Source organism: Bacillus sp. FSL W7-1085, assembly GCF_038595035.1.
GTDB lineage: Bacteria > Bacillota > Bacilli > Bacillales > Bacillaceae > Bacillus > Bacillus altitudinis.
The window spans coordinates 2317922-2374382 of sequence record NZ_CP152000.1 but is presented as its reverse complement, the minus strand read 5'-3'; the positions used below and the strand labels follow the sequence as shown (position 1 = coordinate 2374382).

Sequence of the window (56461 nt, the reverse complement as noted above, 5' to 3'; positions counted from 1 at the left end):
TGCAGCCTGAGGAGGTCATTTTTGAAATCGGCTCTATTTCAAAAGTCTTTACGACAAGTATATTAGCAAGCATGATTCAAAAAGGGCAGATGAAGCTAGACGATTCCATTTCACTGTATTGTCCCGAAATAAGAAAGAATCACCCTATCCAATTGGAACAGCTGGCAACCCATACGTCTGGACTTCCTTCACATCGTTTTCTCAGAGATTTACAACTAAGGTTCCTTCCAAAAGTGAGAAGAGATATGTACTGTCAATACTCCCTTGATGAATTAATGAAACTGTTACACTCGAAAAAATGGAATGAGCGAAAAGAATACCCATCTCGTTACTCCAATGTAGGGATGGGACTCCTCGGGTTGATCATGGGATGGTCTCTTCACAAAACATATGAAGAGCTGCTGACTGAATATATCGTGGATGAGCTGAAACTATCGAACACCTTGATTACGATCAAGGAGGATGTCAAAGAGAAGATGGTCCTCGGTCATCAAGAGAATGGAAAAGAGGTTCCTCCGCTTCAGATGCATGACTATCAAGGGGCTGGTGCGATTCGTTCGACGATCACGGATTTGCTTTCATTTCTCTCTGCGCATATGAGTGCAGACGTCGCTTCTCCATGGAAAATGACCCACGAGCCAAAGGTAAAGATAGGGAAAAACATGTCAATGGGACTCGGATGGGTCATAGATGATACGGGATTGATTTGCCATAATGGTGCAACTTCTGGTTTCTCCAGCTTCATGGGCTTCCGCCCGCATTCAAAAACGGGAGTGGTCGTCTTGTCTAACTATCGCAATCGTATCACGCAAGATTCTCCTGACCGAATTGCCTATGACGTGATGAATATGCTTGAACAAGAGCCTAAAGCCAAATGAGCCTCCTATGAAGAGGGCTCATTTTTTCTTGCGTTCAGCGCTTTAATCGTTTCACCAGGAACGAGTTCAGGCTCATAAAATGTTTGATCAGGGAGATTCTTTTTCCCTTGTACTTTTTTAATCATCCAGTCTGCCGCATCTCGTCCCATTTGCTCTTGAGGGTGTGTCAGCGTTGTCAGTTTCACATGGGCATTTTTTTGGGCAATATACGAGTTATCCTGTCCGATAATGGAAAGATCATCTGGAATAGATAAACCCATTTCACTACATACATTTGCTACTTCTAACCCGACTTCATCGTTATAGCAAACAAGGGCGGTCAGCTCATGCTGGTGCGCTTGTAAAAAGGTTTTGATATGATCCCCCAAATACTGCTTCGATTCTGTATCGAAAAAAAGGACATGCTCTGGTAGGAAATTGAGCTTCGCTTCACCGAGTGCCTGAATATAGCCTTTCATTCGATATTTTCCTTGTAAATCATCTGTTTTTGAAATCAGTCCAATGTGCTGATGTCCAGAGGTGATCAGCTCCTTTGTCGCTAAATAGCTGGACTTCACATCATCCAAACAAAGGAAGGGAACCTCTAACTGCTCATAGTAGGCATTGATCATAATAAGCGGGACATCCTGCTCTTTAAAGGAAAGGTAGTACGAAATGTTTGGATTATATAAGTTGCTTTTTGTCGGTTCGACAATTAATCCGTCCACACCAAAGGACAGCATCATTTCAAGCGCTTTTTTCTCCTGCTCCACATCGTTATTTGTACTCGCCAGTAACAAAGAATAGTTCTCTTCATTTAATCGGCTTTCGATGCCCCGAATGATCGACGGGAAAATGTAATCGGATATGTATGTGGTGATGACGCCAATCGTTTTCATATGAGCATGTCCAGCAGGTTTTGTTTGATATTGATTGGTGACAAATGTGCCCGAGCCTTTTTCGCTTCGTAAAAAACCTTCACTCGATAATTCTAAGATGGCTTTTCGCACCGTATGCCGGCTTACTTGATACATCTCTTGTAAGCTTGATTCGGTTGGAATACGCTCCCCGATCCGGTAATCCCCTGTCAGTATTTTGCTTTTTATATCATCCATAATGATCTGGTACTTCTTTTTCATCGTTTCACTTCTTTCACAGTTGATCCTCTACTCGGATTGAGAAGAACTTGTATGGACATATTTTAACATGGTTGCTCAATCAAAAACAGGCGCTTGCAGTGTCTACCGTCTAATCCTTAGAGAATATAAAAGATTTTGTCTGATTGTGTATGTACAACTATATTTATTATTGACATATGTACGGACAAATATTATATTGTTTTTGTGCACAGGTAAAGATGGATCAAACGAAATAGATATTTGAAACCGCTATCATCATGGGGGTGAACAAAATGAATCGTGAAGAGACGGCCAAAGCCATTAGAGAAGGCAGGACATCTTTGGGCATTGAATTTGGTTCGACACGAATTAAAGCCATTTTAATAGATGAAGAGTTTCAGCCAATTGCGCAAGGTGCATTTGAATGGGAAAGTTCTCTTCAAGAAGGAATATGGACGTACAACTTAATTGAGATCATTACAGGTCTTCAAGTGGCGTACCGTCAGATGAAAGAACAGGCTGCACAATTGTATGGGGTGACGATTCAAACCATTGGCTCCATCGGGATATCTGCGATGATGCATGGCTACGTCGCCTGTCATCATACAGGAGAGCTCCTCGTCCCGTTTCGAACGTGGCGGAATGGAACAACGACCGAGGCGAGTCAAAAGCTAACAGATGTATTCCAATTTCATATTCCAGAAAGATGGAGTATCGCTCACTTATACCAAGCGATACTAGGAGAGGAAAAACATCTGTCCCGGTTAGAGTATGTGACCACTTTGTCCGGCTACATTCACTGGCTGTTAACAGGGAAGCAGGCCATCGGAATTGGCGATGCGTCGGGAATGTTCCCCATTGATGAAAAAACGAAGGATTACAACGAAGTGATGCTTCATCAATTTGAAGCATTGATTGCAGAAAAAGGCTACCCGTGGAAGCTTCGTCATCTTTTGCCGCGCATCTATTTAGCAGGCGAAGAAGCTGGTGTGTTAACAGCAGCTGGAGCAGCGATTTTAGACCAAGGCAAACAGTTGCAGCCAGGTATCCCTTTTTGCCCGCCAGAGGGTGATGCAGGAACAGGGATGGTCGCAACAAACAGTGTGGAAAAGAGAACTGGGAATATTTCAGTTGGGACATCTGTATTTGCCATGATTGTGTTAGAGCAACATCTAAAAGGTGTGTACCCAGAAGTGGACCTTGTCACGACACCAGATGGCCTGCCAGTCGCGATGGTTCATGCCAACAATTGTACAAGTGACCTCAACGCTTGGATGAATCTATTCAAAGAAGCGTTTGAAGCAATGGGTCAGCCAGTTGAAACAGAAAGATTGTACGAAACCCTATTAAATCAAGCTTTAGAAGCAGATCATGATGGGGGCGGGCTTTTAAGCTATGGCTATTATTCTGGTGAAAATATTACGAGACTAAAAGAAGGAAGACCCCTTTTTGTTAGATCTCCTCAAAGCCGGTTTACCCTTGCTAATTTCATTCGGACGCATCTTTTCTCTGCATTTGGCGCAATGAAAATCGGGATGGATCGGTTAAAAGCACATGAACAAGTCAAGATTGATCGCTTACTAGGACATGGCGGTTTATTTAAAACACCGATAGTTGGGCAAAAAATGGTCGCTGCTGCACTCGGGACACCTGTATCCGTCGTATCAACGGCGGGAGAAGGCGGTGCGTTTGGGATGGCGGTCCTTGCTTCATATATGATCAATCACCAGCAGCAAACACTGAGCCATTTTCTCAAGCATCAAGTGTTTGCCCATACATTAGAAGAGCTTATTGATCCTGATCCACTGGATGTTAAAGGTTTTGAGGAATTTATAAAGCGCTATCAAGAAGGACTCCCGATAGAAAAAGTGGCAGTAGAACATTTGACGCCACAGAAAGGAGCGGCACCTGTATGTTAGAGCGTTTAAAAGAAGAAGTGTTTCAAGCGAATCTAGATCTACCAAAGTACGGACTTGTGAAATTTACATGGGGCAATGTCAGTGCGTGCGATCGTGACAGTGGACTGTTTGTCATTAAGCCAAGCGGCATAGCGTATGACAAATTATCAGCAAAAGACATGGTCGTGGTCGATTTTGACGGTCAAGTGGTAGAGGGAGAATTCAATCCTTCTTCCGATACTGCCACACATGCTGTTCTTTACAAACACTTTGAGGAAATTGGCGGCATTTCACATAGCCATTCAATGTGGGCAACGGTATGGGCGCAAGCTGGACTTGATTTACCAGCAATGGGCACAACACATGCAGATACATTTTACGGACCTGTTCCGTGCGCTCGATTTCTCACAGAAGAAGAGGTGAATCGCGGGTATGAGGTGGAAACAGGACACTTGATCATTGAAACGTTTGAGAAAAGACAGATAGATGTCATGGCGGTTCCTGGTATTTTGCTACAAGGTCATGGTCCCTTTACGTGGGGAAAAGATGCAAAAAGTGCGGTAACGAACAGTGTCATTTTAGATGAAGTAGCGAAAATGAACCTGTTTGCAAAGCAATTGAACGAATATGCAGAGCCTCTTCCGCAGGTGATTTTAGATAAACATTATTTAAGAAAACATGGAACACATGCGTATTACGGACAAAAACCTTCAAGATAAAGAAAAGAGGGATTTCTATGTTAACAAGTCAGAAGAAAGAATGTTGGTTTGTCGTCGGGTCACAGCACTTATATGGGGACGAGGCACTGAAGCAAGTGAAGGCAGATGCGCAAAAGATAACAGATGCCTTAAATGAGAGCGGTTTGCTGCCTTATCCAATTATTCTGCAGGAACTGGCGGTCAGTGCGGATCAAATCACACAGCTGATGAAAGAGGTCAACTATCGTGATGAGGTCATCGGTGTGATGACTTGGATGCATACGTTTTCTCCAGCAAAAATGTGGATACGTGGTACGTCTCTTTTGCAAAAGCCTCTTTTGCATCTCGTCACGCAATACTATGAAAACATTCCGTGGGACACGATTGATATGGACTATATGAATCTCCATCAATCGGCACATGGAGACAGAGAGTACGGCTATATCAATGCACGTTTAAATAAGCAAAATCAAATCGTTGCAGGTCATTGGTCGAAGCAGGAGGTGAAGCAGCAAATCGCTGATTGGATGGACGTTGCGGCTGCCTATCATGAGAGCTTCCACATTAAAGTGGCTCGGTTTGGTGACAATATGCGCCACGTTGCTGTGACAGAAGGAGATAAAATTGAAGCGCAGATCCAGCTGGGATGGACCGTTGATTACTTTGGAATTGGCGATCTTGTGAACTATGTAAATGCTGTGGAAGAAGCAGAAGTTGATGCTCTGTTTGCTGAGTACTTAACGTTATATGACGTGGATTATGGGAGCTATTCGGCAGAAGAATGGGAACAAAGTGTGAAAGTGCAGGCACGATATGAAATTGCCATAAAACGTTTTTTAGATGAAGGCGGCTACAATGCCTTTACGACAAACTTTGAAGATTTACATGGCATGAAGCAGCTTCCGGGTTTAGCCGTTCAGCGACTGATGGCAAAGGGATATGGCTTTGCGGGTGAAGGGGATTGGAAAACCGCCGCACTGGATCGTTTATTAAAGGTGATGAGCCATCATCAATCGACTGGTTTTATGGAAGATTACACATATGAAATGACTGCTGGTCAGGAAGCAGTGCTGCAATCTCATATGCTAGAAGTAGATCCTGCGCTTGCACATACAAAACCTGTCATTGTCGTGTCTCCGCTAGGCATTGGAAACCGGGAAGACCCAGCACGTCTTGTGTTTGATGGAAAAGCAGGCGAGGGCGTTGTTGTCTCCATTGCTGATTTTGGAACACATTTCAAATGGTTGATTCAAGAAGTAGAAGCCTTTGAGCCGCAGGAAGCAGCACCTCATTTACCGGTGGCACGAGTCCTCTGGAAAATCAAACCGAACTTTCAAGAGGGCATCAAAGCATGGATTAAGCACGGCGGAGGTCATCATACAGTCGTATCTCTCAATTTAACAGTTGATCAAATTGTTCATTTTGCAAAGCTTGTGAATGCAGAATATGTGGTTTTATAAAGAAGGGTGAAATGCATTCTACTGTGAACGGTAGAATGGCAGGGAGAAATGAAAGCGGTTTATTAAGTGAGGGGGGTCATCCACTTGGAGAAAAAAGTATCAAGTAAATTTATCTTCTTTTTCGGGTCCTTTGCAGGTATCTTATTTGGATATGATATTGGTATTATCGCAGGGGCAGAAGGGCACATTCAGGAAGAATTTCAGCTCAGCCCGTTATGGCTTGGCATCGTCGTTTCTTCATTAATGGGCGGGGCGATCATTGGTTCCATTTTAAGCGGTCTGATGGGGGATAAGTTTGGCCGCAGAAAGCTCATTTTGGTGTCATCGATTATCTTTTTTGTCGGTGCGCTTGGCTCAGCCATTGCACCAGAAGAAATCTCATTAACTATTGCCCGGATTTTCTTAGGAACAGCTGTAGGGACAGCCTCATCGCTCGTGCCTGCTTACATGTCTGAAATCGCTCCGGCCAAAATTCGCGGGAAATTGTCCGGTCTGAATCAGCTGATGATTGTGAGTGGATTATTGCTTAGCTATATCGTCGCATTTGTGTTTGAACCAATTCCAGACAGCTGGCGCTGGATGCTGGGAAGTGCTGCTTTATTTGCGATCGTGCTTTATATTGGCATGCTGAAACTTCCTGAATCTCCAAGATATTTAATTAAACACGGAATGGCTCATAAGGCACGTGAAGTATTAGGATCACTTCGTTCATCACGTGAAGAGATTGAAGCAGAAATGCAAGAAATTTTAGAAGTAGCAAAAGAAGAACGCTCAGGCATTCGTGAATTATTTCAAAAGAAATTCCGAATGGCTCTCTTTATTGGGGTCGGAATGGCGACACTCCAGCAAATACAGGGGGCGAACTCCATTGTGTATTATGCAACGAGTATCGCAAGAAATGTAGGTCTTGCTCCGCAAGTTGCCGCAGGTTTTACCGTCATTGTTGGTGTCATATTTGTTGTGACGACCGTGATTTTTTTACAATTCGTCGACCGGTTCGACCGCCGAACGATTCTCACAGTTGGGGGAACGGGGATGGCCCTGTCTTTCTTTGCACCAGCGGCATTAGGTGCGCTCGGAGTGAGTGAAGGCATATTAAACTGGGTCACATTGATTTCACTTTGCTGCTTTATTTTGTGCTATGCCTTCTCATGGGCACCGATCACATGGATTATCATTGGTGAAATTTTCCCACTTTCTGTCAGGGGTATTGGAGCGGGCATTTCATCTGCCTTTAACTGGACGGGATCATTAGCAGTTGGCCTTGTGTTCCCTATCTTGGCTGACCAATTCAGCTTTGGCGTCATTTTCTCCTCATTTGGGGTCATCTGCTTAATTGGCCTGTTGTTCACGCGCTTTGTATTAGTCGAAACAAAAGGAAGAAGCTTAGAGCAAATCGAAACCGATATGGCTGCACGTGTCTAAAGGAAACCATCTATCCACACAGGATAGATGGCTTTTTTAATCAAGTATTTGTTTCAGTTCATCTGGCAGTAAATCCATTAATTGATCAGATGAGGATACGTCCAGTACTTCAAGAAGCGCATAATATTTCGCATAAATTTCACTCAGCTGATCAGGATGATTTGCTTCATATCGATTCAAATGCAATTGCGTCAGTTCAAGTGCAATGTCCAGTTTGTTTCGTTCGATGGTTTGTGTTGTGTTGATCAAATCGTTCACCTCTAATTTTAAAGTTATTGAAAAATGTTATGGTGCAGTTCCGCAGCTGACCTTATATTCATGGTCTTCTATCTTTTTTGAATAACAGACGGAAGGTGTCATTCCTGTTTCGCTTTTCCAAGCCTGCCAATACACATCATACAGCTGACCATATTGAGGGTCTACATCGTCCTTTTTTTGCAAAATAGCAAAATAGCTTTGGTAAGGGTAGCCTTCTTGATAAATGGCATGCCGTATCGCTCCTCTTTCAGTCGCATTTGTAAAAACCATAGGCGACAGCAAGGGAAGGGTGATAACTACGACGAGCAGGATGAAAAATGAAAAAAGCTTATGTCTTGTTTTCATCAATGAATGTCCTTTCCTTCACAAGAGATCATTTGTATAATATGTTAAAATTGTCCTATTGTAAAGAAAGAGACTACTAGATCACAAGCGGATTTTTTCAAAAATAGACAAGCATCTAATCACTAATCGTGCCTCTGACATACGATAGAGTGTAAGTGAAAGACAACTTTAAGGGGTGTTGAGAATGAGCCGGAATCGATTAGACAATTTTTTCTTTGGGCCTCGCAGAGGGAATCATGGAGAAGTTGAAACGGTTGTATCCCCTACACGTCAAATTGTCAACACGACAACAAATGAACAAACGATTAGAAAAATTCATCCAACTCATATCACAAACGTCAATAAAAACATCAAAAGAATTGAAAACTACTACCCTGTGACGCAATCTACACGAAATGAGTATATTGTGGAAGAATATGACTGTGGTAGTGATGTCAAGAATCCTTGCTGCCGCCCGGTCAAACGCTGTAAATGGTAAGATAATGGTATAAAGAAGTGAGGCATCCTGTGATGGGATGCCTTTTGTATGTTTAACGCTCTATTTCATTTAGTTGTCCGTGATCAAGCTCGAAAAAACGATTTCCTAATTCTGAATAAAGGTAGCGCTGATGGCTTGTAAATAAAACACATTGATCAGAGAATTCTTCTTTTAATAAAGAAATAGACTGCATTTGAGATGCCTCATCAAGAGATGTAAAAGGTTCATCAAGAATGATTAGCTCTGGTGATCTGGCCGCCATACAATTAAAGAAAAGCTTATATCTCATACCTAGTGAATATTGTTTGACAGGCATCTTGAGTGCATGAGTTAAATCAAATGCATCACAAAGTGAGAGAAAGGTCTTTTTGTATACCTCTTTTTCTGACTGATTCATTTTCCATAGCGACTGTATAAGAGTCATATGCTCGATACCAGTCAGCGCATCATAAACCAAAGGCTTATCTGGGATGTACGCGACCAACCCTTTATAAAGAGCTGACCCAGGATGATGCTGTTCGTTGAGTAATACCGTTTCGGATACTGAAGGAAGCAGACCTGCGATGATCTTTAAAAGTGTCGATTTACCGCTGCCGTTTTTTCCGATAATACAAGCACGATCACCTTCTTTCAGATGAAAGGATACTTGATCAAGGAGGGGAGAGCTTTCTTCAGTTGTTTCATAACGAAAAGATAGCTGAGACACTTGCAAACTAGCCATTGATAAATCCTCCAATAACAAAAACGGTGGTCACCAGCATATACAAGATGACGGTCGCAAGGGCGGCTTTTTTTGATCCTTTAGCATAATAAATGATCCCATCATATAGGATGCGTAATAGGTACAAGTTGATCAAAAACGAAACCGCTTGGATGAAGATAAAATAATGATCTAAATCGAGTACCATCACACAATAGATTGCTGCGCTATTCACTAATAGAAGCAACGCATTATAAAGCAAGATCACAAAATACATTTTGCGCAAAATAAACGTTTTATGAAAAAAGTACATATAAATTGAAGTCACGACAGTACCGAGAAAATTCAATATGAAATAAAGTGGGATTGTCAGCAAAAAGATAAACACAATGCTGGCTAATTGTTTTCCCGCAGATAAAGGCTCCTCTACTAATAAATCAATGATAAAAAAAGTTAAAAAAACAGTCGAAACAAATAAAGATAGTAAGACAAGACCTACAATGGTTTTGATCGATTGATGTTGGTTAAAAAATTGCTTAGGGCGTAGAAGTAGCTCCATAGAACCACATTCTCCTTTCTTCTAAGATAGATGTACATGGCTGACATATTCCTCTAAAAGAGAGGCAATCAACAAGAGCACTACAGCGGCAAAGATTAACTGAATCACAGTCCGAGTCAGCTTTCTTACATCAATGGCCTTACCTTTCATAAACCGGTAAAGATAAATAAATGGAAAAGCACTGACGATTGAAAATAGGATCAAACCAAGAACCTCAACAAAAGCATGTGGCATGAGGCCAGTGAATAACTGCTGCACTTCATGCTGAGCTATCAAAAACTGAATGAGTTTTCCAATGATATAGCCATTATAAAAAAGAATGCCAGCAGACATAATGCCGCCAGTAAAAGCCCCGATACCTAGAATGGCAAGCCCAACCTGTAAATTGTTTGAAAAAATAGAGAGAAAAAACATGTCTTCATCCTTTTTTAAATAAGGAATCTGATCATAAGGAAGGAGACTTCCAATGAGCAAAGCTACAATAAATACACCGGCGTAAAGATAGCCGAGGCGTAGAATCAATCTATTCTCCGATAGAAAATATCTTATTTTTTTCAACATACTCAATTCCTTTATAAATGGTCTTGCGGCATAATATCCAGCAAATCACTGAAACGATCACAAAATATATAGCGAACAGCACGTTTACGAGCCCTGAGGATTGCTGCAATATAGGGAGAAAAGAGGTCAAAATCAAATAGTACATAAAAGGCAGAACAAGAAAGTTTCTTGCAAATGCCTGACCTTTATCGATGATCTCTAGTTCCTCATTTGTTGTCCCTATTTCATGCTCATGAATAAAATTGAATTTCGTTGTGAATGGAAACAAGTAAAGCTGAATCAAAGGAAAAATGAAAAAGCCAACCCCTAATACCACCAGTTGAATGAGCATCTGAACATGAAACAGTTGATACACAGTCATAATAGATAGATTAATGAATAGTAAAAAGAGCGCTGGTATGGAAAATAAACAATAAAATAACTGGATTTTTGATAAGAAAAATTGCAAAAGTGATATTTGAGAAAGCTCGTAAAGCCAAATGTTCTTTTTTTCAGCACTTAAAGCAAAAATAGAAGGTGTCAGCATTCTCATCTCATAAGATTGATTCGCTAGTATCATAATATTGAGTGTGAATAGCAGCTGAATTTGCAAGGCCTGTTGATCGATGATCGAGATCAATCCGGTAAAAACACCAATATAAAAGAAGGCTTCATATGACATGAACATATAATTAAAAAATTCTTTAGATAAGAGCCACCTTTTTTCTTTCAGCAGCTTGATGTCTTTTTGGATCAACACATTTTGTCTAAACAGCGAACCCTGAATTTTATGCAGTACTTGAAAGTACCAATAAAATAAATCCCGAAAATGCTTTGAGCTTTGGTCTTGATCTTTTTCCGTTGGAATCCATCGAACAGGACTTCTCATGACAAGCGCACTACCTAATAGCACAACAATCAATGTAATAGGTGAATGGAACAGAGCTTGAAATTGTAGAAAAATCGAGCCATCTGAAAATAAAGTATGATGCATTTGCTGAAGATCATGTTGATATAAAGAGATCAGCTTGTTTGAAAGAGTGATCCAAAACGAATCCTCTGCAAGCGATGAGATCGATTGAAATAGTTGCCGGAAGGTGTGATAAAAAGGGAAAATGATGTTTAATATGAGAACCCTTCCGAAAAAGAAAAAAAGCAAAGAGATGCTTGCGAAAAAGAGGACACGAATGGCACCTATTTTTTTCACGACGATGTTATAGATATAAGCACCGAATATCTTATTGCTGATGATAAATAGGAAGATACTTGTCAGCATCACATTGACATGTTTTAACCAGAATGCCAGATCGTGTGTTTGAACAATGTCATATTGGAACAAAAAATAGATCAAATAAGTGCTCAAACTCGTAAACACAAGCCAAATCAATTCTGAAAACAGAAGCGTTTGAAAAAGTTGTCTAGAGGAAACAGGTGCTAGCTGTATCAATTCTTTAAAAGGAAGAAGATGAGTTCTTCTATAAGATTCAATTCCTTTGACGATAGAAAATAAAAATAAAAACATCACAAAAGCACTTTCCCATTCTATTTGATAGACGGGGGAGTAAAGAAATGAAGATATAACGAATACAATCATGCATCCGAATATGATATCAAGAATACAAGAAAAAAATATGTACTGTTTTGAAGAAAATGACTTGAGAAATGGAATTTTTCGTATAACGAACTGAGCGATATTAGAATACTGTTGCTCCAGTCTAATGGATAGAAGTAGTGATAATAATGGATATAACATCTTCTCACCTGCACAAAAATTTAAATAGAAGGAGAACAGAGTCTCCTTCTATTGAGTCGTTAAATAAATTACCAAGCGATAACGGCTTTACGGCCTTTTTTCTTAATTTCGTTTTTAAGGTATTGACGAATTGTCTCTTTACCAGCCGCAGCAATAAGAGAAAGACCGCCTGAACCTACAGCAGTTAAAATGGAGACAATTGTAGTGACAGCTCCACCCGCTTCAACCACATTAAGAACTACAGCGGCAACACTGCCTGGAATACCAAATTCTTTTGCTAGATCAGCAACTGGCAGTACTTGTAGCGAGAAGGAAAAAAGAGCTAGCATAAGGAATCCTACTGCTAAAGCACCAAAAAGAACATGTAGTTTGATTTCATTTCTTGTTTCTGTCATATCAAATTCCTCCCTTTTTTGTCTTTTTATTACTATTCTATCTTATGATATGTTTTTGTTCATATCAATCCTTTTTTTTCTTTTTTTTATGAATTAGTTATAGGTTAATATAAAAAAAGTGAAAAGATAAGTGAGAAAAGAATCGTTTTGGATAGGAAATATCGAGTGAACATGATCAAAATGACCTTGTTTTCACAAAAACGAAAGAGAGCCTAAAAGTCTATAAGAAATGTGTTATATGTAAATGAACCAATATTCTTTGATCAAAATCTCTTTTCAAGATAAAATTGGAAGTATCAATTCATTCTGATGGAGGCGATTTTCTGAATATTCGATTGTTAACACCAGAAGATGCTCAAGAATATGCGAACTTGAGATTAGAAGCACTCCGATTAAATCCAGAGAGTTTTGCTATGAGTTACGAGGAAGAGAAGCTAGATACGAAGAATAAATATAAGGCTCGTTTTGCCTCTACACAATCTATGTGGACATTCGGTGCCTTTCATCAAGGTCAGCTGGTCGGCTCGGTTACACTCATACAAGAAACCTTGCAGAAATTAAAGCACCGTGCCAATGTGGCAGCGATGTATGTAACGGCTAATGGACGCGGAAAAGGAATGGGGAAGGCACTCCTGACAAAAGTTCTTTCTTTTGCACGCGAAAAAAAAGACATCGAACAAATATATTTAACAGTGGTCACAACTAATGACCAAGCTAAACATCTTTACATGTCTGTTGGATTTAAGTCGTATGCGGTAGAGGAAAAAGCACTAAAAATAAATGGTGCTTATGTAGATGAGGAAAAAATGGTGCTATGTTTATCATCGTTTGGAGGGGATATAAATGAGCCAGCCAGTCATGCGCATCACATTGGCAGCCGGACCAAATAGTGAGCTGGAATCCTTTGCGCTTCGTGCAGCACTTGAAAACTTTGGCGCAAAAGTCGATATGCATTGGATAGGCAGACCGAATGACCTGATTGATGTATTATCCGGGAGGAATAGAGGCGAGACGGATTTCATTCTTTTATCCTTTCACGGAGAAGAAGGAGCGTTTCTCATGCCGGAGTTAGGAGAAGATGTATACGAAGAGGGTGAGCCGAGAGGTGCTGCTTTTGGTGCGGATGACATAAAGCGGTATGCTTCGTTAAATGGAGTCCACATTATGTGTACAGGCTGTACACTAGGCGAAAAAAAGGTGGCAGAAGCTTTTTTAGAAACAGGGGCGATATCCTATACAGCGCCCGATGACTACATTGATGGAAATGCGTCATTTATTTTTGTTCTCACCATGCTGTATGAGCTGGTGAACAACTCAAAGACAGTCAGAGCAGCTTTTGACCAGGCACGCTCTATTGATGAAGAAACAAAGTTATTCCAACTGTATATGCAAAAATAAGGGCTGAGCGATCAAGCCCTTTTTATATGTCTCTCGTAAAATATGTCGAAAATGTGACAAATGTGTTTTTTGCAAACTAAAACGGGGCTGAGAAAAGTCTATCCTACAAACACACGCCATTTAGACAGGACGGCATCACGAGAGGAGAATCATTGTGCCAACGAAAGGGAAGATCAGCCTCGTCCTATGTGGACTTGCAATCGTCATCGGAATCGCTGCGTTTTATCATAACCAGCAGGCAAGCGGGACAGAGAGAAAAAAAGTAGAACAAGATGCGAGCTACAAACAAGTTGAAATTGTCACACTTGTGAATGACGGGAAATTCATGAGATATGCTGTCAACTATCCGCTGTTTCATCAAGAAAAACTAGATCAGGAGATCAAAAGATTTGCAGAGACCGCGTTAGAAAGGTTTAAAACATCATTTAGTCAAGCGAGTGATGTCAATGAAGAGAAACGATACGAACTAAACATCGATTATGAGATCATTCATTATGCCAAGCAAACAGTCGCAATCAAATTCAATACATATGAAGTGAAGGGCGGAAAGCAAGGCGTCAATCAAACGAAGGTGATGAACTTTGATTTCAAGAAACAGACATTTTTATCAATCAACGATATTTTTCTATCAAAGAAGGACAATCTTCAAAAATTATCTCATATGACTTTTGAGGAATTAAAAAAAGATCGAACGCTAGCTGAAAATCAGCCGCTGCTCAAACAGGGAACGTCTCCTGCGGCGAAGAACTATCAGTATTTTGCCATCAAAGATCGCTATATCGAATTCTACTTTCCAAGAGGACAAATCGCTCCAAATCATCAAGGCTCTCAAGTGTTAGCGATTAAGAAAACACTGCTGAAAGGAATATTAAAACCTGAATATATTAAGAAAGAAATGAACAAAAACGAGAAAAAAGAACCGATTCCAACAAGAAAGATTGTGAAACTGCCGAAAACATCCACATTTCATCCGAATCAAAAAGCCATTGCACTCACATTTGATGATGGGCCCAATCCATCAACGACCTCAAAAATTTTAACAGCATTAAAAGAGAACAAAGGACATGCCACATTTTTTGTATTAGGCAGCAGGGTTCAGTATTATCCCGATATGCTAGGTGAAATTAGAAAGGGTGGAAATGAAATTGGAAACCATTCCTATAACCACCCTTTGCTCACAAGACTTCCTTTAAAACAAGCGGTCAAACAAGTAGAAGACACGCAGCAAATCATTGAAAAAGCGAGCGGGTTCACACCGACTCATTTTAGACCACCATATGGCGGGACAAATGGACAAATCAACGAAGCTCTTCACATGAAAGTGACCCTTTGGGATGTGGATCCTGAAGACTGGAAATATCGAAATAGCCAATACGTCGCGAACTACATTCTAGCCCATGCATCTAGCGGTGAAACGGTCTTAATGCACGACATCTATGACACCTCAGCCAACGCAGCCGTCACGATTATCAAAGAACTCACCAAACAAGGATATCAATTATTAACGGTATCTGAGCTTGAGCAGTGGAAGGAAGCGCGTGAGAAGAGAAGTGAGTCGAATAGGTAATACCCCTTTTGGTGTGAATCTTAGCGGATTCGCATCTTTTTTTAGGCAGGTCATGAAAAAAAAGGGAAAATCTGTTATGGTGAATATGAAGGGGGACTTCAAGTGGTATTGATAAGATTTATAAGTCTCGTTATGCTGACAGTGGTTGGTTTGGCTTTTGTCATAAACAATGTACCTCGTTTGATGCTGCCCATCTATATACTTTCAATGATCGGGCTTATGTTCTGTCTCGGTCATATTGCGCTCCATTATCTACAGCGGATCAGATATTTGTTATACGATGAGAAACAATTGAAAGAGAATCAAATAAACAAACCTCCCGCTAAATGAAGGAGGTTTTTTACTTGTCTGTTTTTCAATGATTTTCTCGTTTGACTCCTTGAATTGTCTCAAAAGAGAGACGATGTTCCTCGTAAATCTGATTTGGACAATCAATAAGAGCATAATAATCCACGAGCTAAGCCCTCCAATCTTTCGTAACAAGGATACAGTATAATGAGAAAAGATTGATATGAACAGCTCGTTTTATATTTTCGACAATGGGTGAGGAGGATTCAGTTGAAGAGAGTAGACGTGGTGTCAGCTTTGATTTATGACATGGATGAACATATTCTCATGGTGAAAAATGTGAAAGGTTATTGGGAGTTTCCCGGTGGTGCAGTGGAAAAAGGAGAACATCTGCAGCAAGCTGTGATCCGTGAGGTGAGAGAAGAAACAGGATATGTGATCAAAGTAAATGAACTTCATTCTGTTAGAGAAATACTTTTTCAAGATAACATGCATCATGCACTTATTTTTACGTTTTTTGGGGAAATCATCGGGGGAGAGATGAATATTCTAGATCCTGATCATGATATTGAAGAAGTAAAATGGGTAAGCATCCAGGATGCTGAAAAATTAAATCCACAGTTATTCAGCATGCTAAAATTAAATAAACAGACGTGTGGATTTTACACATTTGAAGGAAAGAGAACAAGGGATCAATAAATGAATAAGGAGAGAATGGAATGTTTTTGTATTATGGACCAACCGGTGCTCCAGTGGAAAATCCAGGAGAAGAATGGATGAAAGAAATCTTCTTCCATAAGGGTGAAGACTATTGGAAACAAGGGAATGGAGAATCTTCTATTGAAGTGGACGAAGAATGGGAAACGGAAAGTCTTGTTTTCTTTTATCATGAACCTTATGGCTTTTTTCTCATGAGATATCCGGATTTTTTGGTTCCTTTTAAAAAAGTAGAGAAGATAGAAACGATCAAGCATGTCGTTGCAGGCGCACCATTGTATGTACCTTCATGCAGCTACGTCGATCGACATCAAGCTTATGAAATCGTTCAACATTTTCTAAAAACAAAATCGATACCTGATAGTGTTGAATGGGTGGAGTTGAGGACGATTGAATTTCAGCAAGATCTATAAATTCTTACGGGGAACGAGAAGGAGAATAAAATGTGTCGTTTAGATGATACCATGCATGTACATGTTGGCTATTACGAACAGGGTCTTGATGTTGAAGGAGTGTTTTTTAAGAGTTTAGAAACAGGAAAGTGGCAATTATTCTTTGATCATACATGGTATGGGATAACGCTTTTAAAGCATTATGAAAAATATGAAGATTTAGGGCTGTTGATTGGCGAGTATTCTATTGAAGATGACAAAATTGAAGGTGAAGGAAATCAGCTGTTTGAGCGTTTTTTAAAAGAAAACGGGGTAGTGAGATAAATACAGAATGTGAAACATCACTCAATGAAAATGACGAGTGATGTTTTTTATGTTGGATACTGATTTTATAAAATTTTGCTCTATGTAATCTAAAGAGCATCTAATACAAATCTGCATTGATTGTTTAAAAATTCAAAAAATAGATAGACAAATGCTTGCAAGAATTGTATAGTGTTCTCATAAATCACTTGTCATACAAGTGAACAAGTAACTAAGAATATAAGATTGGATTTCAAATAATAAAATGAGGTGATCCAGTGAAAGATGTAAGTTTGGCGAATTTAAAAGCAAAAGCGATTGAACTTAGACAAACGGCGATTACGATGATTTATGAAGCGCAATCGGGGCATCCTGGCGGCTCTTTATCAGCTGCTGATATCATCACGGCCCTTTATTTCAAAGTGATGAATATCGATCCCCAAAATCCTAACTGGGAAGATCGAGATCGTTTTGTTTTATCGAAAGGCCATGTTGCACCTATTCAATATGCTGCCTTAGCGCTAAAAGGTTATGTCCCTTTTGAAAACGTATACAAATTGAGACAGTACGGTTCACCGTTCCAAGGTCATCCTGATATGAAGAAATGCCCTGGAATTGATATTTCAACAGGTTCATTAGGCCAAGGACTTTCTTGTGGGGTTGGTATGGCGCTTGCGGGTAAACGGGATGAAAAAGATTATCGGGTATTTGCGATGGTAGGCGATGGCGAATGTCAAGAAGGACAAATTTGGGAAGCGGTTCAAACCGCAGTCAAATATCGTCTTGATAATTTAATTGTTTTTGTTGACAATAACCGTCTGCAAATTGATGGTTTCTGCGAGGAAATCATGCCGCTGCAAGACATAGAAATGAAGTTTGAAGTATTCGGGTTTGAAACAAAGCGAATTGACGGACATTCGATGGAAGAGATAGTCGAAACATTGAATCAAGTGAAAAACATGAAAAATGGAAAGCCGAAATGTATTGTAGCAGACACGATTAAAGGCAAAGGCGTTTCCTACATGGAAAATATCTGCTCATGGCACGGTGTTGCGCCAAATGAGAAAGAGTATGAACAGGCATTAGAAGAATTAGCAGGAGGTTTGAGATCATGAGCCAAACTGAAAAAGCGGTCATTAAGAAAAAAGCGACACGTGAAGCCTTCGGTGATGAAATTGTTAAGTTAGGAAAAGAGAATCAACATATTTACGTGATTGATATTGATATCGGAAAATCATGCAAAACAGGAGAATTCATAAAACAGCTTCCCAATCAGCATGTGAACGTTGGAATTGCCGAACAAAATGGTGCCGGGCTGGCAGCTGGTCTTGCGACAACTGGAAAAATTCCATTTGTAAGCACTTACGCAGTTTTTGGCTCGCTGCGCATGGCAGAGCAAATCCGTCAAGAAATATGCTATCCGAATTTGAATGTAAAGATTGCCTGCTCGCACGGAGGATTGACACCGGGAAATGACGGTGGAAGTCATCAAGCGATAGAAGATATGGGCGTTTTAAGAACATTTCCCAACATGACGGTCATCATGGGCTCTGATTACTATTCGACGAGAAAATTGATCAAAGAGGCAGCGAATACGTATGGCCCCATGTATTTGCGCTTTACCCGAGATGCTGTGCCAATGATTTATGATGAACATGAGGAGTTCGTGATTGGAAAAGCCAAAAAATTAAGGTCTGGCAAAGATATTGCGATCATTGCAAATGGTGATACAGTATATCTTGCTTTGGAAGCGGTTAAAAAACTAGAAGAACAAGGGATTGAAGCATCACTTTTAGATATGCATACGATCAAACCTCTAGATCGAGAGGCGGTTGTGGAGTGTCTCGATATTGGACGTATGATCACTGTAGAGGATCATAACATTTTGAACGGATTAGGCAGTGCTGTATGTGAAGTAGCAGCAGAAGAAGGTCGAGGAAAAGTCAAACGGATCGGAGTGCAAGACCGTTTTGGAGAATCTGCACCTTACGAAAAACTTTTAGAAATAAATGGAATAACAATCGAAAACATCATAAATACAGCAAAAGACATGCTGAACAATCACATTTGAAAGTAGGTTATTTACAATGTTTACATTAAACAATCAAGTAGCTATTGTAACAGGGAGCGGTTCTGAAAAAGGAATTGGCCGGACAATCGCTCTAACACTTGCTAAACAGGGTGCTGCTGTCGTGGTAGCAGATATCAATGAAGAAGGGATTCGCTTCACAGTAGAAGCCATTCAAAAAGCCGGAGGAAAAGCGTTAGGCGTAGTAGTAAATGTAACAAATAAGGAATCAATTGATCAAATGGTGGCTGTAACGCTTGAGGCGTTTGGCCGCATTGACATATTGGTGAATAATGCAGGTATTTCTCAAAAAGTAACCGTTCAGAACATGACACTTGAAGATATGACAAGAGTATTTAATGTAAATATGTTTGGTTTGTTCTTGTGTACACAAGCCGTGCTAGAACCAATGATCAAGCAGCAATATGGGCGTATTATCAACCTGTCTTCTGTATCGGCTAAAAGGGGAGGAGGCGTATTTGGAGGAGCACATTACTCAGCTTCCAAAGCAGCAGTATTAGGTTTTTCTAAAAACCTTGCCCGTGAAGTAGGGAAAGATGGTATCACAGTGAATTGTGTGACACCAGGCCTTGTGAATACGGATATTTGGAAGTCACTTCCTATCGATGAAGCCGAAAAAGTAATTGATAATATACCACTTGGCCGACCAGGTGAAACGAAAGAAATCGCAGCCGCTATTACATTTTTGGCTACTAAAGAAGCATCCTACATTACAGGAGAAGAAATCGATATCAATGGTGGTTCACATATGGACTAGTAGAAAGAAATGGAGCAGGCACATGAACATGCCTGACTCTATTTTAAATAAAAAGGAAGTAGAGTCACAGTCAAAATGATTGATGAAATGATATTTTGTAAGCGCTTAATAAAAATGTGTCATGCCATTTAGATATCTTCACGCAGTTGGACAAAGCAACTTGAAGGGGGAATCATGTTGAATCAACAAGCATTAGAAAAGTCGACGACTCGTAAAGTTACACTTCGCCTTATCCCATTTTTATCCTTATGTTTTGTTATCGCTATTTTAGATCGTGTGAATATTGGATTTGCTGCTCTTCAAATGAATGAAGATTTGGGATTTTCAAATGCTGTATTTGGACTTGGGGCTGGAATATTCTTTTTAGGGTATTTTTTATTAGAAGTTCCGGGAAGTGCCATTATGGCAAAGATCGGTGCGAGTAAATGGATCAGCCGAATTATGGTGACATGGGCAATTATTGCGATTTTAATGGCTTTTGTTCAAGAACCATGGCAGTTTTATACAGCACGTTTCTTATTGGGTGCGGCAGAAGCTAGCTTTTATCCATGTATGGTGTTTTATTTGAGCGGTTTTTATCAAACCAAACATCATGCCAAAGCCATTGCTGGATTTATGCTGGCGATTCCGGGAGCGAATGCCCTAGGTGCACCACTTTCTACATTTCTATTAGGTGTTGATTGGCTGGATATGTCTGGATGGCAGTGGCTGTTTATTTTAGAAGCGATTCCAGCACTCATTCTTGGAGTAATTGCATTCTTTTATTTGGATGACAAACTTGAAGATGTAAAATGGCTGAATCAAGATGAAAAAGAGTGGCTGATTCATGTCACAACAAAAGAAAAGCTTGAGAAAGAACAGGTCAAGCGATATACATTCACTCAAGCTTTAAAAGATCGAGATGTACTCATTTTATCGGCAGGCTATTTCTGCTGGATGGTTGGGTTTTACGGCATCAATATGTTTTTGCCGACAATCTCTAAAGGATTATCTGACACCATTTCCTTAAGTACGCAGGGAATGGGCTGGCTGTTAGGTTTCATGTATACCGTCGCTATCATTGTAATGGTGCTGGTCGGGAATCATTCTGACAAGAAAAACGAGAGGCGATGGCATGTATCTGCCTGCTTAACTGTCAGTGCGATGGCCATGATCATTAGCAGTTATATAGCAAATTCCAGTGTGATCTTATCCTTTGTGTTTTTAACCATTGCCTTGTGCGGAGCCTTTGGTGCTTATTCTCCATTTTGGGCCATTCCCCCTTCTTTTCTAACAGGAGCAGCCGCCGGTGGAGCGATCGCACTAATCAACAGTATTGGCAATCTTGGCGGTTTCTTTGGGCCATATATAGTCGGGTACATTAAGGATGTCACAGGTTCTTTTCACATCAGTATGATTTTTTTAGGTATTAGTATGATACTGGCTTCTTTTATTATTGTGTTTTTAGTTAAACAGTCAGGAAAAGCACTAGTTGTAAAAGCAAGTACAGAAAAATCCAGTATAGAAAAGTCTATTTAAACGAGGGTCATAAAAAAACTATGATGGAAGTAGTAAGGGGAAATATTGTGGTGATTTAGCTGTCAGGAGAAGTTCTGAAAGAAAACGAGACAATACATGAGGATAAAACGATTGGAGCTGAAATTTTCATGGAAAAAGAGACAAATGTACCACAAAATACGATCGTTTGCCGGGAGTGTGGAGAAATCATTGACATCGCTTATGGCTCTGAAGGGGTTAAAGTCTTATACGGAATATGCGAAGGGTGCCGAGCATCGGAAAATAAACGAACTTAAAAAGACAAAGACGCATAACAGCAAGGCTTCTACTTGTTGTATGCGTCTTATTTTTCGATTAAATAAAAAGAAGCTTCTCATATCGTATTTGGAAGTGGAAGATCCTAGCTTTTCCAATATCGATCATATAGGTTTTGCATGTGGGCAGTCATACGTTTCACAGCTTCTGCTGCGTTCCGTTCTTCGAGTGCTTCTATAATCAGTTTATGCTCCTGAAAGTTGACCTCACGATAGTCAGAACGGGTAACGGTTCGATCACGTATAAACCTCCACATTTCCTGCTGCTTCATAGCGTTCGTAATGGAAGACATAAAGGTAATGAATAAATCATTATGTGACGCTTTTGCAATTCCCATATGTAGCTGCTCGTCAGTTGCCGGGACGTATACACCTGAATGTGTTTCTTCTTCCATCTTTTTGATGGTTTGTTTCAGTTCTAAAATATCTTCGTCAGTCGCTCTCAAAGCCGCAAAATGAATAATTAAAGGCTCGATATGCATTCTAGCTTCCACGATATCCTCAGGTGATGCTGATTTCATAGAGATGGACCCTTCATTGTGTATGGTCGTACTCTTAACGAAAACACCTTCTCCTTGACGTGAATAAATAATACCATTCATTTCCAGTGCACTGAGGGCTTGTCTAACAGGTGCGCGGCTGACACCAAATTGTTCGCATAATTCCCTTTCTGAAGGAAGTTTATCTCCTATTTGAAAAGAGCCTAACTGTATTTCAGAAAGGATCTGATTATAAATTTGTATGTATAATTTTTTATTGGAAACAGGATTGAATGTAATAGAAATCACCCCTCTTTATTTGTCATACAAGTATATTAATTATATACTTTTCAGATTTGAAGGGCAAAAAAATATACAAAAACCATATTTAAAATTAAAAGATAATCCATAAATGGTAAGAGCCTAAACAAATAAAAACAGACCTTATAAGGCCTGTTCTGTTGCAAAATGTTTTCTATTAAAATTCCCTGCTCAATTCGCCTTCTCTTTCTTTAACTTCAAACCGGACCGGTCATGTAGAGCTGAATGGTATCAGTCACATCTTCATTTTCAGATGGTAAGAAGGCAATTAATGAAATTTCGTTGCCTTCTTTATCCTGACCGATGGGGTCATGCAGAGAGACGTCTTTTTTTGTTTTTTAAGTGCGCGTAAATGCATCAGGATTTCATTATTAAAGTCAAAAGGGGGGTGCAGAATTTAAAAATCGAATTTAACTTTTGCCCCATCATGCAATAATTCAGGTTCGTCATTTAGATAAACATCACTTAAGTGAAGTGTGATTGAACTCAAATCCGAAACATCATCTACCAGTAAAGGAACTACAACCATACCTTCATTTTCGACTTTACCATACAAAGAACCAACACCTGTATCCGTAGTCAAATTAGTCTTATAGACTTCAATTTGTTTCTTTGTATTAGTGGTAATAATATCAACACCAGAAAACAAAACATCTTTATCGGAAGTGTTTTCAGTCGTATAAGTGATTTGTATTCTATGGTATTTATCTTTTTCAAAATTATTATAAGAAAGAAGCTCTTTATCTTGTTCACCTAAATTACTGTATTCAAATACTTTAACATCGTGTATTTTCATCTTAATAGGACTTAAATCTATTTCTTTTTGTTTGTTATTTATCTTTTTCAAAGTTAGTGTTGAACCATTTTTATCTTTATCCCATTGGCCAATTTCGGTTAGAAGTCCTGATGTTGGTTTATTCTCTTTTTGTGTTGATTCTTTTGAAGCCTCTTTACTCGTTTCTTCTTTTTTTGCCGGCTCAGTTGAGCTGTTAGTGTTACCACAAGCAGTTAGAACTGCCATAAAGCATAAGAATAAAATTAGTTTAGCTTTTTTCATTTGTCTACACCCTTCTATATACATATTTTAGTAATACAGGAAACATTATAATACAAAAAATGTTGAAGTGATGATTTTCGACAAAATTAGACAAAATAATTCATGACTTATAGCATGGGTTTAAAGTCACGAAACGTTCGGTGGTGAATTCGTATGTAACATTAAAAAGTGCTGATATTTCATTTGTGAAATTATTATAAGTCTGAATAGCTATTATTTTTCTAAACATAAAAGTTGAAATACAAAACTTATATGCAAACCGTTTGTCCTTCATTTTCCACAATTCTCTAAACAGTGGGGTGTAATCAGTTGATTTCCTTCATGTCTAAGTGCATGACCCAAAATTCATCACCAAAATCTTGCCATTGTTCTTGAGGGCTAAGGCGGCAGCTATTATCAAAAGAAATGCAGCGAGACAGTAGCTTAGTGCCGAAATAAAAAACAGACCTAATAAGGTCTGTTTTTGTTAGAAGTTAGGGGAAGTTCATTTTCACTTCCCCTTCTCCCGCTTCCGTTTCTCCTTCTCTGCCCGGTAAAACTCATGAAACATCTTCATCAGCGCGCGTTTCTCAATCCGGGACACATAACTCCTTGATATGCCGAGCTCTTTGGCTATTTCCCGCTGCGTTTTCTCTTTCTTTAAGTCCAAACCGAACCGGCCGACGATGACTTCTTTTTCCCGGCCGTCGAGAATGTCGATATACTCTTTTACTTTTTCAAGCTCCATGTTGAGCTGAATGGTATCAATCACGTCTTCATTTTCTGATTTTAAGACGTCAATTAATGAAATTTCGTTGCCTTCTTTATCCTGACCGATGGGGTCATGCAGAGAGACGTCTTTTTTTGTTTTTTTGAGCGCGCGTAAATGCATGAGGATTTCGTTCTCGATACACCGCGCCGCATATGTTGCCAGCTTTGTTCCTTTTCCAGAGGAATAGCTTTCGATGGCTTTAATGAGTCCGATCGTCCCGATGGAGATGAGGTCTTCAGCGTCTTCCCCGGTATTTTCAAATTTCTTGACAATATGGGCGACGAGCCGAAGGTTATGTTCAATCAGCATGTTTCTTGCGTGTTCATCGCCCTCTGCCATGAGGGCTAAGTATTTTTTCTCATCATCTCCCGAAAGGGGTTGTGGAAAGGCATTGTTTTTGACATAGGACACTAAAAACACCAATTCTTTGACCATCAATCCCATCGCTGTAAATACTCCTGCCACGATTTTCACCTCCACCATGTTTAGGTCGCTGCCTATATCCTCAAATGTATGTGAAGGAAGGATTGTCTGTGTCTGTACGATGAAAAAATCATCTTTTTCGAAAGAAACGTGCTTATGCGTATGTTTTTGCTGCCCCTCTCATATGTTTGCGGTTTCTTTGCGGTGCTTGGCGGTCTAGAAGCGTGCTAAAATATGTAATATTAGACCGAAAAGGAAGGGGTTTTTTCGGAACATGGGGAAGGTTCTTTCTTCACATGTCGGTATGAAAATTAATGAATGGTATCGAATGATACGGCAGTTCAGTGTTCCAGATGCGGAAATCTTGAAAGCGGAAGTAGAAGCAGAAATTGAACGTATGGAAGAGGACCAGCATTTACTGATTTATTATCAGCTCATGTGTTTTCGGCACCAAATTATGCTCGACTATATACACCCTTCAAAATATCAACCTTTCTCAGTATCTAACCTTGTCGATAAAATCGAAAATTCCAATCATGAGTTATCTGATATGCTGCATTATTACCATGCATTTTTTCGTGGCATGCATGAGTTTAGTCAAAAAGAATATTTGGAGGCCGTCAAATATTATCGCATGGCAGAAAAACAGCTGTCTATGGTATTTGATGATATTGAGCAGGCCGAGTTTCATTTTAAAGTAGCAGAAGCCTACTATATAATGAAACAAACGCATGTCTCCATGCACCATATTTTAAAAGCGCTTGAAATATACGATCAGCATGATGCATATTCCATTCGCATTATTCAGTGCCTCTTTGTCATCTCGGGAAATTATCAAGATTTAAAACGTAAAGATCGAGCACTGCCTCACTTGAAAAAGGCGAAACAACTCGCATCCGAAATTGACCACCCGCGCATTTATAGCTCAGCACTCTATAATTTAGGGAAATGTTACGGGGAGTTAGGTTATCGAGAAGAAGCAGAACGATATTTAACCGAATCGGCTGACCTCGCCAAAAAAGAGCTGCTTCCCACGCTGCCTCATACACTTTATACACTGGCCAAGCTACTTTTTAGACAAAATGAGCAGACTGAAGCAAGGCGCATATTAGAGGATGGGAAATTGGCCGCAAAGAAGCATGAAGACCAGCTGTTCTGTCATATGTTTGAGTATCTGGATGCTTTATATGTTCAGGAAATCAATGAAGAACAACTGCAAAAAACCATTGATTATTTGGAAAAACTTAGCCTATACTCTTATATAGAGGATATCTCACTAGAAATTGCGACAGCCTTAGAAACCTCTCAACAATACCAGAAGTCCAACCAGTATTATCAAAAATTGCTATGGGCTCAAAATCAAATCCAAGAAGGAGAGTGTCTGTATGAATTCTAAGCAACGTTCGACAGTTGAAGAGAGAAACCAAACGTGAGACAAAAAGCGGGCCTGATGGGCCGGCTTTTTTTATGTGAAAAAGAAGCGTAGACGATCACGAAACTTGAATGAATTCATCAGAAAGCGGGCAATTTAATGTGTAATGATGTTCTGTGGAGGCGGTCTGATGAAAGGGTTGCATATCTTGTTATGTATATTGGTAATATGCGCTTTTGTTCCTGGTAACATAGAGGCGCGTACATTAAAAAGAATCGACCTAGAAAAAACGGGACGAGCCTTTTGGGACATGAGAGAGGAACGGAAAAAGATTGCGTTAACCTTTGATGATGGACCTCATCCGGTATACACAAATCAAATACTAGATGTACTGAGAGAGCATGAAGTGAATGCCAGCTTTTTTGTCATCGGAAGCCGTATTCATGCATATCCCCTGCTCGCAGAGCGGATTGTGAGCGAAGGAAATGAGCTTGGCAATCACACGATGAACCATACGTATTTTGACCTTTTGTCATCGAAAGAAATCAAGCAAGAATTAAAAGAATCAGCGGCTCATATCGCTTCTCTCCAGCCTGGCGGACCCTTATTATTTCGTCCCCCGGGCGGGCGCTTGACGATGAAGTCATTCCGCATTCTTTCAAAGCAAGGATACGATGTCGTGATGTGGTCCTTTACGCAAGATCCGAAGGACTGGTCTAGGCCAGGTGCACACAAAATTGCCAGCCGTATTATTGAGAATATTCAGGGCGGTGATATCATCCTTTTACATGATGGCGGAGGAAATCGTAAGCAGACAGTAGAAGCGCTGAAGCAAGTCGTACCTGAACTAAAGAAAAGGGGCTATGAGTTTGTGAAAGTAAGCGAACTACTGCACCATGACAGAGATTATCTGCCGGTTCAATTACAATAAGAAACAGTCATTCATTGAAACCAAAAGTCTTGTCGTTTACTATATGAAGAGGGCTTTTGGAGGTGAATGTTGTGAAGAAATTTGTTTTCCTTTTCATCCTGTTATGTGTTGCGGCTGGGTGCTCAAAACCAGTGCAGGAAAGCGTGATTGCATTTGGTGACAGTAACACAAGAGGATCGAACTGGGATTTTCGAGATTATCCAACATCTGAAAAATGGGTGAATCTCATGAAAAACGTCGAGCGTGGCCAAATCAAGGTACAGAATGCCGGGATTGGCGGGCAGACAACAGAAGATGCGAAGCTGCGCTTTGAGCAGGATATTTTAAAACAAAAACCAACTTACGTCCTCATCATGTTCGGTACAAATGATGCGGCGATTCTAGACGGGAAACATCCCCGTGTGACCAAAAAACGATTTAAAGAAAACTTATCCTACTTCATTTCTGAAAGTAGGAAAGAGGGAATTACCCCGATCCTCATGACGTGCGTGCCTGTGGTGGAAGGAGGCAAAAAGGGCTTGTATTATTATTCTAGATATAAGTCATCTTATTTTGCTGAGAGAGGCGGGGCGAGAGCTTGGCAAAACTCATACAATGACATCACAAGACAAGTAGCTGAAAAACAGCAAGTGCCGCTTGTCGACAATTGGAAAGCGTTCATCCGAGAAGCGGGTGAAGATAGTGACAACGCCTTGATTCAGTCTGGCCTCATTGACCCTTCTGGCAATCATATGACACCAAAAGGGGCAAGAATCATTTATAACGAAATCAAAGAGCGTGATGTCATTAAACATTTTTAAATGCAGGCCATCAGCCTAAACAAGACGATCCACCTTGCATATTCTAACAGTATATCTTCCTAGAAGGAGGTAACTGATATGTGGGGATGTCCTTATCCTTACCCTGCGTGTTCGCCTTATCCAGCTCAAGGAGCAGGAATCGGTTACGCTTTTCTTGTTGTGTTCCTTGTCGTCATTTTGGTCGTAGGTGGAGGGTTATGGTTTTGGAATGAACAGCCTTGCAAATAAGACACCTCTTCTTTGATCAGAAGGGGTGTTTTTTACGGAAAATAGTAGTAAGCCTATAGCGCAAGTGATATAATATCAGTCACCTGAGTTTAAAAAAGGAGAGTGCTCGGGAGGCATGGTTCCTGGATATATGGAATTAAGAGGAAACAGAGAGCATATGCCCGAGCGAACGTCTTTTCATTTCTGTCTCAATTAATTCAATGAAGTCGCGATTTAAGTTCATTTCATTTGCTTTATAATACGATTCTATAAGTAAATCATCTGACAGCTTTTTCATACTAGAAACCCATATGATGGGAAAAACACCTCCCCTGAAAAAGTTGGCATAAAACTTGAGGAAAAGACATATCATCATAGGTTGATCGAATGTCTTTGAAGTACCTTTAATCTACCATGAATGGGAAACAAGAACAATCGTTCTGTTATCCACATGGTTAAGTGGATAACTTGTGGGTAGAGTGTTTATAATTGAATGAAAGCGTGATGAAATATAGGTGGATAATGTGTGTAAAATTATCCACACCTGTTGAAGGTCCTCATCATATGTCGAAAACTTTTTCATTGTATTCGATAGACAGACAAATTGTGATTTGATTCGACACAATCGCTGAAAAACCAATGGAAGAAAGGGTGCAAATTGTGCTAAAGAAGTATTTCTTACCGGATGAATTTGTGAAAAGTATTTTCCACATTTCGCCGCAAAAACTAAAAGAACGAAATGTAAAAGGAATTATTACGGATTTAGATAACACACTAGTAGAATGGGATCGTCCAAGTGCGACCCCGCGTTTAATTGAATGGTTTCAAGAGATGAAAGATCACGGGATACAGGTGACGATTGTATCGAACAATAATGAAAAAAGGGTCAAGCTTTTTTCTGAGCCTGTTCATATCCCGTTTATTTATAAAGCGAGAAAACCGATGGGAAGAGCCTTTAATAAGGCCGTCGCTGATATGCAATTGAAGAAAGAAGATGTGGTTGTCATTGGCGATCAGCTTATGACAGATGTGCTTGGCGGAAACAGGCATGGCTTCCATACCATTTTGGTTGTACCTGTTGCGGCATCGGACGGATTTTTCACGAAGTTTAACAGGCAGATTGAACGTAGAATTTTAGGAGCCTTAAAGCGTAAGGGCCACATTCAGTGGGAGGAAGAGTAATAATGGAAAAGGTTGTTTGTATTGGCTGCGGTGTAGCCATTCAGACGGAAGATAAAGATCAATTAGGATATGCGCCGGCAGCATCTCTATTGAAAGAAGATGTGATCTGTCAGCGCTGTTTTAGGTTAAAGAACTACAATGAAATTCAGGATGTATCTTTAACAGAAGACGACTTTTTAAATATTTTACACAGCATTGGCGAGACTGATTCTCTGATCGTCAAGGTCGTTGATATTTTTGACTTTAACGGAAGCTGGATTAATGGACTGAGCCGTATTGTTGGTGGTAATCCCATTTTACTTGTCGGCAACAAGGTAGATATTTTACCGAAATCCGTGAAAAAAGACCGTCTTGTTCAATGGATGAAGCGGGAAGCAAAAGAAAATGGGCTCAATCCGATTGATGTGTTTTTAATCAGTGCGAGCAGAGGACAAGGTGTGCCTGAAGTTATGGAGGCCATTGATCATTACCGTGAGGGCAGAAATGTCTATGTTGTCGGCTGTACAAATGTTGGGAAATCAACATTTATTAACCGCATTATCAAAGAGGTGTCTGGAGAAGAGAATGTGATCACCACATCCCAATACCCAGGGACAACACTTGATGCGATTGAAATCCCGCTTGATGACGGGTCTGCTTTATTCGATACACCGGGGATCATCAACCGCCATCAAATGGCGCACTATGTCGGCAAAAATGACTTAAAGATTTTAACGCCGAAAAAAGAATTGAAACCGAGAACGTTCCAGTTAAATGAAGCTCAAACGCTTTACTTTGGCGGACTGGCTCGATTTGATTATGTAAAAGGCGGCAGAACATCCTTTGTCTGCTATATGCCAAATGAACTCAACATTCACAGGACAAAGATGGAGAATGCAGATGACTTATATGAAAAGCATGCAGGTGAACTGCTTTCACCGCCATCAAAAGAGGGAATGGAAGATTTCCCGCCGCTCGTTCCGCACACTTTCACCATCGATCAGCCAAAAATGGACATTGTCTTTTCAGGATTAGGCTGGGTGACGGCGAATGATGCTGGGAAACAAATCAAAGTGTATGCGCCAAAAGGTGTGCACGTGTTTATGAGACGTTCGTTAATTTAAATGTTCAGAGGGGGAGAGACCTTGAAACCTTTATACGGAGTAATCGGTAACCCTGTTGGCCATTCAATGTCTCCAGATATTCATAATGCAGCATTAAAGGATGCTGGAATTGATGGACATTATCATGGCTTTCAAGTAGAAGAAAACGACCTGAAAGATGCCATTAACGGTATGAAAGCCTTAGGAATCAGCGGCTTTAACGTCACTGTTCCGCACAAGGTAGACATCATGCAGTACCTTGACAAAATTGATGTGACAGCTGAACGCCTGCGTGCCGTCAATACGGTTCGCCTCGAAAATGGTCAGCTCGTTGGGTACAATACAGATGGAGAGGGTTTTCTTCATTCATTGCTTGAAGCGTTGGATCAGCCGTTATCAGAGCTGTCATTTCTCCTGCTTGGTGCTGGTGGAGCAGCAAGAGCAATTTACACGACAATTGCTGAGTATGCACCGAAACAATTTGATATCGCCAACCGCACCATTGAAAAAGCTGAGGCTTTAATTGAAAGTGCCGATGGGAAAATCACCTCTCGTGCCATTGCATTAAATACAGCAGAAGAGCGGCTTGGGGAATATGATGTCATCATCCATACGACCTCGATTGGTATGTATCCGAATGTTGAAGAAACACCCATTTCTTTAGCGAACGCAAAAAAAACAGCGGTCGTTTGTGATATTGTGTATAATCCAATAGAAACAAAGCTGCTAAGCGAAGCAGCCGGGTTAGGTTTGAAAACAGTCGATGGCGTCGGCATGTTTGTTGGTCAGGCGGTAAGAGCCTTTGAACTGTGGACTGGCATTACACCTGACGCCCGAAAAATGAAGTCAATTGTCATAGAGAAATTAGGAGGAACACCATGTTAAAAGGTAAGCAAAAACGTTTTTTACGTGCGCAAGCACATCATTTATCACCTATTTTTCAAGTTGGAAAAGGCGGGGTAAATGACAATATGGTCAAGCAAATTTCCGAGGCGCTTGAAGCAAGAGAACTTTTGAAAGTTAGCGTATTGCAAAACTGCGACGAGGACAAAACAGAGGTTGCAAAAGCACTTGTAAAAGGTGCAAAAGCTGAACTCGTTCAAACGATCGGAAATGTGATTGTCCTTTATAAGGAATCAAAGGAAAATAAACAAATTAAGCTGCCGTAAAGGTGGATATGATATGAAAAAAATAGGATTGTTCGGCGGTACGTTTGATCCCCCGCATAATGGGCATTTGCTGATGGCAAGTGAGGTGCGTTTCCAAGTAGGGCTTGATGAAATTTGGTTTATCCCAAATCACCAGCCCCCTCATAAAACGGACCGAAAACGAGCAGAGAGTCATCACCGCGTAAAAATGGTGGAAAAAGCGATTCAGACAAATCCTCATTTTCGAGTTGAGCTTATTGAAATGGAGCGGGAGGGCCCATCTTATACAGTAGATACGGTTGAGCTGTTAAAGAAGCGCCATCCTGAAGATGAGTTCTTTTTTATGATTGGAGCGGACATGGTCGAGTATTTGCCGAAATGGCACAGAATCGATGATTTGCTTCAGATGATCACCTTTATTGGGATGAAAAGACCAGGTTATGAAGGAAATACGGCGTATCCTCTTTTGTTTGCAGATGTTCCGGCTTTTGATGTATCATCGACATTGATTAGGCAGCGAATGAAGCAGGGGCAACCTGTTGATTATTTGATTCCGAAAGCGGTTGAGTGTTATATAAAGGAGCATCATTTATATGAATCGTGAAGAAGCTTTAAACTGTGTCAAACAGCAGTTAACAGAGCATAGATATACACATACAATTGGGGTAATGGAGACGGCCATTTCATTAGCTGAACGTTTTGGTGCAGATGTGAAAAAAGCAGAGGTCGCGGCTATTTTCCACGATTATGCTAAATTTAGACCGAAAGAAGAAATGAAGGGCATCATCCAGCAAGAACAGATGAACCCTCTATTGCTTAAATATTCATCTGAGCTTTGGCATGCCCCAGTTGGTGCCTATTTGGTCAAAAAAGAAGTTGGAATTGACGACCAAGATATTTTAACAGCCATTGAATTCCATACATCCGGCAGACCGAACATGACATTGCTTGAAAAAGTTATTTATGTCGCCGACTATATAGAGCCAGGACGCCATTTTCCTGGTGTGGAGGAAGTAAGAGAGTTAGCAGAGCAGGATTTGGACCTTGCCTTGATTCAATCTTTAAAAAACACCGTCAGCTTTTTAATGAAAAAGAATCAGCCAGTTTTCCCAGATACACTTGCTACTTATAACTCACTTGTGCAAAAGAACAACTAAGGAGGAATTTTGATGGATGCATCATCAATTTTAAACATCGCAGCAGGAGCGTGCGATGATAAACGGGCAGAGGACATTATCGCCCTGAATATGCAAGGGATCTCACTTGTTGCAGATTATTTTCTCATTTGTCACGGGAATTCTGACAAACAAGTACAGGCCATTGCAAGAGAAGTGAAACAACTTGCAGAAGAAGGCGGCATCGAAGTTAAAAAGATGGAAGGCTTCGACGAAGCAAGATGGGTCTTGATTGATCTAGGAGATGTCATTGCTCATGTGTTCCACAAAGAGGAAAGAGGATACTATAACTTAGAGAAGCTTTGGGGAGATGCGCCGAGAGAAACACTTTCGCTTGGCATTAACTCATGATTTATCAAGGGTTTGCAGGTGTGTATGATGAGCTCATGACACATGCTCCTTATGATGAATGGGTTCAGTGGATACAGCGGTATATCAAGCCAAATAGTGCCATTATCGATGTTGGTTGTGGAACTGGAGAAATCTCTCTTCGGTTAGCTGCAAAAGGCCACATGGTCACAGGAATTGACCTAAGTGAAGAGATGCTGGCATTTGCGCAGCAAAAAGCACAGGCTCATAAGCAGTCTATTCAATTTTTACATCAAGATATGAGAGAGCTTGAGGGGTTTGAACAAACTATTCAAGCAGCGGTTATTTGCTGTGATTCTTTGAATTATCTAAAAAACGAAAATGACGTCAAAAAAACCTTTAAAAACATGTTTCAGCTTTTAGAGACAGGTGGGGTTTTATTGTTTGATGTTCATACCCCTTATAAAATGGAAGAGGTATTTCCTGGCTCTACTTATGCCGATCAAGATGAAGAAATCAGCTACATTTGGCAGAGTGATAAAGGGGATGACCCATATTCGGTTATTCATGATTTAAGCTTTTTTGTAAAAGACGGAGACGTGTATGAGCGTTATGATGAAACGCACGAACAACGTACATTTCCTTTTGAAACTTATGCAGCGTTCCTTGAGTCCGCTGGCTTTGAACAGATTGAAGTGACCGCTGATTTTACAAATGAAGCACCTCAGGAATGTGCAGAAAGATATTTTATTTCAGCGAAGAAACCAAAAACCATCGTTTAATGGACGATGGTTTTTTAAAACCCTTTTTTCGCTTGTTGCGAACATGTTTAATTTCTGAGATCATCAGTAAACACACTCGGTGGGTATTGATGCGCAACCGCTTCTACATCCTCATCGAACTTGTCATGAGTGTTCTGGAAAAGCTGATGGAACATATCTTGAACACCTGCTTCAAGTGCTTTAATGCCCTCGCCGGTGACGCCGCCTTTTACACACACCTTCTCTTGCAGTGTCGGCAGGGTATACACCCTTTTTTCAATCAAACGGCCAAGTCCTACAAGCATATCTTCTGATAAGGTGGTGGCTTCTTCTTTTGAAATATCCGTTTCTTCAACAGCGGCTTCAATCATTTTCTGAACAAGAAAGCTAATAAAGGCAGGACCGCAGCTGACAATATCTGAGGCTGCCCGTGTGATTGAATGATGAATTTCTATTGGTGTTGAAATGCGGGAAGCGAGTTGTCTGAGCGCTGCTTTTGTCGTGACATTGCATGAAGAACCAAATGTTAAAAGTGATGCGCCTGATAATGCGCGGTTGGTGATGCTTGGGATCAGTCTGGCTGTTTGACAAGGAACAATGTCTTGAAGCTGTTCAGGATGAACCGGACTTGTAATGATGACAATGGTTTGCTGTTCTTTTAAAAGTGGGCTCAGCTCTTTTAAAAGCGGATAAATATCAAGTGGTTTGACACAAACAAAGATGAAATCTTTATCCGTTACAGCTCCTGAAAGCTGTTTCGTCACTTCGACCTCTGGGTGATTCTTTTTTATATTGAACGCTTTTTCGATGGTCCGATTTGTAATGGTGATGGATGAGGGATTGACTGCTTTTGATTCAATAAATGCCTCAGTAAGTATGGTACCCATGTTTCCTGTACCGATTAACCCTATATTCAAACGTTCTCCCTCCTTAGACGCATAGGATCTGTTATCTTCTAAACACTATGTGAAGCAGCGTGAAAATATGATTGAAAGAAGCGTGAACAAGTGAAGCAGCTCAATTCGTTGAAAAAATACCGTCTTTATCTGATAGCGGGAATCATCATCCTTATCATCATCTGTTTCTGCTTTTTAGTAGGAAAAGAGAAAGGCGGCGCCGAGCCAAGTGTATTGAAAGAACAACATGAAACGCGGGTCACATTAGAAGAAAAACAAGAGAGTGCAGAAAAAGAGCCAACATCCATCGTAGTAGAGGTCAAAGGAGCTGTACGGAAGCCGGGCGTTTATGCATTTATGGCTGAGGACAGAGTTGAAGAAGCGATTAAAAGAGCAGGTGGTTTTACGAGTAAGGCAGATACAGTTGACATCAATCAAGCAGCAAAATTAGAGGACAGTATGATGATTTATGTACGAAAGAAGGGGGAAGGTGACAAGCAGGGACAAACAGCAGCGGCTAATACGCCGCCGGGAAATGAACAGAGTCAAGGGGTGAATGTCAATCAAGCTGATGCAGCGGAATTGCAGACCATTAACGGAATAGGCCCAGCCAAAGCGGAAGCCATCATTGCGTATAGAGAAGAACATGGAGTATTTCAGCAAATTGAAGATTTGCGGAATATTTCGGGTTTTGGAGAGAAGACCATTGAACGGCTGAAAAATCAACTGACGGTTAAGTAGAATTGACGGTATAGAAGAAAGGCATGTAAACTTAATACCATACATCATTCTGGAGGGATCAGCTCGTGGAGAGAATTTCATGGAATCAATATTTTATGGCTCAAAGCCATCTGCTTGCTTTGCGAAGCACCTGTGAGCGGTTAGCTGTTGGGGCAACGATCGTAAGAGACAAGCGCATCATCGCAGGTGGATATAATGGATCCATTGCCGGCGACGTGCATTGTGCAGATGTAGGGTGCTATGTCATAGATCATCACTGCGTTCGTACAATCCATGCGGAGATGAACGCTATTTTACAATGTGCCAAATTTGGTGCACCAACGGCTGATGCTGAAATATATGTGACGCATTTTCCTTGCTTGCAGTGCTGTAAAGCGATTATTCAAGCAGGTATTCGAACAGTGTATTATGCGAAGGATTATAAAAATCATCCATATGCTGTTGATTTATTTGAACAGGCCGGAGTTCAAACAGAACAGGTTGAACTAGATGAGATGATTATTGACTTAAAAAACCAAGAAAAATTAGCCTTTGTTGCGGATTTAATAGGCAAACTAAGTGAATCAGGACGTAGCGAAACAGAAATTCGTCAAATGCATGAAAAGGCGAATCAATTATTTACTTCCTATGTTTAAGTATTTGCCGTTCGGGGCGATTTCAGCAGCTGTTGGAATTGCTCTGGCCGCATATCATCTTCATTTGTATTTTCTCCTTTTTCTTCTTGTATGTCTTCTTTTCAGTTTGCTGAAAAAAACACCCCAGCTCTTTCTAATGGTCAGTTTGTGTGGAACGATCTATATGCTCATTTTTATGGTGCATCAGTCTTTTGAAACGGATCATCCCGTACAAGAAAAATCATTTTCTCATTCGGTTGTGATTGAAACGATTCCGAAAATAGATGGCAATCGCTTTTCAGCGACTGTTTCATCAGAGAATCGTCGACTAGCGGCATTTTATACGATTCAAACGGAGCGTGAAAAAGAAGCGCTAAAAGATGTTGGGCCAGGTATGAGCTGTCATATGACAGGTGAGATGCGGTTGCCCAAACATGCAACCATACCGAATGGCTTTCAATATGATCAATTTCTAAAAACAAAAGGCATTGATGCTATTTTCCTAACGCAGTCTATGAAAAGCTGCACGAAACATGACAGCCCTTCACATTACCTTTCATCTATTAGGCAGAAGGGGTTGAAATTTCTAGAAGATCACGTTCCGAAGAGTTCTGTTGGGATTGTGCAGGCACTTATTTTTGGCGATCGTGATTTAATAGACCCTGATACATTAAGAGATTATCAAATGCTTGGCATCATTCATTTATTAGCCATTTCAGGACTTCATGTTCAAACATTGCTCGCTTGTCTATTTTGGTGTCTACTCCGCGCTGGCGTGACAAGAGAGACAGCACGTATTCTTTTATTATCCTTTTTGCCGGTTTATGCTTGTTTAACAGGTGCTGCACCGTCTGTGTTAAGAGCCTGTCTCATGGCTGGAATTTATTTAGTCATCACAAGCCTGCCAAAAGAAATGAAACAGCCTTCTGCGGTCGTGTTAAGTGCAGCGTTCTTGCTTTTATTAGCCATTCAACCACTTTATATATTTGATGTCGGTTTTCAACTGTCATTTGTGGTGACCTTATTTATTTTGCTATCCACTAGTATTTTATCAAAAGCAAAAAGTTCGGTGATGCAGTTATTCCTCATTTCCTTGATTGCACAGCTTGCTTCGCTTCCTGTTCTTTTATATTATTTTCAGCAATTTTCCTTGCTGAGTGTTCCTTTAAATATGATGTTTGTTCCTTTTTATACAATGGTTGTCCTGCCTCTGTCCTTATTCTTTTTTCTTTTATCTATCATTTATCTTCCGCTTGGACAAACACTGTTTCAGCTGCTTGATTGGGTGATCCAGTTTAGTCATCAATTGTCTGCACACATGGCTGCTTACGATAGTCTTACTCTCATTTTTATGAAATCGACATGGTGGCATGTGCTCCTAGAGGTTTCCTCCATTGTTTTTCTATTCATTGTGATGGAATGTAAAACTTCTATCAAATCTTATCTTGTGCCTATTTTGATTCTCGTTTGTGTGCTGGCTGTACACTATTTCACGCCGAATTTTCTTCAAAGAGGAGAGGTCACAATGTTAGATGTAGGACAAGGGGATAGTTTGTTTATTCAGCTACCTTATCGAACTGGGCATATATTAGTCGATACAGGAGGCAGACTTTCTTTTGAAGAAGAGCCATGGAAAAAAAGACGTAAAGTATCTACAATTGGGGATCAAACGCTTATTCCATTTCTGCATTCTAAAGGCATAGCAAAACTTGATGTCCTCATCCTTACCCATGCAGATCAAGATCATATGGGAGAAGCGATGCGGTTAATAAAGCGAAATAAAGTCAAACGCGTTGCAATCCCAAAAGGCTTTGCTCGAAATCCAGAGGATGCGCAGCTTTTAAAGGAAGCGGCTGATCAACGGATTCCTGTAGATGAGTTGGAAAGAGGAGATCAGCTGAGAATTGGAGGACAAAAATTCGACGTTCTGCATCCCGCACGTGACCAGGTGACGAGTAAAAATAATGATTCACTGGTCCTCACCTTTACGCTTGGCGGCAAGCGTTTTATGCTGACTGGGGATCTTGAACAAGAAGGGGAACGAGACATCATTCAAGCTTACCCCAAGCTACGAGCGGATGTCTTGAAGGTTGGGCATCACGGGAGTAAAGGATCAACAAGTGAAGAATGGCTTCAGCATTTGAACCCGTCATATGCACTGATTTCAGCAGGTGAACGAAATCGGTATCACCATCCTCATCAAGAAGTTTTGAAAAAATTAAATGAGCATCAAACAAAGGTGTATCGTACAGATATCAATGGAAGTGTGACCTATGAATTTCTTGAAGAGGATGGAACATTTTACGCTCATCCTCCATATGATATCTTACAAAATCAATAAAAAAACTGCCAAAACGGCAGTCATCTTGCATTCATGTAGTTAAGATCCAACGAGGTGTATCACTGTTGCCAAAATAAACATTGAGGCGAAAAATCCGAATGTGACGATAAAACCAACAGCTGAGTCGGTCACATCATTCCGCTTGCTTTGAACATTCTTTTCAAATTCATTCATTTTCATCCCTCCTGGCTATTTTTAGTATACTTGAACTCATTTGGAATTGCTAGAAGGTAAAGTAACCGTTTTCCATTTTCATGATCATTTTGTGAATATCGTCTGACTGTAAGCTGACCCGGGAGCTTACGTGAGACGTTTACTATAAATGAGGAGGCGGCACTTTCAGCTTCCTCTTTACTAATGTCTCTACACACTTTAGGATAGAGGAGGAAGTGAAAGAGAGGGATTTAAGCGAATGGTCTTTGAAGTATGGAACAATTTAAAAAAAGGGGATATCCATCCCGTTTATTGCTTATATGGAAAAGAAACGTATTTACTTCAAGAGACAGCTGCAAAATTGAGACAAGCTGTCGTCGACGAAGAAACAAAGGATTTTAATTACTCTGTCTTCGATATGGAAGAGGTGCCGCTTGAGCAGGCTGTGACGGACGCAGAAACATTTCCGTTTATGGGAGAGCGGCGTCTCGTTGTGATCAAGAACCCTTATTTCCTCACTGCAGAAAAGAAAAAAGAAAAGATCGAGCATCAGCTTTCTGTGTTAGAAGCTTATTTAGAAAAGCCAGCACCCTACACGATTCTCGTGTTATTAGCACCATATGAAAAACTGGACGAACGTAAGAAAATCACCAAATTGTTAAAAAAGAAAGCGGCTGTGGTTGAGGCGAAAGAGTTAAATCCGAAAGAAACAACAGATTTCACCATCACGCTGGTGAAAACAGAAGGAAAAACAATCTCGGCTGAAGCGGCAGAACAGCTTGTCATGTTATGTGGCGGGAGCCTGTCCTCACTTTTTCAAGAGGTTCGAAAGCTAAGTACATATATTGGGCAGCGAGAGGAAATTGAGCTGGCGGATGTCAATCAGCTCGTTGCACGAAGTTTGGAGCAGAATATTTTCGAACTGATTAACCAAATTGTGAACAGGCGCCGGTCTGAAGCGATGCAAATGTTTTATGATCTCCTAAAGCAAAATGAGGAGCCCATTAAAATATTGGCACTCATTTCAAATCAATTTCGGTTGATATTGCAGACAAAGTACTTTGCTCAACAGGGATACGGGCAAAAACAAATTGCGTCAAACTTGAAAGTCCACCCATTTCGGGTCAAACTCGCGATGGATCAGGCAAGACTGTTTTCAGAAGAAGAGCTAAAGTACATCGTCAAAGAGCTCTCCACGATTGATTATGAAATGAAAACGGGTAAAAAGGACAAGCAGCTATTATTAGAATTGTTCCTGCTTCGGTTATTAGGGGCTTGAACATAAAAAAAACGACCTTCTCAAAAGAGGGTCGTTTTTGTTTAGATGTATAATTGCCAGTCTGTCCTTATGGCTGAGCCGTTCAGGACGGACGTACAGTTAAACAGGTGCCTCATCACTGAGGCGTTGCAAACATTATGCAGAAAGTCCGTTTACTTGTTTCGCAAGTCTTGATTTGTAACGCGCAGCTGCGTTTTTGTGTACAAGACCAGTTTTAACGGCTTTGTCAATGCGTTTTGCAGCAGAAGAAAGAGCAGCTTTTGCTTGCTCAGCATCGTTGTTAGCTACAGAAACTTCAACTTGTTTAATCGCAGTACGCATCGCAGACTTGATTGTTGCGTTGTGTGCACGGCGTTCGTTATTCGTTTTTGTACGTTTGATCGCTGATTTAATATTTGGCATGTGTTTCACCTCCTAAGATACAACCTAAACACAATTGTCTTAAGGTTAAATCTTCACAATAGAACAAATTGTATTCTATCAAACACACCTTTAGAATGCAATATAAATGTAAAGTATTTTTCATTGATGAAGCGCTCGAATGTTTCTTGAAAGAGATGGAAAGACTACTGTTAATTACTTGATGGAAGGAGCCTTTTCATGAAGAAACAGAAACTCGATTTAAGCGCTTATCAAATCCGGACCGATTTGGCCGTTGAAACAAAAGAGATACTAGAACAAGAGAACGATCCGAATGTGGTCAAAAAGGACGGTATTCAAGGAATTGTTGAGAAGGAGAAGGAAGAGCACGGCATCCGCATCCGCACTGTGGAGATTACGACAGAAGGAGAAGAGTTGACCGGAAAAAAGGCAGGGACATACTTGACGCTTGAGGCGCAAGGAATTCGGGAGAAAGACTCTGAGATGCAAGAAAAAGTGGTTGAAGTTTTTGCCCATCATTTTGCTCAGTTTTTAAAAGATCACGGCATTCAGGCAGATGCGAGCTGTCTTGTCGTAGGACTCGGAAACTGGAATGTCACGCCGGATGCTTTAGGGCCGCTCACAGTTGAGAATTTGCTGGTGACACGCCATTTATTTGAATTACAGCCTGAGAATGTGCAGGAAGGCTATCGCCCAGTGTCTTCATTATCGCCTGGTGTCATGGGGCTGACTGGTATAGAAACAAGTGACATTATACAAGGTGTCATTGAACGATCTAAACCAGATTTTGTGATCGCCATCGATGCACTAGCTGCACGCGCAGTAGAACGGGTGAATACGACGATTCAAATTTCTGATACAGGTATACATCCAGGATCGGGTGTCGGAAATAAACGAAAAGAATTAAGCAAAGAGGCCTTGGGGATTCCAGTCATTGCCATTGGTGTACCGACAGTGGTCGATGCAGTGACGATCGCAAGTGACACGATTGATTACGTGTTAAAGCATTTTGGTAGAGAACTGAAAGATGATAGACCTTCCCGATCTTTAGTACCAGCGGGTCTGACATTTGGGAAGAAAAAAGTGCTGAATGAAGAAGATTTGCCAGATGATGAAACGCGTCAATCCTTTTTAGGAATCGTCGGAACGCTTCCTGAAGAAGAAAAAAGACAGTTGATCCATGAAGTGCTTGCACCGCTTGGACAAAATCTAATGGTCACACCGAAGGAAGTGGATACATTCATTGATGACATGGCGAACGTACTCGCCAATGGGTTAAATACAGCACTTCATCAAAAAATCTCTCAAGACAACATGGGTTCCTATAATCATTAATCAGTTCTACTTTCTCTAGCTCGCTCATAGTGTAATTACTAGAAAGCGTGCTGGAGGGAGTAAATCATGAAAAAAAGACCTCGCCGTCCTCGACAGTTGGTCGTTGCGATTAATGGAACAAAAGTAGTGAAGAGTATTTTTTTGTTTATTGTCTCTCTGGTGGTTGTGTTTGTCATGTCAGGGGCTTTGACGTCTTTAAAACCTGAGCTTAGGCCTCAAGCATCATTATATGGTGTGGCAGATGAGCTGTCAGGGGCATTCTTTGCAACTCTAATGGGGATGGAAAATCAATATTTTGCCTCAGCAGTCCCTGAAGATCAAAAAGGGTTTCATTTCTCTGGGCTGTCACTCAAACTTGCCACAAGTATCAATTTAGAAGACCCCCGCAGTTTTCTAGGAAGAGAGCTGCCAGGCTTTGAACATTTTGATACAAAAATCATCCTAGCAGGTGAAGGTACAGACTATACGAATATGCCAATGGAATCGCCGCCTCCAAGTGAAGTCATCAAAGATGAAAAAGAAGCAAATCTAGCTGAGCTGGACAAGCTTGATGAAGATGAACCGAAAACGCCTGCAAAAGAGCCGGACCAGTCGACAGGAAAACGAAAAGCTGTATACATTTATCACACACATAATACGGAATCATATTTACCATTTTTAAAAGGAGAAACAAACCCAAACAATGCGCGCCACTCAAAAGTGAACGTCACCCTTGTCGGGGAGATGTTTGGTAAAGCGCTCGATCAGCAAGGAATCGGCAACACAGTGGATAAAACAGAAATTGAAAAAAGACTGCTGAAAAAAGGGTTGAAGTACCCACAATCGTATAATGAATCCAGATTGGTTGTAAAAGAAGCTCTCGCTAAAAATGATGACTTAGATTACTTAATCGATATTCACCGGGATTCAAGAAGAAAGAAAGATACGACAGTAGAAATCAAAGGCAAGAAATATGCGAGAATCGCGTTTGTTGTAGGGAAGAAGAATCAAAGCTATGAGAAAAACTTAAAGCTGGCGACAGAGTTCCACCATTTGATGGAGAAAAAATATAAAGGACTTAGTGTCGGTGTGTTTGCCAAAGGAGAAATTGGTGATAATGGAATCTATAATCAAGATTTATCTGATAAAGCCCTCCTATTAGAATTTGGCGGTGTGGATAATAATATGGAAGAACTGAAAAACGCATCCAATGCAGCAGCTGATGTGTTCAGTGAAATTTTCTGGGACGCAGAAAAGGTAGACGGCAAAGCAAAGGATGAGAAAAAACGGTCTTAAGGTGGTGGAGGACATGGGCTCATTTATCGGAAAAACCATTATTTTATCGCTCGTATTGCTATTTGGTGTCTTTTTAGGAATGCAGCAAGCCAATAATGGCATGCTGCAAATGAAAGGGTATCATGATCCGCAATTAAAAGGTGCCTTCACTGTCCAAACGAATGATGATCAAGAAAAAGAAGCTTCTATCCTCGGAACAGCTGTCACACAAAAAGACTTAGCAGAAAAGCAAAAGCAGCTAGAAGAAATGGAGAGCTTTAATGCCTTCTCTAAGGCTGGAAAAGCATTATCAGATGGTATGACACATGCAGCCCGTACACTTTATGATTGGGTGAATGGTAAATAAACTGTTGTAAGCATCATGTTGGATGTTATTTCATAAGATATCACACCTTTTCGTGAAAGCCGCTAACCGATGAGCGGCTTTTCTTGATTTCGATTGAATCTTTACAGCCCTATTGATATAATCTAACCTAGCGCAACCCGCGTTTTATAGTAGGAGTGATAGATTGTGACAGATAAAGAAAAACGATTAGAACGGCAATCAAGAATTCGAAATTTCTCCATTATCGCCCATATTGACCATGGGAAATCCACATTGGCTGACCGTATTTTGGAAAAAACAGCGGCGATTACGCAACGAGAAATGAAAGAACAATTACTTGATTCCATGGACTTAGAGCGTGAACGCGGCATTACGATCAAATTAAACTCTGTCCAGCTGAAATATCAGGCGAAGGATGGAGAAGAATATATTATGCACCTGATTGATACACCAGGGCATGTCGACTTCACCTATGAGGTATCTCGAAGCCTAGCTGCCTGTGAAGGTGCAATTCTTGTGGTGGATGCAGCACAAGGCATTGAAGCACAGACACTAGCGAACGTTTATTTAGCTCTTGATAACAACTTAGAAATCCTGCCGATCATTAACAAAATTGATCTGCCGAGCGCAGAACCTGAACGTGTAAGACAAGAAATTGAAGATGTCATCGGGTTGGATGCATCTGAAGCTGTTCTTACCTCTGCTAAGGCGGGCATCGGGATCGAGGATATTTTAGAACAAATCGTCGAAAAGGTGCCGGCACCAGCTGGAGATCCAGAAGCACCACTTCAAGCCCTCATTTTTGATTCTCTCTACGATGCGTATCGTGGCGTCATTGCTTACATACGAATTGTCGAAGGAACCGTCAAACCGGGTCAAAAAATCAAGATGATGGCGACAGGCAAAGAATTTGAAGTGCTTGAAGTCGGCGTATTTACACCGAAAGCAATGCCAACAGACGAACTCACTGTTGGAGATGTTGGCTATTTAACAGCTGCTATTAAAAATGTTGGCGATACACGTGTAGGGGATACGATCACAAGTGCGGTAAACCCTGCGAAAGAAGCTCTACCTGGATATAGAAAGCTGAACCCAATGGTGTACTGCGGCCTTTATCCAATTGACACAGCGAAATATAACGACTTGCGTGAAGCGTTAGAAAAGCTTGAATTAAACGATTCTTCACTTCAATATGAGGCAGAGACATCCCAAGCACTGGGCTTCGGTTTCCGCTGCGGCTTCCTTGGCATGCTTCATATGGAAATCATCCAAGAACGGATTGAACGTGAATTTAAAATCGACCTTATTACGACAGCGCCAAGTGTTATTTACGATGTGTATATGACAGACGGAGAAAAAATCGTCGTAGATAACCCGTCCAATTTGCCTGATCCGCAAAAGATTGAGCGAATTGAAGAGCCATACGTGAAGGCAACAATGATGGTGCCAAATGATTATGTTGGTTCTGTGATGGAGCTTTGCCAAGGAAAGCGCGGCAATTTCATTGATATGCAATATCTTGATGCAAACCGCGTGAGCATTGTGTACGAAATTCCTCTGGCAGAGATCGTATACGAATTCTTTGATCAATTAAAGTCCAATACAAAAGGGTATGCATCCTTTGATTACGAGCTGATCGGCTATCGCCCATCCACTCTAGTGAAAATGGATATCATGCTTAATGGCGAAAAAATCGACGCACTTTCCTTTATTGTTCACCGCGATTATGCATATGAACGCGGAAAGATCATTGTAGAAAAGCTGAAAGAACTGATTCCGCGCCAGCACTTTGAAGTACCAGTTCAGGCAGCGATCGGTCAAAAGATTGTTGCTCGGTCTACCATTAAAGCAATGCGCAAGAACGTACTAGCGAAGTGTTATGGTGGAGATATTTCCCGGAAAAGAAAGCTTCTTGAGAAGCAAAAAGAAGGGAAAAAGCGCATGAAGCAAGTGGGTTCTGTAGAAGTCCCACAAGAAGCATTTATGGCCGTGCTGAAAATGGACGACAGCACACCGAAAAAATAACATCCTCAAGGCAACCTGCTTTACAATGCTCGCCTTGACGTTTATAGTCGAAAACAAACGAAGAGGCCGCAGCGATAAACTGCGGCTCTTTACCTGTAAAGAAGGTGTCAACAAATGAAAGCAGCATACATTCACATTCCATTTTGTGAGCACATTTGTCACTATTGTGATTTTAATAAATTTTTCATTAAAACCCAGCCGGTCGATGAATACTTAGCCGCTCTTGAAAAAGAAATGCAGCACACGATCGATCAAAAAGGGGAGCAAGAACTAAAGACGATCTTTATTGGCGGAGGAACCCCGACATCACTGACAACCAGCCAGTTAGATCAGCTTATGGACAGCATTCACCGCGTATTAAAACCAACCAAAAACTTAATCGAGTTTGCAGTAGAAGCAAACCCAGACGAACTATCGCTTGAGAAATTGAATGTCTTAAAATCAGCAGGCGTTAATCGGCTGAGCTTTGGTGTTCAAACATTTGAAGATGACCTGCTCAAAAAAATCGGACGGGTTCATCAAAAGAAAGATGTTCTCACATCTTTCGAGCGAGCAAGAGCAGTTGGGTTTGACAACATTAGTCTTGATCTTATGTTTGGTTTGCCTCATCAAGAGAAGCATCATGTCATGCATTCACTAGAGACCGCTTTTTCATTAGGTGCAGAACATTATTCGGTTTATTCGCTGATTGTCGAGCCAAAGACAGTCTTTTACAATTTGATGCAAAAAGGGAAACTGCATTTACCACCGCAAGAACGTGAGGCTGAAATGTATGAGCTCGTCATGGATGAAATGGAGCGGCACGGATTCAAACAATATGAGATTAGCAATTACGCCAAACCAGGTTTTGAAAGCCAACATAACCTCACCTATTGGAGCAACGAAGATTACTTTGGTTTTGGCGCAGGAGCGCACGGGTATGTAGATGGCGTCCGCAATGTGAACGCTGGACCAGTGAAGCATTACTTAGAGCTCATTGAACAAACAGGGTTTCCATATAAGGAAACGCATCAGGTGACAAAAGCAGAACAGATCGAAGAGGAAATGTTCTTAGGTTTGCGGAAAATTGAAGGCGTGAAAAGTGCTCACTTTCAAGCGAAATTTGGAGCATCACCAGAAGCACTCTTTCCCGCCGTTCTTGAAGAATTAGCAGAAAAAGGTCTCATTGAACAGGATGAGATTGGCATTCGTTTAACAAGAAAAGGAAAATTGTTAGGGAATGAAGTATTTCAAGCGTTTCTCGGTGAGTTATAATTGACATTTTAATTTGAGTTTGGTAATTTTGTTTATACAATTAGCACTCGTTGAAAGAGAGTGCTAACAGGGGTGATGATGATGTTAACAAATCGTCAGCTTTTGATTCTACAAGTCATTATTAATGACTTTATTCGTTCGGCGCAGCCAGTTGGATCAAGGACTCTTTCCAAAAAAGAAGACATTACATTCAGCTCTGCGACGATTAGAAACGAAATGGCTGATTTGGAGGAACTCGGTTTTATTGAAAAGACCCATTCTTCATCAGGAAGAATTCCTTCCGAAAAAGGATATCGTTATTATGTAGATCATTTGCTCTCTCCGCGAAAACTGTCATCTAAAGAGCTTGTGCTAATCCAGTCAGTATTTCAGGAGAAAATTTTTGAGCTGGAAAAAACAGTTCAAAAATCGGCGGAAATTTTATCAGATCTCACAAACTACACATCGATTGTCCTTGGTCCAAAGCTAAGTGAAAATCGATTGAAGCAAATTCAGCTTGTCCCTGTCCAGCCTAATAAAGCAGTAGCGATTATGATTACAGACAGCGGGCATGTTGAAAACAAAACCATCACCTTCTCTGAGCATCTTGATGTCTCCGATATTGAGAAGCTGATGAATATTTTAAACAGCCGCTTAGCTGGAGTCCCGATGGATCAGCTGAAGGACAGGATGTATAAAGAAGTAGTGATGCTCCTTCGCACGCATTTAAAAGACTATGATCATATTTTAGATGCGCTTGGTAACACATTCACTTCAACACAAAATGAATCAAAACTTTTCTTTGGCGGGAAGATTAATATGTTGAACCAGCCAGAGTTTCATGACATTGACCGCATTCGTTCACTCATGATGCTGATTGAACAAAAGAACGATGTCATGCAGCTGTTTCATCCAAATCAGCAAGGAATCACCATTAAAATCGGTTCAGAAAACAATTTGGAAGCAATGGAGAACTGCAGTTTAATCACAGCAACTTATGCGATTGATCAAAAATCACTCGGCTCCATCGCTGTCATTGGTCCAACCCGTATGGATTACGGGCGAGTCGTTAGTCTTTTGCATCATGTATCAAAAGACTTGTCAAACGCACTTTCCAATTTGTATGATGAGTAGGGTGATAAAAGGTGGGGGCACAGCCCCTTCGTATAATTGAATCTTTTTGAGGGAGGTGAACACAATGTCAGAAGAAAAACAGACACCTGAGCAAGCAGCAGAGGTTGAAGCACAAGAAGAAGCAGTTCAAGCAGAAACTGAGGAAGTAAAGCACGATGAACAGTCTGCCTTCCAAGAGAAGATTGATGAATTGCAGCAGCTTCTAGATGAAAAAGAAAACAAAATTCTGCGTGTTCAAGCAGATTTTGAAAACTATAAACGCCGTGCTCGAACTGAAGTGGAGACCGTGCAAAAATATCGTTCTCAACATGTTGTCAGCGACCTTCTCCCAGCTCTCGACAACTTTGAAAGAGCGCTTGGAATCGATCCAGACAATGAGCAGACGAAAAGTTTGTTAGAAGGTATGCAAATGGTTTACCGCCAGCTGGTAGAAGCGTTGAAAAATGAAGGCGTTGAACCAATTGAAGCTGTCGGCAAAGAGTTCGATCCAAACCTTCATCAAGCCGTCATGCAAGTTGAAGATGAAAACTACGATTCAAACATCGTTGTAGAAGAATTGCAAAAGGGCTATAAACTCAAAGACCGAGTTATTCGTCCATCAATGGTAAAAGTAAATCAATAACTACATAATGGGAGGTCATCGAATATGAGTAAAATCATTGGTATTGACTTAGGAACAACAAACTCATGCGTTGCAGTACTCGAAGGCGGCGAGCCAAAAGTTATTGCAAACGCTGAAGGAGCACGTACAACACCATCTGTTGTCGCTTTTAAAAATGGAGAGCGCCAAGTAGGTGAAGTAGCGAAACGTCAATCAATTACAAACCCAAACACCATCATGTCTGTTAAAAGACATATGGGTACAGATTATAAAGTAGAAGTTGAGGGCAAGAACTACACGCCGCAGGAAATCTCTGCAATCATCCTTCAACACCTTAAATCTTACGCTGAAGCTTATCTTGGCGAAGAAGTAACAAAAGCGGTTATTACAGTTCCTGCTTACTTCAACGATGCAGAGCGCCAAGCAACAAAAGATGCTGGTAAAATTGCTGGTCTTGAAGTAGAACGTATCATCAACGAACCAACAGCAGCTGCACTTGCTTATGGTTTAGATAAAACAGATGAAGATCAAACGATTCTTGTATATGACCTTGGTGGCGGTACATTTGACGTATCAGTCCTTGAGCTTGGAGACGGCGTCTTTGAAGTACGCTCAACTGCTGGGGACAACCGTCTAGGTGGAGACGATTTTGACCAAGTCATCATCGATCATCTAGTGGCTGAGTTCAAAAAAGAAAACGGCATTGATCTTTCTAAAGATAAAATGGCGCTTCAGCGTTTAAAAGATGCTGCTGAAAAAGCGAAAAAAGATCTTTCTGGTGTATCTTCTACACAAATCTCACTGCCATTTATCACAGCTGGAGATGCAGGTCCTCTTCACCTAGAATTAACGCTAACGCGTGCTAAATTCGAAGAGCTTTCTGCAGACCTTGTAGAGCGTACAATGACACCTGTACGTCAATCACTGAAAGATGCTGGTCTATCTGCTAGCGAGATTGATAAAGTTATCCTTGTTGGTGGATCAACTCGTATTCCTGCAGTACAAGAAGCAATCAAAAAAGAAACAGGTAAAGAGCCTCATAAAGGCGTAAACCCTGATGAAGTGGTTGCACTTGGTGCGGCAATTCAAGGTGGAGTTATCACGGGAGATGTCAAAGATGTTGTTCTTCTTGACGTCACACCACTTTCTTTAGGAATTGAAACAATGGGCGGCGTATTCACAAAGCTGATTGAACGTAATACAACAATTCCAACAAGTAAATCTCAAGTATTCTCAACGGCTGCTGACAACCAAACTGCTGTAGACATTCACGTCTTACAAGGTGAGCGTCCAATGGCAGCAGACAACAAAACATTAGGTCGTTTCCAATTGACTGACATTCCACCAGCACCACGCGGCGTACCACAAATCGAAGTATCTTTTGATATCGATAAAAACGGTATCGTAAACGTACGTGCGAAAGATATGGGTACTGGAAAAGAACAAAACATCACAATCAAATCTTCTTCAGGTCTTTCTGATGATGAGATTGAAAAAATGGTCAAAGAAGCAGAAGAAAATGCTGAAGCAGATGCAAAGAAAAAAGAAGAAATCGAAGTGCGCAATGAAGCAGATCAATTAGTGTTTACAACAGAAAAAACATTAAAAGATCTTGAAGGCAAAATCGATGAAGAGCAAGTGAAAAAAGCGAATGAAGCAAAAGATGCGCTAAAAGCTGCGATCGAAAAAGGCGAGCTTGAAGACATCAAAGCGAAAAAAGATGAGCTACAAACAATCGTTCAAGAATTAACGACAAAGCTCTATGAAGAAGCTGCAAAACAAGCACAAGCTCAGCAAGAAGGCGCTGAAGGTGCTCAAAAAGCAGATGACAATGTAGTGGATGCAGAATACGAAGAAGTAAACGACGATCAAGAGAAAAAATAATCACCTTTACTTTTGAAAAAGACTGCTGAAACGTACTCGTCAGAAAGTCAAAGTCAGGATCTCTTGGCTTTGACTTTTTTCTTTTCAACGATGAAAAGGAATTGAAAAAGATCAATTTAAAATGATACAATCGTATTTATGTGAGAAAATCGGGAGTGTGAAGAGATGAGTAAGCGTGATTACTATGAAGTGCTTGGCGTGAGTAAGAGCGCCTCAAAGGACGAAATCAAAAAGGCATACCGCAAGCTTTCAAAAAAGTATCACCCTGATATTAATAAAGAAGCTGGCTCAGATGAGAAATTCAAAGAAGTAAAAGAAGCCTATGAAACCCTTTCTGACGATCAAAAACGTTCACATTATGACCAGTTCGGTCACACTGATCCAAACCAAGGATTTGGTGGCGGCGGATTTGGCGGTGGAGGAGACTTTGGCGGCTTCGGCGGCTTTGATGACATCTTCTCTAGTATTTTTGGCGGCGGTGCCAGAAGAAGAGATCCAAATGCACCGCGTCAAGGAGCGGACCTTCAATATACAATGACCCTTTCATTTGAAGAAGCGGCATTTGGGAAAGAAGCAACGATCGAGATTCCCCGCGAAGAATCATGTGAAACGTGTCATGGATCAGGTGCAAAACCTGGAACACAGGCGAAGACATGTTCACATTGCGGCGGGTCAGGTCAACTAAATGTCGAGCAATCCACCCCATTTGGTAAAGTAGTCAACCGCAGAGTATGTAACTACTGTAGCGGAACTGGTAAACAAATTGAACATAAGTGTTCAACATGTGGTGGATCTGGTAAAGTGCGTAAGCGTAAGAAAATCAATGTGACGATCCCAGCAGGTGTGGACGATGGTCAGCAGCTTAGAGTATCTGGTCAAGGTGAACCAGGTGTAAATGGAGGACCTCCAGGCGATCTATTTGTTGTTTTCCATGTGAGGGCGCATGAATTCTTCGAACGAGATGGAGATGACATCTACTGCGAAATGCCGCTTACCTTTGCGCAGGCTGCACTAGGTGATGAAATTGAAGTGCCGACATTACATGGGAAAGTCAAATTAAAAGTTCCTGCGGGCACACAAACGGGTACGAAGTTTAGACTCAAAGGAAAAGGTGTAAAAAATGTACGCGGTTATGGTCAAGGCGATCAGCATATCGTTGTACGCGTCGTAACACCGACGAATTTAACTGAAAATCAAAAAGATATCATTAGAAAATTTGCTGAAGTGAGCGGAAATAAACCGGACGAACAAGAAATGAGCTTTTTCGATAAGGTGAAACGCGCATTTAAAGGCGAGTAAGACGGATAAGGAGTTGGTAGTATTGAAGTGGTCAGAAATAAGCGTCCATACAACAAATGAAGCGGTGGAACCGATCACCAATATTTTGCATGAAGCAGGTGCAAGTGGTGTCGTGATTGAGGACCCGCTTGATTTAGTCAAGGAACGTGAAAATGTATACGGTGAGATCTACCAGCTCGATCCGAATGATTATCCTGAGGAAGGGGTCATCGTCAAAGCCTACCTTCCGATGAATAGCTTTTTGATGGAAACGGTAGATGAGATCAAAGAAGCCATCAACAATCTTCTTCTATATGATATTGACCTTGGACGAAATACACTGTCAATTTGTGAAGTAAACGAAGAAGAATGGGCGACTGCATGGAAGAAATACTATCATCCTGTGAAAATCTCTGAGAAATTTACCATCGTCCCAACATGGGAAGAGTACACACCCGTTCATTCTGATGAATTGATCATCGAAATGGACCCTGGAATGGCATTTGGAACCGGTACACATCCAACAACGGTTCTTTGCATTCAGGCGCTTGAGCGCTATGTGAAGGAAAACGACACGGTGATTGACGTTGGAACAGGATCTGGCATTTTAAGTGTTGCTGCTGCAATGCTCGGTGCAAAAGACATTCATGCATTTGATCTCGACACCGTTGCAGTGGAAAGTGCAAAGCAGAACATCGAATTAAATGGTGTGAGCGAGCAAGTAACGGTAAAACAAAATAATTTACTTGATGGGATTTCAGGTGAACGCGATGTGATTGTGGCCAACATCCTCGCAGAGGTCATCATGCGCTTTACAGATCAAGCGTATGATCTATTGAAGAAAGACGGTTACTTTATTACATCAGGCATTATCGGACAAAAGAAATTACAAGTCAAAACTGCTTTAGAAGAAGCCGGTTTTGAGATTGTTGAAGTGCTGTCAATGGAAGATTGGGTCAGCATAATAGCGAAAAAATAAAGCGAGTAGGTGTCAGGACACGTATGCAACGATATTTTATCGACCTCACAAAAGAAGAAGTGACGGAAAAGGGAAACATCGTCATAAAGGGTGAAGATGTTCATCACCTTGCAAACGTCATGCGGATGAAAGCAGGAGAAGACATCCTTTGCTTAACGACAGACGGCTTTGAAGCGCTCAGTAAAATTGATACAATAACAAAGGAAGAAGTGATTTGTCACTTGGAAGGCTGGACGAATCAGAATCGAGAACTTCCGATCAAGGTGACGATTGCAAGCGGTCTGCCAAAAGGGGATAAGCTTGAATGGATTATCCAAAAAGGCACCGAGCTTGGCGCAAGTGCTTTTATTCCGTTTCAAGCGACTCGTTCGATTACAAAACTTGACCAAAAAAAGTCATTAAAAAAACGAGATCGCTGGGAAAAAATTGCGAAAGAAGCTGCCGAGCAGTCTTACCGGAATATCATTCCGCGCGTTTATCCAGTATCAACATTTAAAGAGCTGATTCAACTGGCCGGTGAATTCGATAAATGTGTCGTTGCATACGAAGAATCATCGAAAGAAGGCGAGCAAAGCCGGTTTCAAACGGTGCTCCAACAGATGAAGGGCGGACAAACCTTATTAGTGGTTTTTGGTCCAGAAGGCGGTTTAGCAGAAAAGGAGATTGAAGAACTTGAAGCGCATGGTGCAGTCATTTGCGGGCTTGGACCACGCATTTTAAGAACAGAAACAGCTCCTCTTTATGCGCTTTCTGCTATATCTTATCAAACAGAGTTATTAAGAGGTGAATCATGATGGGAACAGTAGCGTTCCATACACTTGGCTGTAAGGTCAATCACTACGAAACAGAAGCCATCTGGCAGCTGTTTAAAGAAGCTGGCTATGAAAGAAAAGATTATGAATCAAAAGCAGACGTATATGTCATTAATACATGTACCGTCACCAATACAGGCGATAAAAAAAGCCGCCAAGTCATTAGAAGAGCCATTCGTCATAATCCGGATGGTGTCATTTGTGTAACAGGCTGTTACGCACAAACGTCTCCGGCAGAAATCATGGCGATTCCTGGTGTTGATATTGTGGTTGGCACACAAGACAGACATAAACTGCTTGGTTATATTGAAGAATACAGAAGAGAAAGACAGCCGATCAATGGAGTTGGCAATATCATGAAAGCACGGGTCTTTGAAGAACTAGATGTTCCTGCGTTTACTGACAGAACACGTGCTTCATTAAAAATCCAAGAAGGCTGTAACAATTTCTGTACATTCTGCATTATCCCTTGGGCTCGCGGATTACTGCGTTCTCGCGATCCAGAAGAAGTCATCAATCAAGCGCAGCAGCTTGTCGATGCTGGCTACAAAGAAATTGTATTAACAGGTATTCATACAGGTGGATACGGTGAAGATTTAAAGGATTATAACTTTGCTAAGCTTCTGAAAGAATTAGATGAATGTGTGGCGGGATTAAAACGAATCCGCATTTCATCCATTGAAGCAAGTCAAATTACAGACGAAGTGATTGAAGTGCTCGATCAGTCAGATAAAATTGTGAGACACTTGCACATTCCGCTTCAATCTGGCTCTAATACTGTACTGAAAAGAATGCGCCGTAAATACACAATGGAATTCTTTGCAGAGCGTTTAACGAAGCTCAAAAAAGCATTGCCAGGTCTTGCTGTCACTTCAGATGTGATCGTTGGATTCCCAGGAGAAACAGAAGAAGAATTTATGGAAACATACAATTTTGTCAAAGACCATCAATTCTCTGAGCTCCATGTGTTTCCTTACAGCAAACGGACAGGTACGCCTGCTGCAAGAATGGAAGATCAAGTAGATGAGAATGTGAAAAACGAACGCGTTCACCGCCTCATTGCTCTTTCTGATCAGCTTGCAAAAGAATATGCATCGGCATATGAAGGCGACGTCTTAGAGATTATTCCAGAAGAATCCTTCAAAGAACAAGACGGAACGCACAATCTGTATGTAGGATATACTGATAACTACATGAAGGTCGTATTTGAAGGAACAGAGGACATGATCGGCCGTTTGGTAAAAGTGAAGATTACGAAAGCAGGCTATCCTTATAACGAAGGACAATTCGTCCGTATAAGTGATGACGTGCAGACGGATCAAGTGAGAATGACCTCATAATGAATGAAAAACCGGCAGCCATTAGGCAAGCCGGTTTCTTTTATGTTGACTGATTTGGAAGAAGGAACAAAATCAAGGCGTGAAAAGGGCGGATGAACGGGAAAAAGAGGAGAGAACTTGCAACATTAAACAGCAGACTAAAGTGCGCAATCTGCTGGGCAGGAGAGCTTGCTAAAAGCGCAACAAACTCTGTAATAAAGGCGAGAAAAGGAAGACATAAAAGTACACCTAGAACATTAAACACGACGTGTGCATACGCGGTTTGGCGGGCTGCATAACCACCAGAGATAGCAGCCATCACGGCAGTAATACATGTTCCGATATTGGACCCTAAAACAAAGCTGATGCCTTCTTTTAGAGCGACAGTCCCTTCATTCATAAATCCCATCAAAATACCGATACATACAGAGCTTGAATGAACAATGGCCGTGAACACTGTACCAGAGAGAAGAGCTGTCCAATCGGAATGCTGCATCATTTCAAGGAAACGCAGTGTCTCTGGCTGACTGGTCATCATACCTGCAATTTTTGAAAAACCTTGAATACAAAAAAAGATCATGCCAAGCCCAAATAAACTTTTTCCTGCATATCGAAAAGACTTCCTGCCCAAAATGATACATAAAAGACCAGCTGCAATCAGAACCCACATAAACACGTCCATCTTAATGGCAATAAATTCTGTCGTAAATGTTGAGCCGATATTCGTTCCAAGAATCATGGGTATGGATTTTTTAAACGTGAGAATGCCTGTACTCACAAAGCCGATAACGATGACCATAAACGCCGAACTGCTTTGAAGAACCCCTGTAAACACAATACTGACCAAGAATGCTTTGACTGGATGATCTGTAAAGAGAAGAAGTGATTTCTCAATACGAGACGACGTGAGTGCCATTAATCCTTTCCTAAGCAAACCCATTGCCCATAAAAAAATGAAAATAAGTGCACAAAAATAAATGATCGCCATCATAGAAAAGTCCTCCTCTTACCAATGAATATATGGACTTGTCTACCTGCTCATGACGAAAATATATTTCCAAATCACTTAGTTGACCTCAACCTAGGCTTATATTATAATGTCTAGGTACATGTTTTGCATATGTATATCTTTTTTTAATGCAGTCGATTGGTGTATTCGGAGGGAGGGAAAGAGAATGTCAAAAACGGTCGTTAGAAAAAACGAATCGCTTGAAGATGCTCTTCGTCGCTTTAAACGCAGTGTATCCAAAACTGGAACATTGCAAGAAGCAAGAAAGCGTGAATTTTATGAAAAGCCTAGCGTAAAGCGTAAGAAAAAGTCTGAAGCTGCTAGAAAACGTAAATTCTAAAGAGGGTGGATTTTATGAGTCTTCTTGAGCAATTAAATTCTGATATGAAGCTTTTTATGAAAAACCGAGAGAAAGACAAGCTTATTGTCATTCGTATGGTAAAGGCTTCACTGCAAAATGAAGCAATAAAGCTTAAGAAAGACAGTTTGACCGGAGATGAGGAACTAACCGTCCTTTCCCGCGAGATTAAGCAACGTAAAGACTCCCTCCATGAATTTTCGAAAGCTAATCGCTTAGATTTAGTAGATAAAGTTCAAAAAGAGATTGACATTTTAGACGTTTATTTACCTGAACAGCTTTCTGAAGAAGAACTGCAGGCGGTTGTGAAAGAAACAATCGCCGAAACCGGTGCTTCATCGAAAGCTGATATGGGTAAAGTGATGAGCGCTATTATGCCAAAAGTAAAAGGTAAAGCTGATGGTGCTGTGATTAACAGACTTGTCAGCGAGCAACTGTCTCAATAAAAAAGTATCCTTCTCATGTTAGAAGGGTACTTTTTTTATGCCTCCATAAACCTGTCATATAAAAATGAAACCTATGATACATTTGTAACGTATGTAAAGGAACGGTAAAATGAAAGAAAGAGAGGGGGGATCACCAAATAGATGAAAAAAATGAAAATTTCTATTGCTCTCTTCAGTTGTTTTATAATATGCTTGTTATTAGGGGTTCAATTGACCGCGAAATCAGCAGATCAGAAAGT

The 56461-nt window shown here is 40.8% G+C and carries 64 protein-coding genes and 1 pseudogene (2 of these 65 cut by a window edge); 48 read left to right on the top strand and 17 right to left on the bottom strand.

Annotation, left to right across the window (positions count from 1 at the left end):
* Positions 1-878, top strand: partial view of a serine hydrolase gene (locus MKY11_RS12250; protein WP_342502110.1) — the 3' portion only. It extends 139 nt beyond the left edge of the window; only the last 878 of its 1017 coding nucleotides appear in the window; the start codon falls outside the window, past its left edge; it ends in the stop codon at positions 876-878.
* Between the two features lie 5 nt (positions 879-883).
* Here MKY11_RS12250 and MKY11_RS12245 read toward each other — a convergent pair whose 3' ends face one another.
* A complete protein-coding gene (locus MKY11_RS12245) occupies positions 884-1996 on the bottom strand; it encodes a GntR family transcriptional regulator (protein WP_039167175.1) in 1113 nt (370 codons plus the stop codon).
* 272 nt (positions 1997-2268) lie between these two features.
* On the opposite strand from MKY11_RS12245, the gene MKY11_RS12240 reads away from it, so the two are divergent.
* The 4 genes from MKY11_RS12240 (at position 2269) to MKY11_RS12225 (ending at position 7456) form a co-directional block, all read left to right on the top strand.
* Positions 2269-3894 carry an FGGY-family carbohydrate kinase gene (locus MKY11_RS12240; protein ID WP_342501441.1) on the top strand — a complete coding sequence of 542 codons (1626 nt, stop codon included), beginning with the start codon at positions 2269-2271 and terminating at the stop codon, positions 3892-3894.
* A complete protein-coding gene (locus tag MKY11_RS12235; protein ID WP_007501382.1) occupies positions 3888-4592 on the top strand; it encodes an L-ribulose-5-phosphate 4-epimerase in 705 nt (234 codons plus the stop codon). Before MKY11_RS12240 ends, MKY11_RS12235 begins: the two co-directional genes overlap by 7 nt.
* A gap of 17 nt (positions 4593-4609) precedes the next feature.
* Positions 4610-6031 (top strand): L-arabinose isomerase, encoded by a 1422-nt coding sequence (araA, locus tag MKY11_RS12230; RefSeq protein WP_342501440.1) that lies wholly within the window; start codon positions 4610-4612, stop codon positions 6029-6031.
* An 84-nt stretch (positions 6032-6115) separates the two neighbouring features.
* On the top strand, positions 6116-7456 hold the full coding sequence (locus MKY11_RS12225) for a sugar porter family MFS transporter (protein ID WP_007501378.1): 1341 nt from the start codon (positions 6116-6118) through the stop codon (positions 7454-7456).
* 36 nt (positions 7457-7492) lie between these two features.
* On the opposite strand, the gene MKY11_RS12220 is transcribed toward MKY11_RS12225, so the two are convergent.
* Complete coding sequence (locus tag MKY11_RS12220; RefSeq protein ID WP_224558471.1) at positions 7493-7714, bottom strand: hypothetical protein; 222 nt, start codon at positions 7712-7714, stop codon at positions 7493-7495.
* Positions 7715-7741: 27 nt separating this feature from the next.
* Positions 7742-8059, bottom strand: coding sequence for a hypothetical protein (locus tag MKY11_RS12215; protein WP_024718781.1), 318 nt, complete (start codon positions 8057-8059; stop codon positions 7742-7744).
* A 184-nt stretch (positions 8060-8243) separates the two neighbouring features.
* On the opposite strand from MKY11_RS12215, the gene MKY11_RS12210 reads away from it, so the two are divergent.
* On the top strand, positions 8244-8537 hold the full coding sequence (locus tag MKY11_RS12210) for a CotD family spore coat protein (RefSeq protein ID WP_342501439.1): 294 nt from the start codon (positions 8244-8246) through the stop codon (positions 8535-8537).
* 52 nt (positions 8538-8589) lie between these two features.
* Here the strand turns inward: MKY11_RS12210 and MKY11_RS12205 are convergent, their stop codons facing one another.
* From MKY11_RS12205 to MKY11_RS12185, 5 genes are all read right to left on the bottom strand, one after another.
* Positions 8590-9258: an ABC transporter ATP-binding protein gene (locus MKY11_RS12205; RefSeq protein ID WP_024718783.1), complete on the bottom strand. Its 669-nt coding sequence runs from the start codon at positions 9256-9258 to the stop codon at positions 8590-8592.
* Positions 9251-9796 carry a hypothetical protein gene (locus tag MKY11_RS12200; protein WP_268417170.1) on the bottom strand — a complete coding sequence of 182 codons (546 nt, stop codon included), beginning with the start codon at positions 9794-9796 and terminating at the stop codon, positions 9251-9253. The genes MKY11_RS12205 and MKY11_RS12200 overlap by 8 nt, the downstream gene beginning before the upstream one ends.
* A 21-nt stretch (positions 9797-9817) precedes the next feature.
* Positions 9818-10318 carry a stage II sporulation protein M gene (locus MKY11_RS12195; protein ID WP_039167181.1) on the bottom strand — a complete coding sequence of 167 codons (501 nt, stop codon included), beginning with the start codon at positions 10316-10318 and terminating at the stop codon, positions 9818-9820.
* A 1-nt stretch (position 10319) separates the two neighbouring features.
* A complete protein-coding gene (locus MKY11_RS12190; RefSeq protein WP_235701740.1) occupies positions 10320-11858 on the bottom strand; it encodes a hypothetical protein in 1539 nt (512 codons plus the stop codon).
* 299 nt (positions 11859-12157) lie between these two features.
* Positions 12158-12484 (bottom strand): uberolysin/carnocyclin family circular bacteriocin, encoded by a 327-nt coding sequence (locus MKY11_RS12185; protein WP_017358050.1) that lies wholly within the window; start codon positions 12482-12484, stop codon positions 12158-12160.
* A 287-nt stretch (positions 12485-12771) separates the two neighbouring features.
* On the opposite strand from MKY11_RS12185, the gene MKY11_RS12180 reads away from it, so the two are divergent.
* The 11 genes from MKY11_RS12180 to MKY11_RS12130 all read left to right on the top strand — a co-directional run bounded on the left by MKY11_RS12180 (position 12772) and on the right by MKY11_RS12130 (position 21788).
* On the top strand, positions 12772-13374 hold the full coding sequence (locus MKY11_RS12180; protein ID WP_342501438.1) for a GNAT family N-acetyltransferase: 603 nt from the start codon (positions 12772-12774) through the stop codon (positions 13372-13374).
* Entirely contained in the window at positions 13328-13882 is a 555-nt protein-coding gene (locus tag MKY11_RS12175; RefSeq protein WP_144668576.1) for a delta-aminolevulinic acid dehydratase, read from the top strand. Before MKY11_RS12180 ends, MKY11_RS12175 begins: the two co-directional genes overlap by 47 nt.
* 154 nt (positions 13883-14036) lie before the next feature.
* Entirely contained in the window at positions 14037-15449 is a 1413-nt protein-coding gene (locus tag MKY11_RS12170; RefSeq protein ID WP_342501437.1) for a polysaccharide deacetylase family protein, read from the top strand.
* 558 nt (positions 15450-16007) lie between these two features.
* On the top strand, positions 16008-16436 hold the full coding sequence (locus MKY11_RS12165) for an NUDIX hydrolase (RefSeq protein ID WP_274660617.1): 429 nt from the start codon (positions 16008-16010) through the stop codon (positions 16434-16436).
* Positions 16437-16456: 20 nt separating this feature from the next.
* A complete protein-coding gene (locus MKY11_RS12160) occupies positions 16457-16867 on the top strand; it encodes an Imm1 family immunity protein (RefSeq protein ID WP_342501436.1) in 411 nt (136 codons plus the stop codon).
* A gap of 30 nt (positions 16868-16897) precedes the next feature.
* On the top strand, positions 16898-17170 hold the full coding sequence (locus MKY11_RS12155; protein ID WP_017358042.1) for a DUF3986 family protein: 273 nt from the start codon (positions 16898-16900) through the stop codon (positions 17168-17170).
* A gap of 257 nt (positions 17171-17427) precedes the next feature.
* Positions 17428-18264: a transketolase gene (locus MKY11_RS12150; protein WP_342501435.1), complete on the top strand. Its 837-nt coding sequence runs from the start codon at positions 17428-17430 to the stop codon at positions 18262-18264.
* Complete coding sequence (locus MKY11_RS12145) at positions 18261-19220, top strand: transketolase C-terminal domain-containing protein (RefSeq protein ID WP_017358040.1); 960 nt, start codon at positions 18261-18263, stop codon at positions 19218-19220. The genes MKY11_RS12150 and MKY11_RS12145 overlap by 4 nt, the downstream gene beginning before the upstream one ends.
* Positions 19221-19236: 16 nt before the next feature.
* A complete protein-coding gene (locus MKY11_RS12140; RefSeq protein WP_017358039.1) occupies positions 19237-19995 on the top strand; it encodes an SDR family NAD(P)-dependent oxidoreductase in 759 nt (252 codons plus the stop codon).
* A 177-nt stretch (positions 19996-20172) separates the two neighbouring features.
* Positions 20173-21513, top strand: a complete 1341-nt coding sequence (locus MKY11_RS12135) for an MFS transporter (RefSeq protein WP_024718794.1) — start codon at positions 20173-20175, stop codon at positions 21511-21513.
* Positions 21514-21641: 128 nt separating this feature from the next.
* Positions 21642-21788, top strand: coding sequence for a GapA-binding peptide SR1P (locus MKY11_RS12130; RefSeq protein ID WP_008342524.1), 147 nt, complete (start codon positions 21642-21644; stop codon positions 21786-21788).
* Between the two features lie 104 nt (positions 21789-21892).
* Here MKY11_RS12130 and MKY11_RS12125 read toward each other — a convergent pair whose 3' ends face one another.
* From MKY11_RS12125 to sigK, 4 genes and pseudogenes are all read right to left on the bottom strand, one after another.
* Positions 21893-22594: a FadR/GntR family transcriptional regulator gene (locus tag MKY11_RS12125; RefSeq protein ID WP_008342522.1), complete on the bottom strand. Its 702-nt coding sequence runs from the start codon at positions 22592-22594 to the stop codon at positions 21893-21895.
* Positions 22595-22725: 131 nt separating this feature from the next.
* A pseudogene (locus MKY11_RS12120) lies at positions 22726-22976 on the bottom strand (hypothetical protein); the annotation flags it as partial.
* 27 nt (positions 22977-23003) lie between these two features.
* Entirely contained in the window at positions 23004-23663 is a 660-nt protein-coding gene (locus MKY11_RS12115) for a hypothetical protein (RefSeq protein ID WP_144532477.1), read from the bottom strand.
* A 490-nt stretch (positions 23664-24153) separates the two neighbouring features.
* Complete coding sequence (gene sigK, locus MKY11_RS12110) at positions 24154-24882, bottom strand: RNA polymerase sporulation sigma factor SigK (protein WP_058014952.1); 729 nt, start codon at positions 24880-24882, stop codon at positions 24154-24156.
* A gap of 229 nt (positions 24883-25111) precedes the next feature.
* Between sigK and MKY11_RS12105 the strand changes: the two genes are divergently transcribed.
* The 4 genes from MKY11_RS12105 (at position 25112) to MKY11_RS12090 (ending at position 28168) form a co-directional block, all read left to right on the top strand.
* Positions 25112-26233, top strand: coding sequence for a tetratricopeptide repeat protein (locus MKY11_RS12105; protein WP_007501361.1), 1122 nt, complete (start codon positions 25112-25114; stop codon positions 26231-26233).
* Positions 26234-26399: 166 nt separating this feature from the next.
* The gene (locus tag MKY11_RS12100; protein WP_017358034.1) at positions 26400-27140 is read left to right on the top strand and encodes a polysaccharide deacetylase family protein; all 741 of its coding nucleotides are present in this window, start codon (positions 26400-26402) and stop codon (positions 27138-27140) included.
* Between the two features lie 71 nt (positions 27141-27211).
* Positions 27212-27940: a GDSL-type esterase/lipase family protein gene (locus MKY11_RS12095; protein ID WP_169476094.1), complete on the top strand. Its 729-nt coding sequence runs from the start codon at positions 27212-27214 to the stop codon at positions 27938-27940.
* 78 nt (positions 27941-28018) lie between these two features.
* Positions 28019-28168 carry a hypothetical protein gene (locus MKY11_RS12090; protein ID WP_003217499.1) on the top strand — a complete coding sequence of 50 codons (150 nt, stop codon included), beginning with the start codon at positions 28019-28021 and terminating at the stop codon, positions 28166-28168.
* Positions 28169-28304: 136 nt separating this feature from the next.
* Here MKY11_RS12090 and MKY11_RS12085 read toward each other — a convergent pair whose 3' ends face one another.
* Positions 28305-28445, bottom strand: coding sequence for a sporulation histidine kinase inhibitor Sda (locus MKY11_RS12085; protein WP_003217327.1), 141 nt, complete (start codon positions 28443-28445; stop codon positions 28305-28307).
* Between the two features lie 362 nt (positions 28446-28807).
* On the opposite strand from MKY11_RS12085, the gene MKY11_RS12080 reads away from it, so the two are divergent.
* The 8 genes from MKY11_RS12080 to MKY11_RS12045 are packed head-to-tail and all read left to right on the top strand — an operon-like array spanning position 28808 to position 33825.
* Positions 28808-29329 carry a YqeG family HAD IIIA-type phosphatase gene (locus tag MKY11_RS12080; RefSeq protein WP_008356191.1) on the top strand — a complete coding sequence of 174 codons (522 nt, stop codon included), beginning with the start codon at positions 28808-28810 and terminating at the stop codon, positions 29327-29329.
* A gap of 2 nt (positions 29330-29331) precedes the next feature.
* Entirely contained in the window at positions 29332-30432 is a 1101-nt protein-coding gene (gene yqeH, locus MKY11_RS12075; protein ID WP_007501357.1) for a ribosome biogenesis GTPase YqeH, read from the top strand.
* 21 nt (positions 30433-30453) lie between these two features.
* The gene (aroE, locus tag MKY11_RS12070) at positions 30454-31296 is read left to right on the top strand and encodes a shikimate dehydrogenase (protein WP_047945491.1); all 843 of its coding nucleotides are present in this window, start codon (positions 30454-30456) and stop codon (positions 31294-31296) included.
* Positions 31290-31580: a ribosome assembly RNA-binding protein YhbY gene (yhbY, locus tag MKY11_RS12065; protein ID WP_008342507.1), complete on the top strand. Its 291-nt coding sequence runs from the start codon at positions 31290-31292 to the stop codon at positions 31578-31580. Before aroE ends, yhbY begins: the two co-directional genes overlap by 7 nt.
* Before the next feature lie 13 nt (positions 31581-31593).
* Positions 31594-32163 carry a nicotinate-nucleotide adenylyltransferase gene (locus MKY11_RS12060; RefSeq protein ID WP_160757513.1) on the top strand — a complete coding sequence of 190 codons (570 nt, stop codon included), beginning with the start codon at positions 31594-31596 and terminating at the stop codon, positions 32161-32163.
* Complete coding sequence (gene yqeK / locus MKY11_RS12055; RefSeq protein ID WP_058336622.1) at positions 32153-32716, top strand: bis(5'-nucleosyl)-tetraphosphatase (symmetrical) YqeK; 564 nt, start codon at positions 32153-32155, stop codon at positions 32714-32716. Before MKY11_RS12060 ends, yqeK begins: the two co-directional genes overlap by 11 nt.
* A 12-nt stretch (positions 32717-32728) precedes the next feature.
* Positions 32729-33085 (top strand): ribosome silencing factor, encoded by a 357-nt coding sequence (gene rsfS / locus MKY11_RS12050; protein ID WP_342499112.1) that lies wholly within the window; start codon positions 32729-32731, stop codon positions 33083-33085.
* Positions 33082-33825, top strand: coding sequence for a class I SAM-dependent methyltransferase (locus MKY11_RS12045; RefSeq protein WP_342501434.1), 744 nt, complete (start codon positions 33082-33084; stop codon positions 33823-33825). Before rsfS ends, MKY11_RS12045 begins: the two co-directional genes overlap by 4 nt.
* A gap of 47 nt (positions 33826-33872) precedes the next feature.
* Here the strand turns inward: MKY11_RS12045 and comER are convergent, their stop codons facing one another.
* Positions 33873-34721 carry a late competence protein ComER gene (gene comER / locus MKY11_RS12040; RefSeq protein WP_008342498.1) on the bottom strand — a complete coding sequence of 283 codons (849 nt, stop codon included), beginning with the start codon at positions 34719-34721 and terminating at the stop codon, positions 33873-33875.
* 90 nt (positions 34722-34811) lie between these two features.
* Between comER and MKY11_RS12035 the strand changes: the two genes are divergently transcribed.
* The 3 genes from MKY11_RS12035 (at position 34812) to MKY11_RS12025 (ending at position 38396) form a co-directional block, all read left to right on the top strand.
* Positions 34812-35441, top strand: a complete 630-nt coding sequence (locus tag MKY11_RS12035) for a ComEA family DNA-binding protein (protein ID WP_342501433.1) — start codon at positions 34812-34814, stop codon at positions 35439-35441.
* A 65-nt stretch (positions 35442-35506) separates the two neighbouring features.
* A complete protein-coding gene (locus MKY11_RS12030; protein WP_008342495.1) occupies positions 35507-36076 on the top strand; it encodes a ComE operon protein 2 in 570 nt (189 codons plus the stop codon).
* A complete protein-coding gene (locus MKY11_RS12025; protein ID WP_342499560.1) occupies positions 36069-38396 on the top strand; it encodes a DNA internalization-related competence protein ComEC/Rec2 in 2328 nt (775 codons plus the stop codon). Before MKY11_RS12030 ends, MKY11_RS12025 begins: the two co-directional genes overlap by 8 nt.
* Positions 38397-38435: 39 nt before the next feature.
* Here the strand turns inward: MKY11_RS12025 and MKY11_RS12020 are convergent, their stop codons facing one another.
* Positions 38436-38570 (bottom strand): YqzM family protein, encoded by a 135-nt coding sequence (locus MKY11_RS12020; RefSeq protein ID WP_008342491.1) that lies wholly within the window; start codon positions 38568-38570, stop codon positions 38436-38438.
* 238 nt (positions 38571-38808) lie between these two features.
* On the opposite strand from MKY11_RS12020, the gene holA reads away from it, so the two are divergent.
* Complete coding sequence (holA, locus tag MKY11_RS12015) at positions 38809-39828, top strand: DNA polymerase III subunit delta (protein WP_017358025.1); 1020 nt, start codon at positions 38809-38811, stop codon at positions 39826-39828.
* A 135-nt stretch (positions 39829-39963) separates the two neighbouring features.
* On the opposite strand, the gene rpsT is transcribed toward holA, so the two are convergent.
* Positions 39964-40230 (bottom strand): 30S ribosomal protein S20, encoded by a 267-nt coding sequence (gene rpsT / locus MKY11_RS12010; RefSeq protein ID WP_008342485.1) that lies wholly within the window; start codon positions 40228-40230, stop codon positions 39964-39966.
* A 198-nt stretch (positions 40231-40428) separates the two neighbouring features.
* On the opposite strand from rpsT, the gene gpr reads away from it, so the two are divergent.
* From gpr to mtaB, 12 genes are all read left to right on the top strand, one after another.
* Positions 40429-41544, top strand: coding sequence for a GPR endopeptidase (gpr, locus tag MKY11_RS12005; RefSeq protein WP_342501432.1), 1116 nt, complete (start codon positions 40429-40431; stop codon positions 41542-41544).
* A gap of 66 nt (positions 41545-41610) precedes the next feature.
* Positions 41611-42819: a stage II sporulation protein P gene (locus MKY11_RS12000; RefSeq protein ID WP_007501337.1), complete on the top strand. Its 1209-nt coding sequence runs from the start codon at positions 41611-41613 to the stop codon at positions 42817-42819.
* A 13-nt stretch (positions 42820-42832) separates the two neighbouring features.
* Positions 42833-43165: a YqxA family protein gene (locus MKY11_RS11995; protein WP_017358024.1), complete on the top strand. Its 333-nt coding sequence runs from the start codon at positions 42833-42835 to the stop codon at positions 43163-43165.
* A gap of 165 nt (positions 43166-43330) precedes the next feature.
* Complete coding sequence (lepA, locus tag MKY11_RS11990) at positions 43331-45169, top strand: translation elongation factor 4 (protein ID WP_008342476.1); 1839 nt, start codon at positions 43331-43333, stop codon at positions 45167-45169.
* 114 nt (positions 45170-45283) lie between these two features.
* Positions 45284-46423 (top strand): radical SAM family heme chaperone HemW, encoded by a 1140-nt coding sequence (gene hemW / locus MKY11_RS11985; protein ID WP_342501431.1) that lies wholly within the window; start codon positions 45284-45286, stop codon positions 46421-46423.
* A gap of 81 nt (positions 46424-46504) precedes the next feature.
* Positions 46505-47536: a heat-inducible transcriptional repressor HrcA gene (hrcA, locus tag MKY11_RS11980; RefSeq protein WP_008342473.1), complete on the top strand. Its 1032-nt coding sequence runs from the start codon at positions 46505-46507 to the stop codon at positions 47534-47536.
* Between the two features lie 64 nt (positions 47537-47600).
* Entirely contained in the window at positions 47601-48158 is a 558-nt protein-coding gene (gene grpE, locus MKY11_RS11975; protein WP_008342471.1) for a nucleotide exchange factor GrpE, read from the top strand.
* A 24-nt stretch (positions 48159-48182) separates the two neighbouring features.
* Positions 48183-50021, top strand: coding sequence for a molecular chaperone DnaK (gene dnaK / locus MKY11_RS11970; RefSeq protein WP_327878413.1), 1839 nt, complete (start codon positions 48183-48185; stop codon positions 50019-50021).
* A 165-nt stretch (positions 50022-50186) separates the two neighbouring features.
* Complete coding sequence (gene dnaJ, locus MKY11_RS11965) at positions 50187-51320, top strand: molecular chaperone DnaJ (RefSeq protein WP_017367628.1); 1134 nt, start codon at positions 50187-50189, stop codon at positions 51318-51320.
* 22 nt (positions 51321-51342) lie between these two features.
* Positions 51343-52278 (top strand): 50S ribosomal protein L11 methyltransferase, encoded by a 936-nt coding sequence (gene prmA, locus MKY11_RS11960; protein WP_017358022.1) that lies wholly within the window; start codon positions 51343-51345, stop codon positions 52276-52278.
* A 23-nt stretch (positions 52279-52301) separates the two neighbouring features.
* Positions 52302-53072: a 16S rRNA (uracil(1498)-N(3))-methyltransferase gene (locus MKY11_RS11955; protein WP_024718812.1), complete on the top strand. Its 771-nt coding sequence runs from the start codon at positions 52302-52304 to the stop codon at positions 53070-53072.
* Positions 53072-54430 (top strand): tRNA (N(6)-L-threonylcarbamoyladenosine(37)-C(2))-methylthiotransferase MtaB, encoded by a 1359-nt coding sequence (gene mtaB / locus MKY11_RS11950; RefSeq protein ID WP_342502109.1) that lies wholly within the window; start codon positions 53072-53074, stop codon positions 54428-54430. Before MKY11_RS11955 ends, mtaB begins: the two co-directional genes overlap by 1 nt.
* A gap of 40 nt (positions 54431-54470) precedes the next feature.
* On the opposite strand, the gene MKY11_RS11945 is transcribed toward mtaB, so the two are convergent.
* Positions 54471-55400: a Na/Pi symporter gene (locus MKY11_RS11945; protein WP_096881635.1), complete on the bottom strand. Its 930-nt coding sequence runs from the start codon at positions 55398-55400 to the stop codon at positions 54471-54473.
* Positions 55401-55584: 184 nt separating this feature from the next.
* Between MKY11_RS11945 and rpsU the strand changes: the two genes are divergently transcribed.
* The 3 genes from rpsU to MKY11_RS11930 form a co-directional block, all read left to right on the top strand.
* Positions 55585-55758 (top strand): 30S ribosomal protein S21, encoded by a 174-nt coding sequence (rpsU, locus tag MKY11_RS11940; protein ID WP_003152957.1) that lies wholly within the window; start codon positions 55585-55587, stop codon positions 55756-55758.
* A 14-nt stretch (positions 55759-55772) separates the two neighbouring features.
* The gene (locus MKY11_RS11935; protein WP_007501319.1) at positions 55773-56222 is read left to right on the top strand and encodes a GatB/YqeY domain-containing protein; all 450 of its coding nucleotides are present in this window, start codon (positions 55773-55775) and stop codon (positions 56220-56222) included.
* A gap of 141 nt (positions 56223-56363) precedes the next feature.
* On the top strand, positions 56364-56461 hold the start of the coding sequence (locus tag MKY11_RS11930; RefSeq protein ID WP_073413896.1) for a nodulation protein NfeD. Its footprint extends 1216 nt past the window's final position; 98 of the gene's 1314 nt are visible here — the first part of the coding sequence; its start codon is at positions 56364-56366; its stop codon lies off the right edge, out of view.

What these genes read in the sequence shown, in the direction of transcription:
- MKY11_RS12245 (WP_039167175.1), bottom strand. Translation starts at nt 1,996, where the DNA reads ATGAAAAAGAAGTACCAGATCATTATGGATGATATAAAAAGCAAAATA.
- MKY11_RS12240 (WP_342501441.1), top strand. Translation starts at nt 2,269, where the DNA reads ATGAATCGTGAAGAGACGGCCAAAGCCATTAGAGAAGGCAGGACATCT.
- MKY11_RS12235 (WP_007501382.1), top strand. Translation starts at nt 3,888, where the DNA reads ATGTTAGAGCGTTTAAAAGAAGAAGTGTTTCAAGCGAATCTAGATCTA.
- araA (WP_342501440.1), top strand. Translation starts at nt 4,610, where the DNA reads ATGTTAACAAGTCAGAAGAAAGAATGTTGGTTTGTCGTCGGGTCACAG.
- MKY11_RS12215 (WP_024718781.1), bottom strand. Translation starts at nt 8,059, where the DNA reads ATGAAAACAAGACATAAGCTTTTTTCATTTTTCATCCTGCTCGTCGTA.
- MKY11_RS12210 (WP_342501439.1), top strand. Translation starts at nt 8,244, where the DNA reads ATGAGCCGGAATCGATTAGACAATTTTTTCTTTGGGCCTCGCAGAGGG.
- MKY11_RS12205 (WP_024718783.1), bottom strand. Translation starts at nt 9,258, where the DNA reads ATGGCTAGTTTGCAAGTGTCTCAGCTATCTTTTCGTTATGAAACAACT.
- MKY11_RS12200 (WP_268417170.1), bottom strand. Translation starts at nt 9,796, where the DNA reads ATGGAGCTACTTCTACGCCCTAAGCAATTTTTTAACCAACATCAATCG.
- MKY11_RS12190 (WP_235701740.1), bottom strand. Translation starts at nt 11,858, where the DNA reads ATGTTTTTATTTTTATTTTCTATCGTCAAAGGAATTGAATCTTATAGA.
- MKY11_RS12185 (WP_017358050.1), bottom strand. Translation starts at nt 12,484, where the DNA reads ATGACAGAAACAAGAAATGAAATCAAACTACATGTTCTTTTTGGTGCT.
- MKY11_RS12175 (WP_144668576.1), top strand. Translation starts at nt 13,328, where the DNA reads ATGAGCCAGCCAGTCATGCGCATCACATTGGCAGCCGGACCAAATAGT.
- MKY11_RS12160 (WP_342501436.1), top strand. Translation starts at nt 16,457, where the DNA reads ATGTTTTTGTATTATGGACCAACCGGTGCTCCAGTGGAAAATCCAGGA.
- MKY11_RS12155 (WP_017358042.1), top strand. Translation starts at nt 16,898, where the DNA reads ATGTGTCGTTTAGATGATACCATGCATGTACATGTTGGCTATTACGAA.
- MKY11_RS12145 (WP_017358040.1), top strand. Translation starts at nt 18,261, where the DNA reads ATGAGCCAAACTGAAAAAGCGGTCATTAAGAAAAAAGCGACACGTGAA.
- MKY11_RS12140 (WP_017358039.1), top strand. Translation starts at nt 19,237, where the DNA reads ATGTTTACATTAAACAATCAAGTAGCTATTGTAACAGGGAGCGGTTCT.
- MKY11_RS12130 (WP_008342524.1), top strand. Translation starts at nt 21,642, where the DNA reads ATGGAAAAAGAGACAAATGTACCACAAAATACGATCGTTTGCCGGGAG.
- MKY11_RS12115 (WP_144532477.1), bottom strand. Translation starts at nt 23,663, where the DNA reads ATGAAAAAAGCTAAACTAATTTTATTCTTATGCTTTATGGCAGTTCTA.
- MKY11_RS12105 (WP_007501361.1), top strand. Translation starts at nt 25,112, where the DNA reads ATGGGGAAGGTTCTTTCTTCACATGTCGGTATGAAAATTAATGAATGG.
- MKY11_RS12100 (WP_017358034.1), top strand. Translation starts at nt 26,400, where the DNA reads ATGAAAGGGTTGCATATCTTGTTATGTATATTGGTAATATGCGCTTTT.
- MKY11_RS12090 (WP_003217499.1), top strand. Translation starts at nt 28,019, where the DNA reads ATGTGGGGATGTCCTTATCCTTACCCTGCGTGTTCGCCTTATCCAGCT.
- MKY11_RS12085 (WP_003217327.1), bottom strand. Translation starts at nt 28,445, where the DNA reads ATGAAAAAGCTGTCAGATGATTTACTTATAGAATCGTATTATAAAGCA.
- yqeH (WP_007501357.1), top strand. Translation starts at nt 29,332, where the DNA reads ATGGAAAAGGTTGTTTGTATTGGCTGCGGTGTAGCCATTCAGACGGAA.
- yhbY (WP_008342507.1), top strand. Translation starts at nt 31,290, where the DNA reads ATGTTAAAAGGTAAGCAAAAACGTTTTTTACGTGCGCAAGCACATCAT.
- MKY11_RS12060 (WP_160757513.1), top strand. Translation starts at nt 31,594, where the DNA reads ATGAAAAAAATAGGATTGTTCGGCGGTACGTTTGATCCCCCGCATAAT.
- yqeK (WP_058336622.1), top strand. Translation starts at nt 32,153, where the DNA reads ATGAATCGTGAAGAAGCTTTAAACTGTGTCAAACAGCAGTTAACAGAG.
- rsfS (WP_342499112.1), top strand. Translation starts at nt 32,729, where the DNA reads ATGGATGCATCATCAATTTTAAACATCGCAGCAGGAGCGTGCGATGAT.
- MKY11_RS12045 (WP_342501434.1), top strand. Translation starts at nt 33,082, where the DNA reads ATGATTTATCAAGGGTTTGCAGGTGTGTATGATGAGCTCATGACACAT.
- MKY11_RS12025 (WP_342499560.1), top strand. Translation starts at nt 36,069, where the DNA reads ATGTTTAAGTATTTGCCGTTCGGGGCGATTTCAGCAGCTGTTGGAATT.
- MKY11_RS12020 (WP_008342491.1), bottom strand. Translation starts at nt 38,570, where the DNA reads ATGAATGAATTTGAAAAGAATGTTCAAAGCAAGCGGAATGATGTGACC.
- holA (WP_017358025.1), top strand. Translation starts at nt 38,809, where the DNA reads ATGGTCTTTGAAGTATGGAACAATTTAAAAAAAGGGGATATCCATCCC.
- rpsT (WP_008342485.1), bottom strand. Translation starts at nt 40,230, where the DNA reads ATGCCAAATATTAAATCAGCGATCAAACGTACAAAAACGAATAACGAA.
- gpr (WP_342501432.1), top strand. Translation starts at nt 40,429, where the DNA reads ATGAAGAAACAGAAACTCGATTTAAGCGCTTATCAAATCCGGACCGAT.
- MKY11_RS12000 (WP_007501337.1), top strand. Translation starts at nt 41,611, where the DNA reads ATGAAAAAAAGACCTCGCCGTCCTCGACAGTTGGTCGTTGCGATTAAT.
- MKY11_RS11995 (WP_017358024.1), top strand. Translation starts at nt 42,833, where the DNA reads ATGGGCTCATTTATCGGAAAAACCATTATTTTATCGCTCGTATTGCTA.
- hemW (WP_342501431.1), top strand. Translation starts at nt 45,284, where the DNA reads ATGAAAGCAGCATACATTCACATTCCATTTTGTGAGCACATTTGTCAC.
- hrcA (WP_008342473.1), top strand. Translation starts at nt 46,505, where the DNA reads ATGTTAACAAATCGTCAGCTTTTGATTCTACAAGTCATTATTAATGAC.
- grpE (WP_008342471.1), top strand. Translation starts at nt 47,601, where the DNA reads ATGTCAGAAGAAAAACAGACACCTGAGCAAGCAGCAGAGGTTGAAGCA.
- dnaK (WP_327878413.1), top strand. Translation starts at nt 48,183, where the DNA reads ATGAGTAAAATCATTGGTATTGACTTAGGAACAACAAACTCATGCGTT.
- dnaJ (WP_017367628.1), top strand. Translation starts at nt 50,187, where the DNA reads ATGAGTAAGCGTGATTACTATGAAGTGCTTGGCGTGAGTAAGAGCGCC.
- MKY11_RS11955 (WP_024718812.1), top strand. Translation starts at nt 52,302, where the DNA reads ATGCAACGATATTTTATCGACCTCACAAAAGAAGAAGTGACGGAAAAG.
- mtaB (WP_342502109.1), top strand. Translation starts at nt 53,072, where the DNA reads ATGGGAACAGTAGCGTTCCATACACTTGGCTGTAAGGTCAATCACTAC.
- MKY11_RS11945 (WP_096881635.1), bottom strand. Translation starts at nt 55,400, where the DNA reads ATGATGGCGATCATTTATTTTTGTGCACTTATTTTCATTTTTTTATGG.
- rpsU (WP_003152957.1), top strand. Translation starts at nt 55,585, where the DNA reads ATGTCAAAAACGGTCGTTAGAAAAAACGAATCGCTTGAAGATGCTCTT.
- MKY11_RS11935 (WP_007501319.1), top strand. Translation starts at nt 55,773, where the DNA reads ATGAGTCTTCTTGAGCAATTAAATTCTGATATGAAGCTTTTTATGAAA.